This is a genomic window from Paenibacillus yonginensis (assembly GCF_001685395.1).
GTDB lineage: Bacteria > Bacillota > Bacilli > Paenibacillales > Paenibacillaceae > Fontibacillus > Fontibacillus yonginensis.
Window position 1 is genome coordinate 57,672 of record NZ_CP014167.1, and the last position, 57,671, is coordinate 115,342.

Annotated in this window: 47 protein-coding genes (2 of these 47 cut by a window edge); 38 read left to right on the top strand and 9 right to left on the bottom strand. The window is 51.2% G+C overall.

Annotation, left to right across the window (positions count from 1 at the left end; all coding sequences use genetic code 11):
* The 8 genes from pglZ to AWM70_RS00305 all read left to right on the top strand — a co-directional run.
* Positions 1–2,484 carry the 3' portion of a BREX-1 system phosphatase PglZ type A gene (gene pglZ, locus AWM70_RS00270; RefSeq protein WP_068693302.1) on the top strand. The gene continues 36 nt to the left of window position 1, outside the view, so the window shows 2,484 of its 2,520 coding nt (coding positions 37–2,520); the start codon falls outside the window, past its left edge; the stop codon is at positions 2,482–2,484.
* A 14-nt stretch (positions 2,485–2,498) separates the two neighbouring features.
* Complete coding sequence (brxL, locus tag AWM70_RS00275) at positions 2,499–4,559, top strand: protease Lon-related BREX system protein BrxL (RefSeq protein ID WP_068693307.1); 2,061 nt, start codon at positions 2,499–2,501, stop codon at positions 4,557–4,559.
* Positions 4,560–4,826: a hypothetical protein gene (locus tag AWM70_RS00280; RefSeq protein WP_068693308.1), complete on the top strand. Its 267-nt coding sequence runs from the start codon at positions 4,560–4,562 to the stop codon at positions 4,824–4,826.
* Positions 4,827–4,967: 141 nt separating this feature from the next.
* Positions 4,968–6,206, top strand: a complete 1,239-nt coding sequence (locus tag AWM70_RS00285) for a Wadjet anti-phage system protein JetD domain-containing protein (protein WP_083180064.1) — start codon at positions 4,968–4,970, stop codon at positions 6,204–6,206.
* A complete protein-coding gene (locus AWM70_RS00290) occupies positions 6,176–7,723 on the top strand; it encodes a replicative DNA helicase (protein ID WP_068693309.1) in 1,548 nt (515 codons plus the stop codon). The genes AWM70_RS00285 and AWM70_RS00290 overlap by 31 nt, the downstream gene beginning before the upstream one ends.
* Positions 7,707–8,444, top strand: coding sequence for a DUF6063 family protein (locus AWM70_RS00295; protein WP_068693313.1), 738 nt, complete (start codon positions 7,707–7,709; stop codon positions 8,442–8,444). The genes AWM70_RS00290 and AWM70_RS00295 overlap by 17 nt, the downstream gene beginning before the upstream one ends.
* A 5-nt stretch (positions 8,445–8,449) precedes the next feature.
* Positions 8,450–12,892 (top strand): hypothetical protein, encoded by a 4,443-nt coding sequence (locus AWM70_RS00300; protein WP_068693315.1) that lies wholly within the window; start codon positions 8,450–8,452, stop codon positions 12,890–12,892.
* Positions 12,893–14,029: 1,137 nt separating this feature from the next.
* Positions 14,030–14,860 (top strand): response regulator, encoded by an 831-nt coding sequence (locus AWM70_RS00305; RefSeq protein WP_068693317.1) that lies wholly within the window; start codon positions 14,030–14,032, stop codon positions 14,858–14,860.
* 1 nt (position 14,861) lies between these two features.
* Here AWM70_RS00305 and AWM70_RS00310 read toward each other — a convergent pair.
* Positions 14,862–15,979 (bottom strand): IS3 family transposase gene (locus AWM70_RS00310; RefSeq protein ID WP_206093401.1). Its coding sequence is split into 2 segments (ribosomal slippage): positions 14,862–15,733 and positions 15,733–15,979, totalling 1,119 coding nucleotides; the frame shifts between segments, so codons are not numbered across the junction.
* 152 nt (positions 15,980–16,131) lie between these two features.
* On the opposite strand from AWM70_RS00310, the gene AWM70_RS00320 reads away from it, so the two are divergent.
* From AWM70_RS00320 to ltrA, 10 genes are all read left to right on the top strand, one after another.
* The gene (locus AWM70_RS00320; RefSeq protein ID WP_068693326.1) at positions 16,132–17,361 is read left to right on the top strand and encodes an AraC family transcriptional regulator; all 1,230 of its coding nucleotides are present in this window, start codon (positions 16,132–16,134) and stop codon (positions 17,359–17,361) included.
* Positions 17,358–19,136 carry a sensor histidine kinase gene (locus tag AWM70_RS00325; protein WP_237167798.1) on the top strand — a complete coding sequence of 593 codons (1,779 nt, stop codon included), beginning with the start codon at positions 17,358–17,360 and terminating at the stop codon, positions 19,134–19,136. Before AWM70_RS00320 ends, AWM70_RS00325 begins: the two co-directional genes overlap by 4 nt.
* A 118-nt stretch (positions 19,137–19,254) precedes the next feature.
* Positions 19,255–20,658 carry an ABC transporter substrate-binding protein gene (locus tag AWM70_RS00330; protein WP_068693327.1) on the top strand — a complete coding sequence of 468 codons (1,404 nt, stop codon included), beginning with the start codon at positions 19,255–19,257 and terminating at the stop codon, positions 20,656–20,658.
* Positions 20,659–20,754: 96 nt separating this feature from the next.
* Positions 20,755–21,642: a carbohydrate ABC transporter permease gene (locus AWM70_RS00335; RefSeq protein WP_068693329.1), complete on the top strand. Its 888-nt coding sequence runs from the start codon at positions 20,755–20,757 to the stop codon at positions 21,640–21,642.
* Between the two features lie 56 nt (positions 21,643–21,698).
* A complete protein-coding gene (locus AWM70_RS00340) occupies positions 21,699–22,469 on the top strand; it encodes a carbohydrate ABC transporter permease (protein WP_083180502.1) in 771 nt (256 codons plus the stop codon).
* A gap of 19 nt (positions 22,470–22,488) precedes the next feature.
* Positions 22,489–24,336, top strand: a complete 1,848-nt coding sequence (locus AWM70_RS00345; protein WP_068693332.1) for a glycoside hydrolase family 127 protein — start codon at positions 22,489–22,491, stop codon at positions 24,334–24,336.
* Between the two features lie 23 nt (positions 24,337–24,359).
* On the top strand, positions 24,360–25,280 hold the full coding sequence (locus AWM70_RS00350) for a glycoside hydrolase family 43 protein (protein WP_068693333.1): 921 nt from the start codon (positions 24,360–24,362) through the stop codon (positions 25,278–25,280).
* A 175-nt stretch (positions 25,281–25,455) separates the two neighbouring features.
* On the top strand, positions 25,456–25,839 hold the full coding sequence (gene mutT, locus AWM70_RS00355; protein ID WP_068693334.1) for an 8-oxo-dGTP diphosphatase MutT: 384 nt from the start codon (positions 25,456–25,458) through the stop codon (positions 25,837–25,839).
* A 46-nt stretch (positions 25,840–25,885) separates the two neighbouring features.
* A complete protein-coding gene (locus tag AWM70_RS23355) occupies positions 25,886–26,041 on the top strand; it encodes a hypothetical protein (protein WP_169823383.1) in 156 nt (51 codons plus the stop codon).
* Positions 26,042–26,572: 531 nt separating this feature from the next.
* A complete protein-coding gene (ltrA, locus tag AWM70_RS00360) occupies positions 26,573–27,964 on the top strand; it encodes a group II intron reverse transcriptase/maturase (protein WP_068693337.1) in 1,392 nt (463 codons plus the stop codon).
* Between the two features lie 107 nt (positions 27,965–28,071).
* Here the strand turns inward: ltrA and AWM70_RS00365 are convergent, their stop codons facing one another.
* The 4 genes from AWM70_RS00365 to AWM70_RS00380 form a co-directional block, all read right to left on the bottom strand.
* Positions 28,072–28,446: a hypothetical protein gene (locus tag AWM70_RS00365; protein ID WP_068693339.1), complete on the bottom strand. Its 375-nt coding sequence runs from the start codon at positions 28,444–28,446 to the stop codon at positions 28,072–28,074.
* Positions 28,447–28,472: 26 nt separating this feature from the next.
* Positions 28,473–29,828, bottom strand: coding sequence for a YeiH family protein (locus AWM70_RS00370; RefSeq protein WP_068693340.1), 1,356 nt, complete (start codon positions 29,826–29,828; stop codon positions 28,473–28,475).
* 303 nt (positions 29,829–30,131) lie between these two features.
* Positions 30,132–30,335, bottom strand: a complete 204-nt coding sequence (locus tag AWM70_RS00375) for a DUF2536 family protein (RefSeq protein ID WP_068693342.1) — start codon at positions 30,333–30,335, stop codon at positions 30,132–30,134.
* A 128-nt stretch (positions 30,336–30,463) separates the two neighbouring features.
* Positions 30,464–30,841 carry a MerR family transcriptional regulator gene (locus AWM70_RS00380; protein ID WP_068693344.1) on the bottom strand — a complete coding sequence of 126 codons (378 nt, stop codon included), beginning with the start codon at positions 30,839–30,841 and terminating at the stop codon, positions 30,464–30,466.
* Positions 30,842–31,021: 180 nt separating this feature from the next.
* On the opposite strand from AWM70_RS00380, the gene AWM70_RS00385 reads away from it, so the two are divergent.
* From AWM70_RS00385 to AWM70_RS00400, 4 genes are all read left to right on the top strand, one after another.
* Entirely contained in the window at positions 31,022–32,377 is a 1,356-nt protein-coding gene (locus AWM70_RS00385; RefSeq protein WP_068693346.1) for a dicarboxylate/amino acid:cation symporter, read from the top strand.
* 252 nt (positions 32,378–32,629) lie between these two features.
* On the top strand, positions 32,630–33,103 hold the full coding sequence (gene tnpA, locus AWM70_RS00390) for an IS200/IS605 family transposase (protein WP_068693347.1): 474 nt from the start codon (positions 32,630–32,632) through the stop codon (positions 33,101–33,103).
* Positions 33,104–33,404: 301 nt separating this feature from the next.
* The gene (locus AWM70_RS00395) at positions 33,405–34,250 is read left to right on the top strand and encodes an SDR family oxidoreductase (RefSeq protein WP_068693348.1); all 846 of its coding nucleotides are present in this window, start codon (positions 33,405–33,407) and stop codon (positions 34,248–34,250) included.
* Between the two features lie 63 nt (positions 34,251–34,313).
* Positions 34,314–35,258 (top strand): alpha/beta hydrolase, encoded by a 945-nt coding sequence (locus AWM70_RS00400; protein ID WP_068693351.1) that lies wholly within the window; start codon positions 34,314–34,316, stop codon positions 35,256–35,258.
* Between the two features lie 52 nt (positions 35,259–35,310).
* Here AWM70_RS00400 and AWM70_RS00405 read toward each other — a convergent pair whose 3' ends face one another.
* Positions 35,311–36,471, bottom strand: coding sequence for an epoxide hydrolase family protein (locus AWM70_RS00405; protein ID WP_068693352.1), 1,161 nt, complete (start codon positions 36,469–36,471; stop codon positions 35,311–35,313).
* Positions 36,472–36,590: 119 nt separating this feature from the next.
* On the opposite strand from AWM70_RS00405, the gene AWM70_RS00410 reads away from it, so the two are divergent.
* Positions 36,591–37,442 carry a helix-turn-helix domain-containing protein gene (locus AWM70_RS00410; RefSeq protein ID WP_068693353.1) on the top strand — a complete coding sequence of 284 codons (852 nt, stop codon included), beginning with the start codon at positions 36,591–36,593 and terminating at the stop codon, positions 37,440–37,442.
* 125 nt (positions 37,443–37,567) lie between these two features.
* On the opposite strand, the gene tlp is transcribed toward AWM70_RS00410, so the two are convergent.
* Positions 37,568–37,783 (bottom strand): small acid-soluble spore protein Tlp, encoded by a 216-nt coding sequence (tlp, locus tag AWM70_RS00415; protein ID WP_068693354.1) that lies wholly within the window; start codon positions 37,781–37,783, stop codon positions 37,568–37,570.
* A gap of 163 nt (positions 37,784–37,946) precedes the next feature.
* Between tlp and AWM70_RS00420 the strand changes: the two genes are divergently transcribed.
* From AWM70_RS00420 to AWM70_RS00430, 3 genes are all read left to right on the top strand, one after another.
* On the top strand, positions 37,947–38,399 hold the full coding sequence (locus tag AWM70_RS00420; RefSeq protein ID WP_206093404.1) for a HEAT repeat domain-containing protein: 453 nt from the start codon (positions 37,947–37,949) through the stop codon (positions 38,397–38,399).
* Positions 38,400–38,556: 157 nt separating this feature from the next.
* Positions 38,557–39,204 (top strand): pyroglutamyl-peptidase I, encoded by a 648-nt coding sequence (gene pcp / locus AWM70_RS00425; RefSeq protein WP_068693355.1) that lies wholly within the window; start codon positions 38,557–38,559, stop codon positions 39,202–39,204.
* A gap of 231 nt (positions 39,205–39,435) precedes the next feature.
* Positions 39,436–41,250 carry a PAS domain-containing protein gene (locus AWM70_RS00430; protein WP_068693361.1) on the top strand — a complete coding sequence of 605 codons (1,815 nt, stop codon included), beginning with the start codon at positions 39,436–39,438 and terminating at the stop codon, positions 41,248–41,250.
* Positions 41,251–41,455: 205 nt separating this feature from the next.
* Here the strand turns inward: AWM70_RS00430 and AWM70_RS00435 are convergent, their stop codons facing one another.
* Together AWM70_RS00435 and AWM70_RS00440 are read right to left on the bottom strand one after the other, a co-directional pair.
* The gene (locus tag AWM70_RS00435) at positions 41,456–42,349 is read right to left on the bottom strand and encodes an ABC transporter permease (protein WP_068693363.1); all 894 of its coding nucleotides are present in this window, start codon (positions 42,347–42,349) and stop codon (positions 41,456–41,458) included.
* Positions 42,349–43,239: an ABC transporter permease subunit gene (locus AWM70_RS00440; protein WP_068693365.1), complete on the bottom strand. Its 891-nt coding sequence runs from the start codon at positions 43,237–43,239 to the stop codon at positions 42,349–42,351. Before AWM70_RS00440 ends, AWM70_RS00435 begins: the two co-directional genes overlap by 1 nt.
* A 162-nt stretch (positions 43,240–43,401) precedes the next feature.
* Between AWM70_RS00440 and AWM70_RS00445 the strand changes: the two genes are divergently transcribed.
* The 12 genes from AWM70_RS00445 to AWM70_RS00500 all read left to right on the top strand — a co-directional run.
* A complete protein-coding gene (locus tag AWM70_RS00445) occupies positions 43,402–44,562 on the top strand; it encodes an amidohydrolase/deacetylase family metallohydrolase (RefSeq protein ID WP_068693368.1) in 1,161 nt (386 codons plus the stop codon).
* A 25-nt stretch (positions 44,563–44,587) separates the two neighbouring features.
* Positions 44,588–45,643 (top strand): DgaE family pyridoxal phosphate-dependent ammonia lyase, encoded by a 1,056-nt coding sequence (locus AWM70_RS00450; protein WP_418303227.1) that lies wholly within the window; start codon positions 44,588–44,590, stop codon positions 45,641–45,643.
* The gene (dagF, locus tag AWM70_RS00455) at positions 45,636–46,391 is read left to right on the top strand and encodes a 2-dehydro-3-deoxy-phosphogluconate aldolase (protein WP_068693370.1); all 756 of its coding nucleotides are present in this window, start codon (positions 45,636–45,638) and stop codon (positions 46,389–46,391) included. Before AWM70_RS00450 ends, dagF begins: the two co-directional genes overlap by 8 nt.
* Positions 46,384–47,409, top strand: coding sequence for a sugar kinase (locus AWM70_RS00460; RefSeq protein WP_068693372.1), 1,026 nt, complete (start codon positions 46,384–46,386; stop codon positions 47,407–47,409). The genes dagF and AWM70_RS00460 overlap by 8 nt, the downstream gene beginning before the upstream one ends.
* 8 nt (positions 47,410–47,417) lie before the next feature.
* On the top strand, positions 47,418–48,131 hold the full coding sequence (locus AWM70_RS00465; protein ID WP_068693374.1) for a GntR family transcriptional regulator: 714 nt from the start codon (positions 47,418–47,420) through the stop codon (positions 48,129–48,131).
* 253 nt (positions 48,132–48,384) lie between these two features.
* On the top strand, positions 48,385–50,655 hold the full coding sequence (locus tag AWM70_RS00470; RefSeq protein WP_068693379.1) for a helix-turn-helix domain-containing protein: 2,271 nt from the start codon (positions 48,385–48,387) through the stop codon (positions 50,653–50,655).
* A 279-nt stretch (positions 50,656–50,934) separates the two neighbouring features.
* On the top strand, positions 50,935–51,912 hold the full coding sequence (locus tag AWM70_RS00475; protein ID WP_099093049.1) for an ABC transporter permease: 978 nt from the start codon (positions 50,935–50,937) through the stop codon (positions 51,910–51,912).
* Positions 51,913–51,930: 18 nt separating this feature from the next.
* On the top strand, positions 51,931–52,830 hold the full coding sequence (locus AWM70_RS00480) for a carbohydrate ABC transporter permease (protein ID WP_068693380.1): 900 nt from the start codon (positions 51,931–51,933) through the stop codon (positions 52,828–52,830).
* A gap of 15 nt (positions 52,831–52,845) precedes the next feature.
* Entirely contained in the window at positions 52,846–54,504 is a 1,659-nt protein-coding gene (locus AWM70_RS00485) for an ABC transporter substrate-binding protein (protein WP_068693381.1), read from the top strand.
* Positions 54,505–54,540: 36 nt separating this feature from the next.
* On the top strand, positions 54,541–55,902 hold the full coding sequence (locus AWM70_RS00490; protein WP_068693382.1) for an alpha-L-fucosidase: 1,362 nt from the start codon (positions 54,541–54,543) through the stop codon (positions 55,900–55,902).
* A 148-nt stretch (positions 55,903–56,050) separates the two neighbouring features.
* Positions 56,051–56,524 (top strand): RidA family protein, encoded by a 474-nt coding sequence (locus AWM70_RS00495; RefSeq protein ID WP_068693383.1) that lies wholly within the window; start codon positions 56,051–56,053, stop codon positions 56,522–56,524.
* A 5-nt stretch (positions 56,525–56,529) separates the two neighbouring features.
* Positions 56,530–57,671: the 5' portion of an alanine racemase gene (locus tag AWM70_RS00500; RefSeq protein ID WP_237167799.1), read on the top strand. It continues 13 nt past the right edge of the window; the window shows 1,142 of its 1,155 coding nt (coding positions 1–1,142); it begins with the start codon at positions 56,530–56,532; the stop codon falls past the right edge of the window.

Consider the following 57,671-nt stretch of genomic DNA (forward strand, 5'->3'; position numbering starts at 1 on the left):
TTGAATAATGAATTTACGGGAGAACCCCGAAAACTGGTGTTCTGGTACGATGACCAAGGAGAGTTTGCCGAGGATATTGATGCCCTTGAGCTGCAAAATGCCAAAGTGTATCGTTTGGAACCAGACAACCAGTTTTATACGAAATACTTTCTGGAGCGGTTGGATCGGACAACCAACTACCTCATCTATGCTCCGTTTCCGAAGCCGCCTGTCAGGGACAATCATTTGGCCGATACGGTCAAGTATTCCAAACAGTTTTATGCGGATCGTGCCTCCTTGCTCGCTGTGGATCTGGGCATTGATGAGAAGTACAAGCCGGTCATCCAGAAATATATCAAATTTTTCGGAGCTAAAGACCGCACCCGCCGCTTCTATGACCTCGAGATCGAAAATTTCACAGAGGATGTCATCGAGATTGCCTTAATGAGCGCCTGTTGTAAAACCCGGACCGCTTCTTTTGAAGAAGTGGTTCGGGTTGTGCTTACGGATGATGATCTGGAGCAGAACAAGTTTCTGGCCGAGTTCGATAAATACGATCTTCTGCCCGCTTTTTGGCGGCTATGTGAACAACAATTCGGTTACACCGATTCGGATCCTAGTTTGGAAAAGCTGGTCCGTACGTTATTCATAACGTATACGGATCGATATTTGGAAGGAGAGCTGCCTAAGGCTTGGGTAAGCCTGGTTTCGTATAAGTCCGGCAATATCATTGCTTTCCTGGACAATTTGATGAATAGTGTGCTTTATCGAGAACGTTATCGTGAGCTTTCCGGTCATGTTGCCGAAACCCTTCGGGTGAAAGAGCAGTTTGCTTCATTAGATCCGGAGGTTCTGGTTGATTGTGAAACTTTCGCGGTCATTGATCGGTTTCTTATCCGCTGGATTGCAGGACGTTTATTGTCTGAAGACTCAGGCGCCAAGCTGGGCAGTTTGACGATTCCTCAGCTATGCGAGCAGCGAATGAAAATGCATTTCGGCGATATTTATAAACTGCATTATGAACTTTTGAGTCAGGCCTGGCATCTGATTGGGCATGCGAACTACACTTGCTCAAATGATGTCCACGAAATCGTGAATCAATATCTTAGACACGATCATCGGTTGGATTCATATTATCGTTGTTTCTACGCTTGTTATGATCGGATTGAAGACAACACAGAATTCGAAGCGTTGCGTGATTTGGTGGAGAACATCTACAGCAACGAGTACTTAGGCACCCTTCTTCCCAAGTGGAATGCAGGTTGGTCTCAAGGAGAACTGATGTCCGTTCTTCCATTGCAGCGCCAGTTTTACTCAAAGTATGTTCGGGATGCAAAGGATCGGGTAATCGTGATTATTTCTGACGGAATGCGTTACGAAACCGGGGAGTCACTTTTGAATAAGTTGAAAGATGACAAGAAATGTACTGCAAATATTGAGGCAATGTTGAGTGTACTTCCGTCGTATACTTCTCTAGGGATGGCAGGACTCCTTCCACATAAGACACTGGAAATGACTGACGATTATCGGGTTTTGGTGGATGGGGCCACCTGTGATGACCTGAAACAAAGGGAAGCTATTTTGCGAAAATACAATCCCAATAGCCTCTGTATTCAGTATGATGTTCTAAAGGAGATGAAGCGTGAGCCGATTCGGCAATTATTTTTCGGTAAAGAAGTTATTTATATTTATCATAATCAGGTTGATGCTCGTGGTGATAATCCAAAAACAGAAAATGAAGTTTTCTTCTCATGTGATGAAGCAATAAATGAAGTGTATCGCCTGATAAAAAGAATGACTGAAGATCTCAGTGCAACAAACTTTATCGTTACCGCGGATCACGGATTTATATACAAGCGGGACAAGCTGCAGGAAAGCGATAAGATTACGGGTGTTTCTGGTAAAGAGGCATTTGTGAATCGCAGGTTCATGATTTCGGAGAACGTCGTTCAGGAAGACGGGATCATTTCCGTGCCGCTGAGGATGGTCCTTGGCCATGACGATCCGAAGTTTGTTTCTGTTCCGGTCAGTTCCCATGTATTCAAGGTCGCAGGAGGCGGTCAGAACTATGTTCATGGCGGGTCTTCGCCGCAGGAGATGATTGTTCCGGTGATTCAAGTCAAGACCGAGAAGGGGCATAAGGAAACCCGTCCTGTTCAGATTATGCTTGTCAGCATGGTGCAAAAGATTACAAATTTGATTACCACGCTGGATTTTATTCAATCGGATCCGGTCAGCGATGTCGTAAAAGGAATGACCTACAAACTCTATTTTGTATCCGAGGACAATGAGAAAATATCGAACGAGAACACTTATGTTGCGGATAGCAAAGATACCGAACCGCATAAGCGGATGTTCCGTCTGCGTTTTAATTTCAAAAACCAGCTTTATGACAAGTCAAAGCCATATTATCTCATCGCGGTTGATGATAAAAATGCGGAAGTGCTTCGGCATCCCGTAGTCATGGATGTTGCGTTTGCCAATGATTTTGGATTTAATGTGTGAGGCAGGGGATCAAGATGAATGAAGTTTCTGGCCGATTAGAAGGTGAATCCGGGCTCATCGACAAGTTGAACACTTACTTTGCCGGCAAAATTGTCCGTAAAGATTTAACCAAGAAAATCAAAGAAGGCGCCAACGTTCCGGTATATGTACTGGAATACTTGCTCGGCATGTACTGTTCCTCCATGGATGAGGAGGAGATTGAAGCCGGTGTTCGCAATGTGAAGAGCATTTTGGCGGAGAATTATGTTCGCCCGGATGAAGCACAGAAAATCATTTCCAAACTTCGGGAAAAAGGCAGCTACACAGTGATCGATAAAGTATCCGTCAAGTTGAATTACAAGAACGACGTATACGAAGCCGAATTCTCCAATCTCGGAATTGGAAACGTACCGATCGGGGAGAAATATGTTTCTCAGTATGAGCGCCTACTTGCAGGTGGGATCTGGTGCATCGTTCAGATGGAGTATTTCTATGACGAAGCGGATAAGAACCGCTGCCCGTTCATCATCCGTAAGCTCGACCCGATTCAAATGCCGAGTCTGGATTTGGAAGAGGTCAAGACGGCTAGGAGCTATTTTACGGATGAAGAATGGATCGATGTGCTCCTGAGAAGTACGGGTATGGAGCCGTCCCAGTTCACGAGTCGGGTGAAATGGCTGCATTTGGCCAGACTCGTTCCGATGATCGAGAATAACTATAACCTGTGTGAACTGGGACCAAGAAGTACGGGCAAGTCCCACATTTATAAGGAGATCAGTCCAAACAGCATCTTGGTCTCTGGGGGTCAGACGACGGTAGCGAATTTGTTCTACAATATGGGGAACAAGACGGTGGGTCTGGTCGGGTTATGGGATTGTGTCGCGTTTGACGAGGTGGCGGGAATCAAATTCAAGGATCAGGACGGAATTCAGATCATGAAGGATTACATGGCGTCCGGTTCGTTTGCCCGCGGCAAAGAAGAGAAAAATGCCTATGCCTCGATGACTTTTGTAGGCAATATTAATCAAAGTGTAGACGTGATCCTGAAAACATCCCATTTGTTTGACCCGTTTCCGGCTGCCATGGCGAATGACACCGCATTCCTGGATCGGATGCATTGCTATATCCCAGGGTGGGAAATCCCGAAATATCGGCCGGAGTTTTTTACGAACGACTATGGCTTTATTACGGACTATTTCGCGGAAATGATGCGAGAACTTCGTAAAATATCTTATGGCGATGCATTTGATACGTACTTCAAACTGGGCAATAATTTGAACCAACGCGATGTGATTGCCGTAAGGAAGACCGTTTCCGGTTTGATCAAACTGGTCCATCCCGACGGACGTTTTACGAAAGAGAATGTGGAGGAGATCCTCCGTTTCGCACTTGAAATGCGCCGTCGGGTGAAGGAACAGTTGAAGAAGATCGGTGGAATGGAGTTCTATGACGTGAACTTCTCCTATATTGATCAGGAAACATTTAATGAAGAATACGTCTCCGTTCCCGAGCAGGGAGGCGGCAAGCTGATTCCGGAAGGGATGAATAAACCGGGACATGTCTATACCGTGTCGCACGGCAAGTCCGGGATGATCGGCGTGTACAAACTGGAGACACAGATGACGGCTGGAACCGGTAAATTTGAAAAGACCGGGATCGGTTCCGATCGGGAAGCAAGAGAAGCCGTGGACACTGCTTACCGATATCTGAAAGCGAATGGACGAAATATCAGCGGATTATTGAGTACAACAACGAAAGATTACCTGATGCATGTTCAGGATCTGAATGGCATTGGCATGACCAAATATCTAACTCTACCTGCAGTTGTCGCTATCTGTTCTGTTGCTCTTAATAAGCCGATACTTAGCAGTACCGTTATTCTCGGCGATTTAAGCATCGGCGGCACGATCATCAAGGTAGAGGAGCTCGCCAATACGCTCCAGGTCTGCCTTGACAGCGGCGCTAAAAAAGTACTGGTTCCTATTACGTCAGCTGTTGATCTCGGAACTGTCCCCTCGGAGCTGATCGGCTGCTTTAATATTATTTTTTACCAAACGGCTGAAGATGCGGTGTTTAAAGCTTTAGGGGTGGAGTAAATGGAGAAGTTGGAGCGTATATTGACCGAGCTTGAATACGGTTTAGCTTATACTATTACCTTTGTTGAATCTGACGGTCGCGAGAAATGTTTTGATTTGTGGTTCGAAAAAGAAGATACGGCATACTGTTTGCAGGAGATCTATATAGAAAACGGGATACCAGAAGAACTTGGCGAGATTTGTAGGTATCATAAAGCTGGGGTCATTAGGAAGTTGATGGAGTTTGCGGAGTGTGAGCGGTTTGTGATCAGGGAGTGGAATTCTTAGAATCAAAGAGGTAGAGGATAAGATAATTGATGTTCCATTATCTCCACTTACAAGATAATGCTATATCACAATTGAAATTTTGTTCCCTAACATCTCCACGTTTGGGAACTTTTTTTATTTTCGATAATTAGCAGGATATTGTTGAATATTGACGAAGACACAGGAAGTGGGAACTATCTCGATATTTACGAAGAACATAAGGTTCCTGACAAATATGAGTCTAACCATTGGCTTATACTAACATTGTCAACCATTGTCAACGTGTGCTGGCGAATTCAGCGAAACTTTCAACGTTCGTTATACAATGTACGGAACGGTGGCTGGAAAATGATGCGATATAAACAAAAACTGATCGACTTTTTATGTGCTTTTTCCAAGGTAATGATCAGCCTATCGGAGTTGGAGCAAGCATTCCAAGGTGAGCAGATTGACTACGAAACATTTGCCGGAATCGTAATGGAGCTTGAAAATGAGGGTAGTCTTGGAGCGGTCAAGTCACACGGCCGGAATGGAAAGCCGCTTTCGTTAGCCTATCACTACCGCATAAATAAACGGTTGCTGCAAGGAGAGTATGTTCGAGAACTGCATCAGTGGAGCACAAGACTGCATCCTGACATTAGCCTGGATGCTTACTATCGCCTCAGCCCGGATATATGGCGTGCGGACCTGCCTTATATTGAACAGATCGATGCGTATTTAAAGCGGGGATCGAGGCCAACACGCCAAGCACCGGCTCCCGAACGCAGCTATGAGCTTGTTCAGGACGAGAAGTGGATTACGGACCACGGAGGACAAGCCTTGTTGGAGCGTCTAGGCATATGGGAGCAACTCCAGATTGTCCCGGTTAGCGATCCCTTGATGTTAGCGGTCAATCCTTCCATCGGATTTGCCAGCAAGAACCACCTGCATCTTATTGTTGAGAACAAGTCGACATTCCAAGGGCTGATACCAGAGCTTCCGGGGATGGCCTTCTCCTCCTTGATTTTAGGCTATGGCCGGAAAATTGTAGGGAACCTGGGGATGCTCAGTCTGCAGTACCCGGTTCAAAGCGCAGACCATGAACTTTACTATTTTGGAGATATCGATCTGGAAGGAATTATGATCTGGTACGACCTTCATGTGAAGTTCGGGGTGAAGCTAGCGATGCCCTTCTACCTGGCATGCTTAGACAAGCCTTCGGCTAAAGGGAAGCAAAATCACCGATTAAATGAAGAGGCTTTGCACGCCTTTATAAGTTTTTTCAACCAAGGGGAAGCCAATCGGATCAATGCCATGCTGGGTGAGGGATGTTATATCCCGCAAGAAACTCTGAAAAGTGAGGAATTGATTCGAGTTGGGAGGGAGACTGTATGGAGTCAAAAGGGATACCAATCGAATTGAATGACATAATGTCTGGCTTCCAAGAACGAATGGGCAAGCTTGCCCTGTTTGATCCGTTGTTCGAGTTGAGTCGGCAAAGGAAAACAGACCGTGGTGGGAAACAAGTGGCGATGATGGAATTGGGACTATTGACGCTGCTGTTCTTCTTTGAGAAAAAGCTGATGCGAAGCCGGAAGACCAGTGTGAAGGACTTGGTCGGCTTTCTAGCCGCTGTTCTGGAGGACAAGTATGATCTCGATCAAGAAGAACTGGATGACATCGGACGAAGAATCATCCATGTGTTTCGCCCTTCCTCCGGACGTAAGCGGGAGTTTTCTTTTTTTCATTTGGGAACAGGGCAAGAAGGGGTTCATTATACGTCGATTTTGCGTACTGATTCGTATGATGTAGCGACCAATACCCAATATTACGCATTGGATGAGGATGGTCTCGAACTGGTATTTGCTACTAAGGAGTTTTACTTGGAGTTTCAGTTGTCCATCCATCAGCTTTTGCTGCGCAAGCAGTTGGAAAAGGGGGAATTCCAGGGAGCACTGCGCCAAATCGATGAGATGATGATCGATGTGGAAACCTTACAAGACCGAATTGTCTCTTTGGAGCATGAAATTAAGAGAAGCATTGTTTCTGAAGAAACATTTGCCCGCTATCGCTCTCTTTTAGAGGATATTTATCTCAGACTGAAGCGTGAAAATGAAGAGTTTAACGAGCTCAGGGATTTTGTAAGGGAAACGAAGGATCGGATTTACGCTGAACGGGAACTTATGAAAAACCAACGGCCCTATGAGTTTATTGTTCGAATCGGTATCGAACTAGAAAAAGTGCACAACGAACATACAAGACTGCTACAACAAAGTATGGAACTGGAGAGCAGCGCTCTTCGAGCTGCCAAAGAGTCACTCTATTACACGGGGATGAATGCGTTTAACTTTGAGCAAGATATTGCATCATTCCTATTCGGCACTCCCTTGCCAATTGAGGCGATGAAGGGAGTGGTAGCCCCGTTCTTGCATTTGGAACAGGTCAGGGTATGGTCGCCTCTTACGGTATTTGCCAAACAACAGCTTTCGGGACATGATGATGGGTCTGTTATTGAAGAAAGTCTTCTTGCTCTGGATGAGGAAGAGGAGAATTTTTCTTATCTGCGGAAGCGTAAAGAGCGTCTAGTCCAAGTGGTAGAAGCTCTTCTGCGTTGTTATGAGAAGTTAAATCGGGATGAAGTCCGGTTGAGTGAATTTATTGCGTATTTGGATCAGGATGAAGCTGCTGATCTCAAGAAGGAACGAGATTTTTACGATTGCTGGATTATTTTACATCAACGCAGCCCGATTCATCCGGTTATGGATGAAGTGAAATCCGGGGAATCGGACCAAAATCTTTATGAGGCGATCCGTTCTCAATTGCAGGGGAGAACGCTGATCATTCAGGAGACAGAGTGCATTCTTAGGGTTAATGAGCGTTACTCTATCCAAGAACTTATCATTCGGTTGGGAGGGGACCAGGATGAATTACACCGGTGATGAGGTCATGACTGCTTTCCGCATCTATGCGCAGCTGGCCAGAACCGGGGTAGCCGATAAGGAAAGTTTGCTACAGGTGGAGGCGGACGACCACATCCGAGGGCTTTTGGATCAGTTTGCCGCTGAAGTGGAATGTGTCGTGATGGGAGCGGGTGACCGCTTGATGCTGGTTCCGTTGGTTAGCCTGTCTCCTTTTCATATTACGAATCAATCACTTAAGCGGATGTATCTACGCGGCAATGCGGTGAATGCAGAGTTGTACTTGATGTATGTGGCCATTATTGTGTTAATCGGTGCGTTTTACGATAGTTATCAGACTACGGAAGCGACGCGTAATTTTCTTCAGATGGAAGAATGGATGAATATGGTTCAGCAACGGATCAACGGGCTGAAGGAGCATTCCGTAGAGGAATTAAAGGCGCTTAGTCAAGAGTATTCCTACCATTGGGCAGACATTATTGAGAAGTGGGATGCTATGGATGATGTGAAGGAGACAGCCAAGCGGCAGAGCGGTGCAACCATCAGCCGGATGAGCTTTCTTGATACGGTCCGGAAATTCATGCTCGATCAGGATTTGGTAAAACAAGTTGGACCCGATGAGTTGGATTTGACGGAGAAAACGAAAATGATCGTGCAACGTTATTTTATGGAGAGGGAATATAATCGTGGCATTCTGGAATTTCTATATGGCCTTGAGCCGAAAAGGAAAGAGGAGGCTTAAATCCGATGCCTGTCATTTCAAAAATCCGATTTACGAATGTAATCTATGAGGGCGGAGCCAAGCGCTACAATGATTCCACTTTTTATTTTGACGGTCATAACGGAGCGATAGTTCTGGAGAACGGGGGCGGGAAGACGGTATTCATTCAAACTGCGATTCAGGCTGTGCTGCCTCACAGTGATGTAGCGGGACGGAAGATGAAGGATACGCTCTCGCTTGAGAATGGCCCAGCCCATGTGGCGATTGAGTGGATATTGGCAGATAAACCCCGGCGCAGATACGCTGTTACCTGCGTGAGTTTGTTTATGAGTGCGACCGGGCTAGACTCGTTGCGTTATGTGTATGAGTATTCCGAAAATGACGATCATCGGCTGGGACTTCTACCTTTCACGAAAGAGATGGGCGGCGGAAAGCTCAGAGTAACGGAGAAGGGTGAGATTCAGGAGTATTATCAATCGATGCAGTCGAAGAATCCGCTGGTGGCCAAAACCTTTGATACGATTACGGGGTTTCAGAAATATATTGAAGAGCATTTTCATATCATCCAGTCGGAATGGGAGGCGATTATAAAGGTCAATTCCAGCGAGGGTGGGGTTGAGGCGTTTTTCGATGAATGTAAAACTTCATCTCAATTGGTAGACCGGCTGCTAATACCGACGATAGAAGAATCGATGGAAGGTTTCAAGCAGGGGACCTTTGCAGATTTGTTCCAGGTACAGCGTGAGGGATTTAAGCAGTATAAAGAGCTGAAGGAAAAAATCGAGGAAAATCGGCGTATCCTTGCGGAGTTGCACAAGTATGTAGCCGGCTATGAGATCCTGCATCGGGAACAGCTTAAGTATGAGGCGCTGCGGAAGGAAGCCAAAGCTTATCTCGATGTAGCGATGAATGTCGAGCAGGAACAGCAGGCAGAGCAGGTCCGTCTTCAAGCACGTTTGGAGGATTGGGAACGAGAGTTCAGGCATTGGCGTAAAAGGGAGGTATCCCTTGCAATCGCCGATGAGAGACTGAAAGCTGGGGGATTGGAGACGGAGCTGCAGGCTATTGGAGATGAAAAAGAGCAACTAGAGGAACAAGCAGCTTCGGCGTCGCGTTACTACCACTCTCTGGAATATGCGGAGCAACGGGAGAAACTTCGGGAAGCGGAGCAGCGGATTACTTATCTGCAGCAGGAACTGGCTAAGGTGGCCCAGTCGCAGGATGAGGAGGAGCTTGAGCAGGCGTGGGAGCTTAACGGCCGGAAGCTTAAAGCATGGTTTGATCGGGAAGAAAAGCGTCTGTCCGAGTTGATGCAGGAGGTGCAGAAAGGGCTTGATACACTGAAGGAACAGAGGCAGGACGGCCTTCGCGAGCGGGATGCCGCTGTCCAGGAGCGGGAAATGCAGCTCCTTCGGATTCGTGGCTTGGATACACAGATTCAAATGATACAAGAGCAGCAGGGCGGGATTGCGCGGAGAATATTGTCCCAGCTGTCCTCGCAAACCGTTGAGCAGCAGATGCCATTGTGGCTCTCTGAACAGCAACTGCTGGAGCAGCAGGGTTTGGAGCAAACGAAGGCACTGCAGGAGCTGGACCGCAGGAAAGGCGAACTGCAACTGGAAGGTAAATCGGCTTCCGCAGATCAGCTTAAGATCAAAGAGGAGCTGACTGAGCTGCAGGCTTGGCGGGACCGCTACGAGCAGGAGCATCAACAGATAAAGGGGACATTGGCTGAGTTGCATCCCTCCTGGGAGCGGATGGCTTCTGTACATGACAAAACGGATTCGATTCGTGAAAAGTTGGCCGACGGGTTAGGGATGAGAATGCGGCAGAAGCAGCAACTGCTTCACAAGGAACGGCTGGCATTCCGCTATGTAGATGATTACGAGGATCAAGAGGAGTTTTTCGCAGATCCTCAAGCCGCAAGACTAGCCGAGCAATGGAGCAACCAATTTTCGCTTTTGGAGACGGGGCTCCGCTATGCTTCTGCTGTGCCGGATTCGTCCGATGACAAGTTGCTATGGGCTGTGACGCTTGTGACGACTTCGCAGGAAAAGCCGCTTCTTATACGTAAGCTTGCCGAGACGGCCGATCAACTGCAGTATCCGATCCGCATCCTATCGACTCAGGAAGCGAAGGAATTGGTCAGTAGCACCCCGGTGGGTGGATCCCCTGCGGAGGCGGATGGCGCTTGGGTGGAGCCAGCCCATTGGAAAACTCTTCACGACCTAGACCGGTTTCAGGAATGGAAGAAGGAGATCATCCGGGAGGCAAAGGCTGCCGAACAGAACAGACGGGAGAAAGAGAACGAGCTTGAGGTATGGCGGGATGCTCAGAAGCTTGCGGAGAGGTTCTTCCGCAGTTATCCTTTGGCTGTCGTGCATGAGCAAGAACAGAGGCACGCGGAGCGATTGGAAATATTGAGGCGACTGGAGCAGAAGCTCGCGGATATCGAGCAGGATCTCCAACAACTGGAACGCAAGAAAGATGGGTTAGGTGAGGCCCAGCAATTGCTTTCCCAGCGTCAGCAGCATGTGGCTTATCAACTGGAGCAAGGGCAGCTCTATATGCTGCTTTCCGAGAAGTCGGCAAGGATTAAGGAAGATTTGCTGCCTGCTCGTGAGACTCTCGAAAAGGCCGAACGATCGATAAACAGTTGGGAGCAGCGTTTGGAAGCTCTTGAGCGGGAGCTGAATCTGCAGGAGAATCACCATGCTGATCTTCACGGGAAACTGCAACGGCTGCGGGAGGATGAACTGTATCCGGATATTCAGGATTGTCTACCGCTCCCCACGGATGAATCGATTGTTCAGTTGCGCGAGGAACATAAGGGGCTTAACCTGAAGCGGCACCGCATCATGAAGGAGCGGTCGGAACTAGAGCAGGCACTTGAGCATCAACGTGACCGGCAAGTGGAGGCTTCCAGACTGATGGAGCGCCTTGCGGCTGCATATGACGATCTGGATATGGAGCTAGAGCTTCCGTTGCATGTCGAGTCGAAAATAAAGGCCGCATTGGCGGAGCTTCGTACACTGGAGCAGCAGGTTCAGAGGGTCCGTGAAGCATGGGATCGGAAGGAGCGTGAACTGAGCGAGCAAAAAGTTAGGATCCGCATCCAGCAGGAGCAGTATGAGAAGGAATTTGATAACGAGCGACCGGTTATGTTTTTGGAGCCGCTTAGCCGCGTGCGCGAGAGGCAAGCAAATGAACGACGGCAACAGGATGAAGCCCGCAAAGAACTTGATCGACTTCATAATGTAGTGGAACAAAGATTGAGCGAGACGCGCCGGGTTTTGCAATTGTGGAACAGCTATCTCCGGGTGCATAAGTTGGATGATCCTTTTCTGAAGCTTTCTGATTCAGATGGAGATCTTACGCAAGAGATTGCATATCGTCTGGAGATCGGCAGTCAGGACGTGATCAGGCGCTTGGAACAGCAGCGGGAAGCCATCGGGAAGGAGCGGGACCGAGTTACTTCTAGCCGTCAGAGATTCCGGGAATTCTGTCAGCGACAGGTCCAGGATGTAAAGTTACGGGAGATGGCCGAGCGGGGAGTAGAAGCAAAGGACAATTATGAAGAGCTGCAGGAGTTCGAGGCGATGATGGGGGCAAGTATTCAGAAGGCCAATCAGATCGCTGAACTGCGGATGCAGACAGAGGACCAGAAGCTTCAACAGTTTATTACGCACATACAAGCCCATTTAAGACAGATTGCACAAGAGCTACGTGAGTTGCCCAAGAGGACCCGGGTCCGAACCGAAAGCGGTAATAAGGAGATTTATGTTTTCCATGTTCCGGATTGGGATGAGCAGGAGGGCAAGGAACGAATCCGTACCTATATCGAATGGATCATCTCACAGTTGGAGCACGTCAAGTACCGGGATGTGGATGGAATGGAGCAGTCGGCGGCAATCCGCAAGGATCTCGAGAGGTGGCTGGATGCCAAGCAGTTGCTGCAGAAAGTATTCCAGCAAGGCGCGGCTATACGCATCAGTTGCCGAAAAGTGAATAACGATCAACAGGTGACAGGGGCTACTTATTCCTGGGAGGAATCCAACCGCTGGTCAGGTGGTGAGAAGTGGAGCAAGAACATGACCTTGTTCCTTGGGATTCTGAATTATGTGGCGGAAAAGCGCCAGCATATTCATAGTCAGATGAAACGTCACCGTGCGGTCATTTTGGATAATCCGTTCGGCAAGGCTTCGAGTGAGCATGTTCTCAGCCCCGTATTCTATATCGCTGAGCAATTGGGCTTCCAAATGATTGCTTTAACCGCGCATGTGGAGGGCAAGTTCCTTCAGGATTATTTTCCGGTCGTGTATAGCTGTCGCTTGCGTGCAGCAGCTGGCGGGGGAGGGAAGCAAATTGTCGATCCCCAGCAGCAGGTTCAACAGGCGTACTTCCGTGACCACGCTCCGGAATCGATGGACAGGATCGGGAGAGAGGGGCAACAACTTGAGTTGTTTTAGTGTGATTTTACAGAGAGCCTGCTGCCACCCGGTACAATCAAATAACCAAATTCACTAAAAGCTTTAACCAAGCTTATTATTGATGTGAATTTGATGTAGATCATCAACAGGAACGCACTGAGATATACTTTCCATAACGAATATGACTGGAAATAAAGTGAAATAAAGCGAAATAAAGCGAAATAAAGTATAGCATATTGATAACAGATCAGATTTTACTGTGGAGTATTGCCGCATACGGTATGTTGGAGCGAGTGGTTTTGTTGGTAAGGGATTAATGTAGAAAAATTGATGTAGAGAACAAGCAAAGTCGTCTCGAAGCCTAATAAGCCATGTTTATTTAAGTCATATTACAAGCCAGGCAAATTTATGAGTGGATCTCTGAATTTGCCTGGTTTATTTATTTGTTTGATTAAGGAAGAGCTTTATCTCACCAATGTTTGGATTTTCTTCATTTGGTTGAACATAAAAATAAGAGCTATATAAACCGCAATTAAAACCATAACCTTACAAGCAAGCGATCTATTGCTTCTATTGAGAATAATTAGCTGACATAAAGTTTGCCCTTATAGAATTTTTCAAAAAAGACGTTATTGATCATATCGGTTTTTAGCCACAGCACAGTTTCTTCAACCGTGATTGCGATTTGGGTTGTAGGACGGAAAGAAAGCTAGATGCAGACGGGGTATTCTTTCAAAAAGGGTTGTAACACCGTTGCATGATAAATCGGCTGTTGTCTAAAATTGGGGCGATTTTCCCACTCGGGTACGCAGATTGGAGATTATGCTTGAAACAGAAGAGCAACTGCAGGAATGGCGAGAGAAGCGGCGGGCCGGGAAAGTTAAAGTTAAGCTGGATAACCCGTACGTGGACTTAGCTTCCAATCAGGTTAAGGTTGAGTTTGATAAAGAGTAGAATAATACAGTGGTAGACCGCTCCTTTAACAGGGCGGTCTATTTCCTTTTGAAACAACGAAGCAGCTCCTAATCAAACCCGCATTAAAATTCCCCTTGATTTCCCCACGCTTTCCACCCAAAATAACAATAAAATGTTTACCCTGAAATTCCAATGTCCATGAAAGTTTAGCCTATCACGCCAACGAAGGAACTTTAAGCGAACCAGACTGGGGGTTAAGCGTTGAAAATACTTATCGTAGACGATGAACCAAGGCACTTGCGCGGGATGATGAACCTGATCCGGCAGCTGCGGCCGGGGGCGGAGGTGACAGCGGCGAAGGATGGCGTTGCTGCGCTGGAGCAGGTTAGGCGGGATTGTCCGGAAGCGATTTTGACGGACATACGGATGCCCCATATGGATGGACTGGCTTTTCTCGGGAAGCTGAAAGAGGAAGGTATTCTATCCAAAGTGGTTATTGTATCCGCTTACAATATGTTTGAATACGCGCAGACGGCGATCCGTCACGGGGCTTATGATTATTTGCTGAAGCCGGTAGAGATCGAGAGCGTGGAACGTTTGCTGGACCGGATCGAGCTTCAGCTGCGGTTGGAATCGAACCAGCGTAAAGAAGCGGAAGCATTGAAGCAGCAGCTGACGCTGGCTTCTTCGGCTTACCGCAGCCGGCTGTATCTGTCTTGGATTAACGAGAGTCTGACGCCTTCGGAGCAAGGGGAGATGGAGAAGGAGGAGTGGCTGAAGGGCGGAGGCATCCTTATTTATTCGGAACTGAGGGGAGTAGGAGCCGCAGGAGGAACCATAGTATTGGGAGCCGCAGGCGAAGCCATGGAAACCAGAGCCGAGGAGGAGAACATCAGCGAGACTGCTTATTTGCAAATGCCAGAGCATGCCCATGAGCAAGCTCAGGCGCCAGGCTTGGAGCAAAGCCTGGAGAAAAATCTGGAACAAGTTCTGGAGCAAGGCTGGTCGAAGCTGGGGAAAGCACTTACTCTGACGATTCCCCATAATGGTCTCCAAAAGCAGGGGTTTCACGCGGTGGATTGTCAACATTAAATCAGACAGCTTTTTTAAGGGCTACTTGACGGTACTGAACAGGCGTCATGTACCCCAATGATCCATGAATTCGATGCTTGTTAAACCAGTTAACATAGTCGTATAGTTCCAACTGCAGGTGATCGAGGCTCTGGAACTCCATCTGATGGATGAACTCCGTTTTCATGACCTTGTAGGTTGCTTCCGCTACAGCGTTGTCATAAGGACAACCCTTCGCGCTTAACGATCGACTGATCTCAAAGGTTTCCAGAAGCTCGTCCATCTTCTGGTTTTTAAACTCACTTCCACGGTCCGTATGAAACCACTGGATTTGGCTCAGGTCACCTTCTACCGTAGCAAAGGCGCGCGAAACCAGAGCAGCGTCCTTATGTGGACCTGCACTATGGCCAATGATCTCTCGATTGAACAGGTCGATGAGGACGCAAATGTAGTGCCAACGGTGCCCTACCTTCACATACGTTAGATCGCTGACCACGAAGCGCTTAATTTCAGCCTGGTCAAACTCACGAGCTAACACATTCGTCGTTGCCGCCTCATTACAGGCCGTTTTGTGGGGCTTAAACTGGGCAATGGTATAGGTGGAGACCAGGCCTTGCTCACGCATGATTCGGCCAATACGGCGTCTAGACACGATGAGTCCTTGTTCCTGGAGCTTGGTTTTGATCTTTCGTGTACCGTAGGCTTTTCGGTTCTTATAGAAGATTTCCACAATAGCCTTTGATAACCCATCTTCATTCGGTCGTTCTTTGGCTTCATAATAGTACGTACTTCTTGCAATTTGCAGGACGTTACACAATGCTGATACCGAGTATTTATCCAGGTTATTCCGAATGATAGCTACTTTCGTCCCATGATCAGCGCCGCTTGCTTTAAAATATCTACCTCCATCTTCAGACGTTGGTTCTCTTTTCGTAACGCCATCAGTTCGGTTTCTTCTGATGAACGATTATCCTTTTCCTTAAAGGAACCCGTTGTCTGAGCCTGAATAATCCAACGGTCTAAAGCGGAAGCTGTGAGGTCGTATTCCTCCACAATCGCTGCCCTGGACTTCCCATTCTCATAAAGCTGTACCATTTGTCGCTTAAATTCTGCAGTAAAGGTACGTCGTTGTTTTGGCATTGTAGAGATCCGCTCCTTCGTATGATAGGTCTATTCTACAAGCCCTTATTTTCATTGTCCAACTTAGTGTAGCCGATCCAGCGGTAACCTTGATAGGTACATCTCAGCCCATCTTCTCCGCGTCCCCTCCATATACGCCGGCAGCGGAAAAATTGCTGCGGTCAATTGCCGATTCAATCTCCGCCGAGTTGGCGATGGTCGGGAAGCTGCTAACGCACGGACTTGTCATGACCGGGCGGCTGACGCACGGGGTTAGCCCATACTGCGAGTCGCTATTAAAGGGCGGGCCGCAGGCGTATCGGGCGGCGCGGGAAGCTAATGAGCATAACTTTTTTTCAAACTGGGAAGGGGTATTTCTGTATGGTCAACAGCGGCTGGAGTCTTCCCGTTATCCGGCTGTTTCCTCCTACGATTCTGCTTCCGGCCACTCTAATTCCCGCTATTCCGAATCTTCCAGCCGCCAAGCTCCGGAAGATTCGGGCAAATTGTCCATAGATCTGGAGAGCCTGTTCGAGGCGCTGCTGGACAATGGAGACAAGAGTGTGGAGAAGGTTAAGATTAAAGTTAGAGGTGAGATTGAGAGCAAAAGTAGGGACACGGTTGAAGCCAGGAGTAGGATCGAGGGCAAAATTAGGAACAAGCTAGCGGACCAAATCAAAGTTAAGAGTGAGGGTCCGGCCGGGAGTAAGGACAAGGGTAAGATTGTGGCGCACGCTAAGGATCAAGCTGAGCTCAAAGGTGGGCCCAAAGCTTCCGCCGATGCCGCCGACCTCGCCATGGTTCAGTGCCGGTCCGCCTTCGACCGGCTTTCCAATTCCGGCTATGCAAGCCCGGTTCTACTCAAAGAGCAAGCTTCGCTGCTCCTGATGAAGCTCCAGAGCAGAATCCGTGAGCTGGTAGACCGTAAGCTGGACAGCCGGCTGACGCAGACCGCTGCGGCGCTGGTTCAAGAATGCCATACTTATGACGAGCTTATGGCCTTGCTGGAGCAGAGTCTGCGCGAAATCCACCAGGCTTTGAAGCAAATCCAGCAGGATAAAAGCGAAGTTGTCGTGGCCAATTGTCTCAGGTGGATCGAAGAGCATATGAAGGAGGATTTGACGCTTGAGCGGGCTGCGGACCATTTTTTCTTTAATGCGTCTTATTTCAGCACGTTTATGAAGAACAAGACGGGAAGGACTTTTTCCGAGCATGTTACGGCGATCCGCATGAAGCGGGCCAAGGAGCTGCTGGCGGAGAACAAGCTTAAAATCTACGAAATTTCTGCAGAATGCGGATATCAGGATACGAAATATTTTTGCCGGGTATTCAAGAAGCATTACGGCCTGTCACCGCAAGCCTACAAACATGCTTCCCTGCCGGAAAGGAGGAGCATGGAATGAGAATGAAGACCACTTTCCGGTCGCGGATTCTGGCGAGTTATATTTTTCTGATTGCGGTGCCGCTTATCGTGCTTGGGGTGCTGTATTACCGGACGAGTCTGCAGGTGGTGCGGGAGCAGGCGCAGCGGAATGAATATGAGATCGTGAAGAAAAACAACGCGCTCATGGACACGAAGCTGGGAATGATCGAGCAGAACAGCCAGGCTCTTTTTCTGGATAAGGATTTGTTTCGTATCTTCAGCAACCTCGATCCTTCCAACCAAGCGGAGTTGTTTGAAGCGGACCGTCAGGTTTCGTCGGTGCTGGGCAAATATTTTACGTTAAATGAGGATGTCTATGCTTACCAGCTGTGGACGTCCTATTTCACTTTCGGGCAAAGTCTGCCGCAGGGTGATCCTACCCAGTCCGACGTGTACCGCAAGGCCAAGGAGGCCGGGGGCAAACTGGTCTGGTATCCGACCTATAATTTCTCCAGTATGTTTAATCAGTCTTATTTGCAGGGCGGCAGCCTGGATTTCAGCCATTTGTTCTCCGCGACGCGGTACATGGACTTCTCGTATTTGACGAATACAACGCTTGAGAAAATGCCTCCCGGCGCGGAGCGCCCGGTTCTGACGATCAGCTTCAAACTGGATGCTTTGAAATCGCTTTATGAGGAGAGCTTTCCGGAGGGCTCCAGCTATTTGATCCTGGATTCCAATGATCAGGTCGTGGCGAGCAGCGATCCCGCTAAAATCACGCAAAACGACAAAGAGCCTTGGCTGCAGCAGCTGCAGCGGCAGAACAGCGGCACGCTCAGAATGAAGCTGGACGGGAAACCGGTCATCGTCTGCTTTGATCGCTCCGCCGTTACCGGCTGGATTTCGGTGGTCTGGACGCCGGAGTCGGCGCTGGTAAGCAGCCTGGTGCCGGTCATCCGCACGTCAAGCCTGCTTGTGGCGGTGATGATGGGCATCCTGGCGTTAGTATTGGCGTATTTCATGGCAGGCCGGATTACGAAGCCAATCAAAAAGCTGCTGAGCGCAATGCGGTCGGTAGGCGGAGGGGATTTTCAGACCCAGGTGGCTTATCATAGCAACGACGAGTTTGGGATTCTGCTCTACCGCTTCAACCGCATGAACGAACAGATCCGGGTGCTGGTGACGGAGAATTATGAGATCAAGCTGCGGGAGCAGGAGGCGGAGATTCAGGCGCTCAGCATGCAGATGAATCCGCATTTTCTGTACAATACGTTAAACGTCATGAACTGGACGGCGATTGAGAACGAGCAGCGCGAGCTCAGCAAAATGCTTGTTTGTTTATCGAGCATGCTGCACTATACGTCGCGGAAGGATTGGGGAGCGGTTCATCTGTCGGAGGAAACGGCGTGGATGAGCAATTATTTTTATATTATGAGCGCCCGCTTTGAGGACAAGTTCACCGTGAGCTATGACATTGATCCCCGGCTGTATGAATTTAAGGTTCCGCGACTGCTGTTTCAGCCTTTTGTTGAAAATGCGATTTTGCACGGCTTTGACCAGGTCGATACAGGAGGGGCCATTGCTATCCGCGGCTGGATCGAAGGGGACACCCGGCATTTCGAGATTGCCGATAACGGCCGGGGGATGAGCAGCGAAACGGTGCAGGCGATTTTGTATGAGGAGTCCACTTCGATTGGCATTAAAAATACGATCGCCCGGATTCACTTAACGTATGGCGGGGAATACGGCATCTCCATCAGCTCCGAGCCTGGCTCGGGGACAAGAGTTCGGATCAGGCTGCCGCTGCATGCCTAAAAATAGTCCACCCTTCCAAAGAGTTTCGGGTTATGTAAGCGCTACCTTTGAATTTATAATCAAAGCAACATAGACTGCAGCTATGAATCCAAGGATGGAATCGAGAGGGGTTCAGGAAATGAAAAGACAAAGGAAACCGATCATAGTCCTCATCGTCTTGATGTTTATGTTTGTTGCCGTCATCTCCGGCTGCGGAACGCCCGGTGCGAGCAACAACTCATCCTCGCCTTCGGCATCCGGTGAAACCGGCTCGAAGGAAAAAATTACGCTTCGCATGACCATATGGGGGTCGCCGGAGGAAGTCGCCGCCTACAAATTTGCGATTCAGCGTTTCGAAGAGAAGTTCCCGAATATCAAGGTGGAATTGCAGCATATCGCCGCCGACTATGATACCAAGCTGACGACGATGGTAGCGGGCAATGACGTGCCAGATATCGCGATGATGGAATCGGGTACCATCGCCTATCCGCTCGCCGAGCAGGGAAAATTCTACAATTTGCAGGAGTTTCTGGACAAAGACCCATTCATCAACGTGGACAGTCTCGTTCCGAACATCATGTATTCGCTGGAGCCGGGCAACGTGATCGGCATCGGGCCGGGCCCGGAATCCTTTGGTTTGTTCTATAACGAGGATATTTTTAAGGAAGCAGGTATTGCGCCTCCTCCAAGCAAGCTGTCGGAAGCCTGGACCTGGGATGAATTTGTGGACGTAGCCAAAAAGCTGACCGTCGATAAAAATGGCAAAACCGCCGATGACCCGGACTTTGATCCTAAAAATATCAAGCAATACGGCGTAAGCGCCTCGACCTGGTGGGGCGTATACAGTAACTTCATTTATTCCAATGGAGGGGATTTTGTCTCTGCGGACGGCAAAAAGTTTGCTTTAAATGAACCTGCGGCAGTAGATGCGCTGCAAAAAATGTCCGACTTAATCAACGTCTATCATGTTTCGCCTTCACCAGTGCAAGCGAAGAACATCCCGGCCACCAACATTGCGCTGCAAACGAAAAAGGTGGCGATGGCCATTGACGGACAGTGGGCGACCGCCGGACTGGCGCAGTCCAAATTTAATTTCAACGTAGGCGTATTGCCTGTTCTGAAAGACCCGGTCACGACCGTCGTTTGCGGGATGTTCTCGATGTTCAAATCGACGAAACACCCGCAGGAGGCCTGGGAGCTGTTGAAGGCGTTGATCGACCCGGAGGCTTCGATCGAAATGATTACGAGCGGCACCTGGATGCCGTCGTATAAGAATTGGTACACCGAACCGGATATGCTCGCCAAATGGACGGAAAATCTGGATGCACGCCCGTCGGGCTATAAAGATGCCATCGTGGACGTTATTTTGACGAAAGGGCATCAGACGCCGACCGGTTACGTGAAGAATTTCAACAAGATCATGGACGTTGTGAATCCGGCCCTGGATAAGGTGTGGCTGGGCCAGCAGACGGCGCAGGAAGCGATGGATGCAGTCGCCGCCAAAGCGCAGGCGCAGGTGCAGGGACGGCGGGATATTAAATAGCGAAGAAAACCGCGAGGCTGCGAGGAAGCGAAGACGACGTTCTGCTTAACGGGCCGTTGTCTTCTTCCTCGGGAGCTTACGGGAGGGGAGGCAGACATGCGCAAAGGCTTATGGTACGGACTGCTGTTCACCGCGCCGGCGATCCTTGGTTTTATCATTTTCACGCTGGGACCGATGATTGCAAGCTTGGTGCTCAGCTTAACAAACTACAACGTATTTAAGGACCAGACCTCCTTTGTCGGATTCAGCAACTATGCGAGACTGTTTTCCGGGGAGGACGACCTTTTTTATAAATCTTTGGGGGTCACTTTCTATTTTGTACTCCTACGGGTGCCGGCCGTTATTATTGTATCCTTTGCCATAGCTTTATTGCTGAACATGAACGTGAAGGGCAGAGCGGTGTTCCGGACGATTATTTACCTGCCGAGCATCGTGCCGGCCGTAGCGTCAGCGATGATCTGGATGTGGCTGATGAACCCGGATTTGGGGCTGCTGAATTCGATGCTGGGCTGGCTGCATATCCCGGCTAGCAACTGGCTGTATGCGGAAGGCTCGGTTATTCCTTCCGTCGTGCTGACCACGCTGTGGGGCATCGGCAGCACGGTGATCATTTTTCTGGCCGGACTGTCGGGGATTCCCCAATCCTATTACGAGGCGATTGAAGTGGACGGGGGAGGCTGGTACAGCAAGCTGCGCCAGATTACGATTCCGATGGTTTCGCCTACGCTGTTTTTTAATACGATCATGGCGATCATCGGCTCCTTCCAGGTCTTTAACGAAGCCTACATTCTGACCCAGGGCGGACCGAACAACCGGAGTTTGTTTTATGTGTTTTACCTGTGGAGAACCGGCTTCCGGGACACCGAGATGGGCTACGCCTCGGCATTGGCCTGGATTTTATTCCTCATTATCATGGTGTTTACGTTCATCACCTTTAAAACCTCGAAGTCCTGGGTGTATTACGAAGGAGGGGAGCGCCCGTGAGAACGTCGAAGCTTACGCTGGCCGCAGGATATACGGCTCTTATCCTGATTTCGCTCATGTTTATTATTCCGTTCATCTGGCTCCTTCGCAGCTCGCTGATGGATTTATCGCAAATCTTCACGATGCCGCCCGAATGGATTCCGGAGCCGTTTCATTGGGATAATTTCCGGAGGGCGCTGACCGCGCTGCCTTTTGACGTCTTTTTTAAGAATACGCTTATCATTGTGATCGGTGTTCTGATTGGAACGGTGGCGACCAGCAGCATTGCCGCCTTCGGGTTTGCGCGCATTCAATGGAAGGGCCGGGATACCGTGTTTGCGATTCTGATGACCAGCATGATGCTGCCGTTTGCGGTGACGATGATTCCAAGCTTTCTAGGCTGGAAAATGCTCGGCTTCTACGACACGCTGTATCCGCTGATCGTGCCGGCTTATTTTGGAGGAGGGATCTTTAATATTTTCCTGCTGCGGCAGTTTTATTTAACGATTCCCAGAGATTTCGACGAGGCGGCCGTTGTGGACGGGGCCAGCTATTTTCAGATTTACTGGAGCATTATTTTCCCGCTGAGCCGTTCCGCGCTTATTGTGGTGGCTCTGTTCAGCTTCCTGGGCTCCTGGAACGACTTTATGGGGCCGCTGATTTATTTGAAGAGCGACAAGCTGTTTACGCTGGCATTGGGTTTGCAGATGTTCCAGGGTTCGTATAGTGCGCAGTGGGATTTGCTGATGGCGGCTTCGGCGGTGGTGGTGCTGCCTTGCGTGGTTGTATTTCTGATCGGACAACGTTATTTCCTGGAGGGCATCACTTTAACGGGATTGAAGGGATAAGGAAAGCGAGGAGAGGTTAGTGACGACAACTGCAAAGCAAGCAGGACTGGTGAACTGGGATGGAGTATCTTTCACAAAAGTAAAAATGACGGATCACTTCTGGCGGCCGCGGCTTGAAGTTTTAAACAAGATTACGCTGCCCAGCTGCCTGGAGAAATGTGAAGAAACCGGCCGCATCGCGAATTTCGCCAAAGCCGGCGGCCTCATTGAAGGAGAGTTCGAGGGGATTTATTTCAATGATTCCGATGTGTATAAAGTGCTCGAAGGGGTTGCTTATTCGCTGATGCTGGAGCGGGATGAGGGGCTGGAGGGTGAAGCAGACCGGATCATTGACCTTATTGCCGCGGCACAGGAACCGGACGGTTATTTATGCACGTATTATACGCTGGTCGCTCCGGACGACAAATGGACGGACATGGAGAAACATGAAATGTACAACGGAGGGCATCTGATCGAAGCCGCCGTTGCTTACTTTGACGCCACCGGAAAAAGAAAGCTGCTTGACGTCGCCTGCCGGCTGGCCGATCATTACGACCAAACCTTCGGCCCGGGCAAGCGGCATTGGGTCGAAGGGCATCAGGAAGTCGAGCTGGCGCTGATCAAGCTTTACCGGGCTACCGGGGAAGAGCGGTATTGGAAGCTGGCCTGCTGGCTGCTGGAAGAACGGGGGCACGGCCATGGCGTTGGCGCCATTTGGGATAAACCGGAGTGGGGACCCGCCTACTGCCAGGACGATGTGCCGGTCCGGGAAATTAAGAAAGTAACGGGGCATGCCGTTCGCGCCATGTATCTGTATTCGGCGATGGCCGATGCCGTGCATGTGTCGGGCGATCCGGCTTATGTAGACGCTTTGCAGCGCGTCTGGGCGCATACGGTAGAGCGCAATATGTATGTGACTGGAGGCATCGGACCGTCCCATCACAATGAAGGTTTTACGCATGACTATGATTTGCCGAATGAATCTGCTTATTGCGAAACCTGCGCCGCCATTGCCATGGTGTTCTGGAACCACCGGATGAACCTGCTCTTTGGGGACGGCAAATATGCGGATGTGGTCGAGCGTGAAATGTATAACGGCGTGCTGGCAGGCATTGCTTTGTCGGGGGACCGTTTTTTCTACGTAAATCCGCTTGCTTCTGAGGGGCATCATCACCGCGTGCCTTGGTTTGATACCTCCTGCTGCCCGACGAATCTGGCCCGTTTCCTGCCCTCCATCGGACAATATGTGTATGCCCGGACGGATCAAGGCCTTGTGGTCAACCAGTATATGCAAGGTGAAGCCGAAATTGCGCTGAAGAACGGGAACCGGGTCACGCTGAAACAGCAGACCTCCTACCCTTGGAGCGGAACCGTCCAGCTGGAAGTGTCCCCGGAGAGAAGCGGCGTGTTCACCATCCAAATGCGGGTGCCCGGCTGGTGCAGAGGCTACCGGGTTCAGGCGGGAGGAGAATGGCTGTCCGGCGTGGAAGCTTTAGTGGAACGCGGTTATCTTTCGATTGAGCGTCATTGGGCCGCGGGCGATACGATTCTGCTGGAACTCGATATGCCTGTTCAGCTGAATCGGGCCAAACAGGAAGTGGAAGCCGACAGAGGCCGGGTCGCTGTGCAGCGTGGTCCCGTCGTTTATTGCATCGAGCAAGGGGATCATCCCGGGCTGAAGTATGATGAAATCACTTGGTCCGCTTTCGGGAATCTGCGGGTTGAATACCGGGAGGACCTGCTGGGCGGCGTTACTACGCTCGAAGGCAAAGACGGGAACGGCAGACCTTGCCGATTCATCCCTTATTATGCCTGGGATAACCGGGAGCCGGGATTTATGCAGGTGTGGATCCGGGAGAAGGAAGAGGATCAGCTTTATAAGTTTTAAGAGCTAGAAAGGAGCGACTGCAATTGCCGCCACTAAACATCACTAATCCGATCATTCCCGGCTGGTATGCGGACCCTGAAGCCAGAACGTATGAGGGGAAACACTGGATCTTTGCGACCCGGTCCTTCACGGAATATACGAAGCAGATGAATCTGGACGCCTTTAGCTCCGACAACCTGGCCGATTGGGAGAAACATGAAGGCATAATCGAAATGGCCGATTTCCCTTGGATTTGGAGAGCGGTTTGGGCCCCAACCCATATTGAACATAAGGGAAAATATTATCTCGTCTTTGCCTCCAACGATATTCAATCCGACGAGGAAATCGGCGGTTTGGAGATCGCGGTTGCCGACCGCCCGGAAGGGCCTTACAGGGGTCACTTGGGAAAACCGCTGGTGAACCGGTTTATTCATCAGGCCCAGCCGATTGATGCCCATCTGTTCAAAGACGAGGATGGAACCGTTTATCTCTATTACGGCGGCTGGGGACACTGCAACGTGGCACAAATGAATGACGAGATGACCGGATTTGTTCCGTTGACGGGCAATAGCGAGGATAGCGGACAGAGTACGGATAGCGTGGAAGAATTCCGTTCCATCACGCCGGAGGGATATGTGGAGGGTCCCTGCATGATCAAGAAAGACGGACTCTATTATCTCATGTGGTCCATGGGCGGCTGGACGAACGGAACCTACCGCGTAGCTTATGGTGTGAGCGACAATCCTCTGGGACCGTTCGAGAATAAAGGCACGATTCTGGAGCGGCAGGAGCCGATTGCAGAAGGTCCGGGGCATCACGGTTACCTGCATCTCCAGGAGCAGGACGAATGGCTGATTGTCTATCACCGCCGAATTATCGGAGACACAGAACCGGGGCATCGCCAGCTGTGCATCGACCGGCTGCGGATCGGCGGAGGAACCATTGAGCCGGTGGTTATGACCTGATCTATTTTAATTTGGCTTCCCTTTGCTTGGCTTAACTTGTTCGGTCTTGTAGTCCTTCATGAAGACACCTGCTATTTCCGGCAGGTGTCTTTCGGTATAATATGGAAGGAGTTGATCAGCCATTGAAGAGAAGGATTTACATAGTTAATAAGGCATTAGGACAGGGAGCGAACTCATGATCGAAGTAGCCGCAGCCATCATTGAAAATGAACAAGGCGAAATTTTAATTGCCAGACGTAAGAAAGACAAATCCCAGGGTGGCCTGTGGGAGTTCCCCGGCGGGAAGCTGGAGCCTGATGAATCGGTTGAGGCATGTCTGAAGCGGGAGCTCCGGGAGGAAATGAACATTGAGATCCAGCCGTATGAATCGTTTGGCGTGAATGAACACGACTACGGATCGGTGCATATCCGATTGTTTGCGTATAAGGCGACCTTTGTCAGAGGAGAAATCGTACTCGTTGATCACGACCGTGTGGAGTGGGTGCGTCCCAAAGCACTGAAGGCGTATGAGTTTGCTCCGGCGGACGTGAAGTTTGTGGAGCTGTTGGAGAGGGAATAGCCGCAGGGTGGAGTCCCCCTTTACTGCTGTTAAGGAGGCCGCAAGAATGGACTTGATTGATATTTATAGAAAAATGCGTGCTTGGGAAGTGGCAAGAGAAATTCCCCGCTCTAGAGCAAGCCGTCACGGAGCTTCTGCGAAATTACCCGGAGCTGGCGAGAAAGAAAAGCGTAGAACAGGTCATAGCAGAGCTGGAGTTTAAGTAACCACCACCAACCATCAACCACAAACTACCTACGCATTAAAAATAGCATGAATTCTAATGGTCATCCCGACGTAAAAAGCTGATCCCTGCACTTTGCAGAAATCAGCTTTTTTAATGGTACGCCCAGCATGGGCGTCATCTCTAGGGTGAAAGTCCCGAATGGGGGCTGGCGAGCGCCTACCATTAGCCAAGGGCAAGGGTGTCCATCGTGAGGTGGAATCTGAAGGAAGCCGGAGGCAAAAGCACGAGCCAAGGTACACGAACTGGATTTGAGGCAGGAACAGTCGGATGAGTTGCCCATACACAACGAAATCCAAAGCCGCCAAGGGCTAATCCTGTAGACTCCAGTGGTTGCGGGCGGAAAGATGACGTTCTTATCTGGGGAGGCCTGCCGGATAGGCAAGAAAAAAAAACTTGTAACCGTAGCCGAGAGGCTACGCTGAACCGGCAGGAGTCAGCAGAGGCCATAGTACGTAAGCTGTTGCAACAGCCTACGGAAGGGCTGAACCGAAAGGAGAGAGGAAACCGATGCGTTCGTACGAAGAGCAACGACAGCAGAATATCTCGCCAGAGAGCTTGCGGCAAAGAGAAGCGGTGAAGCCGCCAGGGTATGCCGGAGCGCCGAGTTCTTTGTCGGCACAAGTCGCCCCTTCCTCTCGCGAAGCAAAGAACAACTTGCTGGAGCGAATGCTCGAAGGAGATAACCTTCGGCTCGCCTATAAACGAGTGGTAGAGAACGGAGGAGCGCCCGGTGTGGACCAAGTAACGGTAGCGAATCTACAAGCTTACTTGAAAACACACTGGGAATCGGCGAAAGCTAAACTTCTAGCAGGTACCTACAGACCTGCGCCAGTCAAACGGGTGGAAATCCCCAAACCCGGAGGCGATGTACGGCTGTTAGGCATCCCGACCGTGATGGACCGCTTTCTCCAGCAAGCCCTTTTACAAGTCATGAACCCGATCTTTGACACGCAATTCTCGTGGTATAGCTATGGCTTTCGACCGGGAAAGAGTGCCCACGACGCCGTGAAACAAGCCCAAAGATATATCCAAAGCGGCCTGAGATGGGTCGTGGATCTCGATCTGGAGAAATTCTTTGACCGGGTAAACCACGACATACTGATGGCAAGAGTGGCGCGGAAAGTGGAGGACAAAAGAGTGCTGACACTGATCCGTGCCTACCTGAACGCTGGAGTGATGGTAGATGGAAAGCTGGAGCGCAGCCGAGAAGGAACGCCGCAGGGTGGGCCCCTGAGTCCGCTTTTAGCGAACATATTGCTGGATGACTTGGACAAGGAGCTAATGGAACGAGGACTGCGATTTGTCCGCTATGCGGACGACTGCAACATCTTCGTCGCCAGCAAACGTGCGGGCGAACGCGTCATGGAGTCGGTAACACGCTTTGTAGAAGGAAAGCTGAAACTGAAAGTGAATCGAGAGAAAAGTGCGGTAGACCGCCCGTGGAACCGAAAGTTCCTCGGCTTTAGTTTCCTGAGGGACAAGAAAGCGACAATTTGTTTAGCCCCACAAACCATCTCGCGATTCAAGGAGAAGGTACGGGAGCTGACGAGCCGAACGCGGTCGATGTCCATGGAAAACAGGATTATGCAATTAAACCGCTACCTCATCGGCTGGATTGGATATTTCCGAATCGCATCGGCGAAGAGCCACTGTGAAAGATTCGACCAATGGATTCGCAGGAGATTACGCATGTGCCTCTGGAAACAGTGGAAACGGGTGGGAACCCGAATCCGCGAACTGCGAAATCTAGGCGTTCCAGAGTGGGCTTGCTTTGCGATGGGCAACTCTAGACGAGGTGCATGGGAAATGTCCCGAAACACAAACAACGCCCTTCCGACTTCCTACTGGGAAGCGAAAGGGCTGAAAAGTTTGCTTTCTCGTTATTTGGAGCTTTGTTAACCTTTTGGAACCGCCGTATGCGGACCCGCATGTACGGTGGTGTGAGAGGACGGGGGTTAGTCACCCCCTCCTACTCGATCGTCATACCACATGCTAATTCTATAGCCTCAAAGCATCCCCCACTTCCGCTCATATTCCACGCGCAGCTCATATTCCGAATGAGGTAAGCCCTGCTGCTCTAACAGCTCCGAAATCGGGTGGAAATCCAGGGTGCTGGTTTCCATCACGAGTTGGCGGCGGTTTGTGTATACCTGCCAGTCCTCGTGCAGATTTTGGAGGAGCCCAATCAGGTTCAGGATTTTATCCCACCGGGCCTGAGCCTGCTGCTGCGAGGCATTTGGCGAAGCGGTTCCGCTAAACGGCCCTGTTCTTTTAAATGAAGGCCAGCCAAGCAATCGCAGCCGATGGGACGACGACGGATGTTCCGGTTTGAAAAAGATTACCCGCACCTGCTGCACGCACGTTTCGTTTGTTGCTTTCATAGGCTCTCCCACCTCCCGCCTTGACCTTACAGGCCGGACCAGAAGTCGCCGAAGAACACGACCGACAGCAGATACCCGAGGATTACGTTCACAACGGCCCCAATCCCGAAGGCGACAACCGGCTTCCAGCCAACGGAGGTCAGCTGCCGGAAGCGGGTGGTTAACCCTATGGTTAAGAAGGTGAAGGTAAACGCCCAGGTGCGGATGGTTTTGACGGGGGCGATCACGTCGTTGTTGATCACGGTTTGAGCGTCGGCCGAAACGTTGGCGATAAGGATCGTCAGCAGAATGGACGCCGCAAAGAATCCAAGCACAAATTTCGGGAACCGGGAAACGATTTGTTTCGCTCCCGCTTTCGGCCCCTCCTTGCGTTTCTCCCAGAACGTCACGGAGATAAAGGCGAGCACAAAACTCCAAACGCCAATGAACATATCACGGCCAATCACCTTCATCAGGGTAAAAGAGGTAATGGCATCGTCGCCAAAAGAGCTGGCTGCCGTGATGCCTGCGGCATCGGCGAATTCCGAGGTGCCGATCCAGGCGCCGGCCGGGCCTGCTTCCACCCCTAAAGCTTTGATCAGGAAGGAGAGCAGGAAGATGAACACGACGGCGTAAATGACGACAAGGGAAATCGTCACGGAGACGTGCTCTTTTTTGGTTTTGATCGAGCCGCCGATAGCAATCGCCGCAGACACGCCGCATACGGAGCCGCCTGTACCGAGCGTAGCGGCAAACCGGTTGTCCAGGCCAAACGCCTTGGCCGCCCAGAAGATCACAAGGAAAGTAATGATGGCAATCACCGAAGCCTGCAGAAAGGCGACCGGGCCTGCTTTGGCGATCAAAGTAAACGGAAGGGTGGCGCCCAGCAGAATAATCCCTACTTTGACATACAATTCAGTGCGTAAGGAAGAATCAAACCAGGCGGGAATTTTAATCAGGTTGCCTACGATCAGGCCGAGGGCCAACGCCACCAAAGGAGCTTCAATCCCGTATTTGCTCGCAAACTTCCAGGAGCTGAAGAGGTTGATGAGCAGACTGATGACGAACAGGAGCAGGAAGCCGGGAATGAATTGGGAAGCTTTCACTTTGAGGATGGAGGTAGCCAGGGTAAATAGAGCGAGTAGAAGCACGAAGAGATAAACGGTACGAAGGGCATTGTCAGCCAGCGTCTTGCCAAGCGATGCCCCATCCGACCAGGCGGCAAAAGAAGGCGTGATCGATTTGATCGTTCCTCCCGCCGACCAGAAAATAACGGCCAGAACGACTATAAAAAATCCGATCCAGACCGTCCACCAGTCTTCTTTGGCGATTAACCCCGCCCACTTGCTTTGTTTGGGGAGCTGTGCTCCCGGTGAAGCTTGATTGACTGGAATTGAACTCATGAACAAACCTCGCTTTCTTTTTCGTTTTTTGGAGTCCGGCTAGTGCTTTGTACCCTGATCGGGTCTGGAATATATAACCAAAGACTAGTTTTTTTCTCATTTTAATCACATAAATCCCATGAGTCAACTATGAATTTAGATAGAAGCGGAAAGAGTCGATTTGTCTTTTGAAAAAACAAAGCCACCTACTTGGTTCCAGCACGGAACGAAGGAGGTGGTCAGCAACTTGTGCTATAGAAGAGAGGTCTCCGAGATATAAAATAAAGGCGCCTGGCCCCAAGCCCGGCGTTTCTGTTTAAGCTTCTAAGCCTTAAAATGAACCACGGCGCTGTACTGCAGCTGGTTTCGGACCGGGTCGAAGGCGGCCTGATGCTGAACCGAATGAACCTTGAGCATCAAAGCTTTGTTAATATCGATGCGTTCCTCGATCGTTTTCTCCAGCACCTTGAGATCGTAAGCTTGAAAAAACTCTACTTTATCCTGAATTGTATCCAAGGTAATATTCACGGTTTCACCTCCTGCTGGCGATTCTATTGTAGCAAAAAAAATTAAAGGTTCCCGCAAGGTTTTCTGCCCTCTTTAGCGCATTCGCTGCCCAATCCCATTAGCTCCTCAGCTTTGCCAAAAAGGCTGCCCTACGGCAGCCTTTCAAATTTGTTCTCCTGGGCGTCGATCAGCGCCAGTTTGTAATTGAGTTTTTCCAGCGTTTTCATCAGCAGTCCTATTTGTTCCTCGACTTTGTTTTTTTGGCTGGCGAGCATTATTTTTCTTAGGGGCAGGGTGCGGTCTCCGCTTTTGTACAGTTCAACGTATTGTTTGATTTCCGCCAGCGGCAAACCGGTCGAACGCAGCGCTTGCACCATCTCTACGCAATCGACGAAATGGTCGCTGAATTTGCGGACACCGTTAGCATCCCGCTCAACCGCAGGCAGCACGCCTTCCTTCTCATAGAAACGCAGCGTATACGGAGAAATTCCCGTTCGCTTCACAACTTCCTTAATAGTATAAGCCATAAAAGATCCTCACCGCCTATCGAAGGTTAGCGTGACTCTCTTCCATTTTACAACCCGAACCCGTTTATAGTCCATAACTCGGAGGACCTTAAAAATAGAGTTGACAAAGGAAAATAAAGGCATTACTTTGTTTATAACCTAGTAATTACATAAGAATAATGGGACGAGAGGGGTTTGGAAGTGAATAATAATTTGGTGGATGCTTTTCAGTCGAACTGGATCAGCTTGCTGGTCTCAGTGGCCGTAATTGTTTTTCTTGTGGTCCTCGCCAGGAAACGTGTTGGTTTTGGTACCCGCGTATTTATTGCGCTCGGTTTGGGGCTTGTTGCAGGCATTATCTTTAATGCATTCCAGTTGGAATACAAAAGCGTCAGTACGATTGGTTCCATCTACGTCAATCTGATCAAGATGCTAGTGATGCCGCTTGTCTTTGTGTTAGTCATTAACAGTATCGCATCTTTGACGAATTTAGCCCATCTGCGGAAGCTGGGCGTGAAGACGATTCTTTGGTTTCTGTCCACAACGGGCGTGGCCGCGCTGATTGGTCTGCTTGTCGCATTGGCCGTTAATCCGGGCAGCGGGTTTAAAGCGGAGGCGCCGCAAAATTTCGAAGCCAGGGAAATTCCGACCTTCTCGCAGGTTATTCTGGATCTGGTGCCGTCTAATCCGATCAGCGATATGTCGGAGGGCAAGGTTGTACCGGTGTTGATCTTTGCGATCTTCGTGGCGGTGGCGATTGTCCATATCAGCTCACGCAAGCCGGAAAGTGTAGAGCCGGTAAGGCAGCTGCTGAAATCGGCTACCGATGTGCTGCATCAGGTAGTCAAATACGTCATCCGTCTGACGCCATACGGCGTATATGCGCTGATTGGCGCAATGGCAGCCAAATACGGATTGGATACGCTGGCGCCGCTGGCTAAAGTGATCCTTGCTTCGTATATCGGGCTGATTATTCACTTCGTGCTGATCTTCGGCGGATTGGTAGCGCTGGTGGTCAAAGTGAATCCGCTCAAGTTCTTCCGTAAAGCTTACCCGACGGTAGCCGTTGCCTTCACGACCCGCAGCAGCTACGCTACATTGCCGGTTAATCTGGAGGTGCTGACCAAACGGCTTCGCGTATCCCCGCGGATTGCGAGCTTTGTGGCTCCGCTTGGCGCAACGATGAACTTTAACGGCTGCGGCGGCGTCTGGCCGGCGATTGTTGCTATCTTTGTCGCACGTGTATACAATGTTCCACTGGGCCTTACCGATTATATCCTGCTGATTCTCGTCTGCATCATCTCCTCTATCGGAGTTGCAGGCGTGCCGGGGCCTGCCGCCATTTCAACGACCGTCGTGTTAACGGCTATGGGGCTGCCGCTCGAAGGTATGGGATTGGTGCTGGGTGTCGAAGCGCTGATCGATATGGGACGTACAGCGGTCAATGCGACCGGTACAACAGTCACCGCGCTGCTGGTTGCCAATTCAGAAGGCGAATTCGACCGGGCTGCGTTTGAGCAGGACGTAGAAGACGATTTGGAGCCGGCGACGGCGTAACCGACCGGAGGTGACCCGTACCCCACTGCGGATCATGACCGAACTTTATAAGCTATAATGAAAAAGCTATCGAAGACCCGGGTCGTAATCACGATCCGGGTCTTTTATTTTTAGGCTTCAGCCTGTTGAGCGCGTGAAACGCGCGAAATATAAAACCACCCGCTATGCGGGTGGAGGGATCTAGGGTTACACCAATAAGACCATCCCGATAAAATTGAGATGTTCAGGCTCAATTCGAAAGGATGGTCTTAAATGGCAAATAAAAACTTTAGTTTAGCGCACACAAAGTGGATGTGTAAGTATCACATTGTGTTCACCCCGAAGTATAGACGTAAAGAGATCTACAATCAAGTGAGACGAGATCTAATTGAAATCATGAAGCGTCTATGTAAATACAAGGGAGTCGAGATATTAGAAGGACATATGATGCCGGATCATGTGCACATGCTGGTGGCGATTCCACCGAAAATATCTGTGTCTTCCTTTATGGGCTATTTAAAAGGGAAAAGCGCACTCATGATCTTTGAGAAGCATGCCAATTTGAAGTATAAGTATGGGAATCGTAAATTCTGGGCGGAAGGCTACTACGTAAGTACAGTGGGGCTAAATGAAGCCACCGTCGCCAAATACATTCGAGAGCAAGAGGCACATGACCAGGCAGTGGATAAGCTGAGTGTAAAAGAGTATGAAGATCCATTCAGCAGCAACAAGAGCAAGAAAAAGTAAAACCAGTTTAACTGGTAAGTGAAAGAGACAAATAACACTGAGCCTGAACGCTTTGTGGTCAGGCTAGCGTCTTTAGGCGCAGTTTGGCAACAAGGGGTTATACCCCTAGTGCAAACCACCCGTTGGACGGGTGGTTCTGATTTAGGTTAGAGCGGCTGTCAACCGTTTTGGCGTTTTGGGCCGGTATTCAGTACCTAAACCCCTTGTCTATCAAGCATTTGTTTTGTGATTTGACTTAGAGCGGCTATAGCCCCGTAAGCTAAAGGAGCAGTCACAAACCAGAGGAAGAGGAGGGTCTTCAATGACCAAAACGGTATTGATTACCGGGAGTTCAACCGGACTGGGAAATACAGCGGCCAGGAAATTTGCCGAAGAAGGATGGAATGTAGTAGCGACCATGCGTAAGGCTGATAAACGTTTGGAACAGGACTATCCCGGTAAAATATTCGTAACGGAACTGGACGTAACCAGCCCCGCAACGATCAAAGCGGCTATTGAAGCCGGAATTAAACGGTTCGGACGGATCGACACCGTTGTGAACAACGCCGGCGTCAGCATTTTGTCCATCTTTGAGGCAACGCCGATGGAAGCTGTCCGGAACGTTTACGAAACCAATGTCTTCGGCGTCATGAACGTCGTTCAGGCCATTACCCCGTATTTTCGTGAACAAGGCGGCGGCACGATCATCAACATCACTTCGAACGTTGGTTTTACATCCAATCCGCTCCTTACGATTTATGTATCGACCAAACATGCTGTCGAAGGATTTACGGAAGCCCTTTCGTTCGAGCTGGAATCGCAAAATATCGCCGTCAAGCTGGTAGAGCCGGGCGCCATGCGGACCACCAATTTCGCAGCCAACACAATGGCCGCCACCAAAGATTTGGCTATTCCTGAAGCGTACAAGCCATATTTTGATCATATGATGAGAACGATGATGCATTATCCGTTTGAGAATGCGGATGAGAAACAGGTGGCCGAACAAATTTACGCAGCGGCGTGCGATCCGTCGGATCGGCTGCGTTATCTGGCAGGCCCAGACGCGGAAGAAACGGCAAGACTGAGATGGACTCAATCGGAAGAAACCTATATGGCGACCATGCGGGAGCTGCTGGGCCAAAATGCATGGAGAAACAGCCAGGACTGATGCAGACGGATGGCATAAACCACGCTTTAAAGATTTTGCTTCGAAAGGATGGAGGGCTGGAATATGGAATCAAGATTGCACCCTGAACTTAAAGAGATGTTCGCCGCGTTGCCGGAGGCCCTGTATACCCGGGACAAATTAGAGGACAAAAGGAAAGAGATGCAGCAGTTTGCTGCCGCTGTAGCTGCATCGCTGCCTGCCAATAATGCGGTAAGGATCACCGAAGCCCATGTGCCGGGAGCTGCCGGAGACCCTGATGTACGGATTAAGATCTACCAGCCGTCAGGGGGCAATGTCCCTCTTCCAGGCGTTCTGTACATTCACGGCGGAGGGTATATATTAGGCTCCGCGGATATGATGGACCCTGCCCTGCAGCAAATGGCGTCCGGGATTGGCTGTGTCATCGTATCCGTAGATTACCGGCTGGCGCCGGAGCATCCTTTTCCGGCTCCGCTCGAAGATTGTTACGCCGCACTCCGCTGGTTCTCCGAGCACGCGGAGGAGCTGGGCAGCGACCCTTCGAGAATTGCCGTCATGGGCCCTAGCGCCGGCGGCGGTTTGACGGCCGCGTTGTCCCTTTTGGCCAGGGACCGGAATGGCCCTTCGATTAAGTTCCAAATGCCGCTTTATCCGATGCTTGACGACCGGATCATTACCCGATCCAGCCAAGAAATTACGGATGAGCGCGTATGGAGCACGGCCAAAACCCGGCTGGCCTGGGAGATGTATTTAGGAGAGCAGCAGGAGATTTCTCCTTATGCCGCTCCCGCACGGACGGCCGATTTATCGGGACTTCCGCCTACGTATACCTGCGTCGGGGAGCTGGATCCGTTCCGCGATGAAACGATCGATTACGTATCCAGGCTGACGCAGGCCGGCGTACCTGTTGAATTTCATTTATACCCCGGCTGCTTCCATGGCTTTGAAGAATATTTTCCTTCCGCGGAAATCAGCCGGCGGGTCACCGAAGAATATTATTCGGCTTTAGCAAGAGCTCTGCACGCCTAACCGGCTGCTTCTCATAAATCCAACAATGCACCTTCCCTGTCAGCGTATAACCTTATTGTTTTAACCCGGCTCTGTAAGGCCGGAAAAAGGCGCGAATGTCCTCGGCAAATAGCTCCGGCTCCTCCATTGCGGGGAAATGCCCGCCGCGCGGCATGGAGGTCCAGCGGGCGATATTCAAGTTGCGGGAAGCCCAGCTTTGGGGAGGCGGCAGAATATCCGCCTTGAATAAGGCCAGGCCTGTTGGGACTTCGATATAGCCAAGCGGCGGCAACCCGGTTCCATTTTCATAATACATGCGCGTAGAGGAGGCAGCCGTGCCGGTTACCCAATAGATCATGATATGGGTGATTAATTCATCCCAGGTGTATATTTTTTGCAGGTCGCCTTCACAATCGCTCCAGGCGTGGAATTTCTCCATGATCCAGGCCGCCAGACCGACCGGGGAGTCGGATAGACCGTAAGCCAGCGTTTGTGGACGAGTCGATTGCAGGGACAAATAACCGCCTTCTTTGGCCATCCACTCTGCAGCATTTTTCTTATACTGGCGTTCTTCTTCCGAAAGCTTCTCCTGATCGGGCGCAGCTATAAGCTCCCTGATTATGCCGATATCGGTCAGATGGATGCCGACTAGAAGCTCAGGATGGTTTGCGGCCAGATATCGGGTTACACCAGAGCCCATATCACCGCCGCCGGCGGCAAATCGGGCATACCCCAATTGTTCCGTCATGAGTTTGGCCCACATTTCGGAGACTCGGAAATTGTTGATACCGGGCTGCACGGGATGGCCGGAGAATCCGAATCCGGGCAGCGAAGGGACGATGACGTCAAAGGCATCCTCCGGGTTTCCTCCATAACTGGCCGGGTCGGTGAGCAAAGGGATAACTTTCTGATACCGCAGATAACTGTCCGGCCAGCCATGGGTGAGAATAAGTGGTAACGGGGCAGGGCCCTTGCCGCGCTCATGAACGAAGTGTATGTCTATTCCGTCGATCCGGGTGCGAAACTGAGAGAGGTTGTTTAGCCGGGTTTCTTGCGCCCGCCAATCGTAATGTTCTTTCCAGTAAAAGACCAGCGTTTTTAAAAAAGACAGATCCGTTCCCCGCTCCCAATGGGAATTTTCAAGCTGGTCGGGCCAGCGGATATGATGGAGCCTGTCCTTCAGGTCCTCAAGAACTTCATCGGAGATTTGAATGTGAAAACGTTCAACGGTCATCGCGCTGTTCCTCCTAATTTTAGTCATTTGGATTCACAACGTCATTATATCCTTTGGGTTTGCGTGCTACACTATCAGATGTGAAGTATTTAACTATACGATTTGATAGGTGAGGAACTATGCCGCAAAGAGACCGGTACAAACAACGAACCGTAAATATTGAATTCGCCGCGGTGGAGGATTTTTTGGGGCTGCCTTATCCGGAGCGGCATACGCTGATTTTTTTAACCTCCGGAAGCCTGAAGGCGGTCTTGAACGATCGGCCGATAGCGGTTCATGCTCCCGGCATTTTGTGTTTGACCGGGAACGATAAGGTCCAAGTGCTGGAGACAACGGGGGTGGCTGCGCAGTCCTTTCGTTTTCATCTCGACTTTCTGAACTCGACCGTATTGTCTGAAACGAAGGATTTTCCGGCTGTTCCCCGGATCGGGACAGGCCTTTCCCTTTTTCAACAAGACCAGGGCTGTTACGGCGTGTCTCGGATCACCGAGACGGCTTATCCGTTTTTGTTTGAATGGTTTTTTATACTGGGCATGGAGGTCCAGGCGCAAAGCGACTCGCTTTGGGCGTGCAGAATCAAAAGGTATCTCATTCAGATTTTAGGTTTGTTGGAGGAGCTGAATCAGCACAGGGAGCATTCGCCTGTTGATGCTGTGCTGGATTATATCCATACGCATTATTCACGGAAGATTTCTCTGGAGGACTTGACGAATTGTGCGCATTTGAACCGGGTGACGCTGAATAAGAGATTTCAGGAAAGGTGCGGGAGCACCGCAATGGGATATTTGCTTTCCTATCGGTTAAAGGTGGCCCGTGATCTTCTGACGCATACGGATATGAGCCTGAATGACATTGCCCGCTCCACAGGATTTGAGTACGATACCTATTTCATCAAACAATTTACGGCCAAGCTGGGGATGTCGCCTACCACTTACCGGGTAACTTCCCGCAAGCTCGCCGGTGCTTTATAGCTGAATTGGCAAGAAGGAGAAAGCGGTGCTCAAGGAAGCTTGGGAGAACCGGGGCTTATTGGGAATGGGGAAAATAATCAGGAACCTTCTCCCGAGAAGGGGAGGAGGTTCCCTGATATGGCCCTTTATTTACTGCTTTCGTCCTGAATTTCCTCTCTGAAGCCTTTGAGGCTCTTTCGCCGGTTATCGTTTTTGGCTTCGATTCCCTGCTTCTCGGATGCGGAAATTTCGTCCGCATGCTCGTCGAGGTATTCCTCGGCTTCATTCAGGTTCGCAATCGTATGGTTGATATGCTGCTGCAGATGAACGGCATTATCCTTGCGGTTATCCGGTTTAGGCACGGTTATCCCTCCTTTATGACAGAATCTTTGTTAGGATGCTTGATTGCGGGTTAAGCTATTCGTCCGGAGGCACTGAACTTCATTTGCTGCCAAACGTTGAATCCTGTCCGCCGTTACGGTAAAATTGCACTATCTGTTGTTATGGAAAAGGGGATTGTTTCGTTTGAGCCAAGAAGAAATGTTAAATGATTTGCCCGAGAATTATGCCGAACTGAAGAAGCAGGCTAACCGCTCTGCGGATTGGAGAGCACGTCTTGCCGCCGTGGAAGAATTGGGGCGTTGTGATCATAAGCAGGTAATAGATATTTTGACCCGCCTGATGGAGAGCGATCCGGTGTACACCGTGCAGCAGGCTGCCTATGAGAAGCTGCAAGCTTTCGGATATCAGGTGAAGCAGCCGACGAAGAACAAGCCGGAGCCGTTTAAAGGGGTTGGCAAAATTCTGCTTCGCATCAAAAAGAGCCTTCCGCGCGATCATGCTTACGAGGATTTCAAAGAGAAATTCAAGAAGATGCGTATCGACGTGTATGATATCTACGAAGGGGAGAAAGGCGACGAATTCGACGCCTGGCTGAAGGACATGTGGGCTTCCGCCGGCAGACCTGCTGACAAGTAGGCCGCCAACCAAGATCTGCGCTTTGGGACCCAAACCTCGCGATTCTGAGTGGCTTTCAAAGACTAATCGTCCATGAAGCCGGTCAGTAAGGGAGTTTTTTTTCAGGCAGTTTCCATCCCTCCTCTTGTTTGTTATGATCAAGCGGGAGGGATTTTTTATGACTACAAAAGTGCTGTTGTCCGGGTTTGAGCCTTTCGGCGGTGAGAAGATCAACCCGTCTTACGAAGCGGTGAACAAGCTGAACGGCAAAGTGATCGGAGAAGTCCAGCTGATCGGCATCCAGGTGCCTACCGTTTTTGGAGCATCTATTGCTGTATTAACCGAAGCCATTGAGCGATACCGCCCGGATGTGGTCATTGCCGTGGGGCAGGCCGGAGGCCGCGCGCAAATTACGCCGGAACGTGTGGCGATTAACGTAGATGATGCCCGCATCCCGGATAATCGAGGCGGACAGCCTGTTGATGAATCCGTTGTAGCTGGAGGTCCTGCTGCTTATTGGTCTACGCTGCCGATCAAATCAATAGTCAAAGCGATGAAAGAAGCGGGCATACCGGCGGCAGTATCCAATTCTGCTGGAACCTTCGTGTGCAATCATTTATTTTATGGGCTGATGCACTACTTGCAGGAGAAATCCCCGCAGACCCGGGGCGGATTTATCCATATTCCTTATTTGCCTGAGCAGGTGCTCAGCAGCGGACAGCCTTCTTTGAGCTTAAGCACCGTTGTTCACGCATTGGAGCTGGCTGCTTTGGAAGCCGCCCGCGTCCTTGAGGATATCCGGGAGACCGGGGGCGCACTGCACTAAATAAGAACGCGTCTTGCAGGGTTCTGGGTCCCGCAGCGGACCTGAATAGTCTTCAGAGCGGGCCCCACTTGGTTGGGGTTATTTGCGTTCCCCTCTTTACCAGCCGGGGTCTTTACTTTATAGTTCCTCTTAATAAGAAGGGGAATTGGGGATTGGACAGGAATCGGCAAGTGTCGTGTAGAAAGGAATGGTATTTGAGAATTAGACCTAACAGAATATAGGAGAAGCGTAATGACAAAAGATGACAGTATGTTAGATGTTACGGAGCAGGAATTACAGCCGAACTCTATATTCGGAACGGCTGCAGGGATGGCGCTCATGGGTGAGGACGGAACCTTTATGAAAGTGAATCCTTCGCTCTGTAATTTCCTTGGTTACGAAGAGCAGGAGCTGTTGGGGGAACACGCGGAGAAAGTCATCCATCCGGAGGATTTACCTCTGATTATCAAGGATTACCACAGCTGGTCGGAAGACGGGATGGAAATTTTACATTTAGAAAACCGTTATTTACATAAAAAAGGCCATGTGCTGCGCGGGTTGGTTCGTGTCTCAAAGCTGCCGGTTATGGATACCTGTATTCTTGTCATTCATGTTACGGATTTGACTTGGGCCCGTCAGCACAATGGACGCAAAACCAATTGGGAAATCATGAAGACCCTTTACCACCTGGATTCGGACGCCGTAGCGGTTGTTAGTCTCGAAGGTCGGATTATCAGGGTAAACGGTGCCTTTGAGAAGATGTTCGATTATTCTGAAGCCGAAATTTTAGGACAACCCCCGCCTTTTATATCCAATGAGCCGTTGCAGACAATAATAACCGAGCTGAAGAGGAAAAAGGAATGTGCTCCGCTGCTGAAAATGGAATACGAAACCATTAAGCGGACCAAAGACGGACAGCTCATCTCCGTATATATCAAGTTGTTTCCGATCAGCGATGAATTTGGGAAATTAAATGCGATTGGTGCGGTCATCAAAGATATTACGGAGCAAGGGGTTTTAACCAGCCAGTTCCACGATCTTGTCGCGTTTAATCTGGATCCGATCCTGATCTTTAATCCGGGCGGTTATGTGGTTCAGAGCAACAAGGCGTTTACCGAGCTATTCGGCTGGACGATGGATCAGCTGCTGGATAAACACTGGAGCCGGCTTCCCTTTAGCGTATTGGAATTCCGTTCGGATTTCAGACAGCTTGCTGATAAGGTGCTGACGGACAATATTGTGACCGGGTTTGAGACCCGGCTGCTGAAAGAGAACGGCGAGTCGGTACAGATTTCATTGACCGGGTTCCCGCTGAAATATGGCCGAAACGGAACAGGTGGCGCAACCTTCATTTTGCGGGATCTTTCCCGGCAGAAGAAGACGGAACAGCTTATGATGGAATCGGAGAAGCTGTCGCTGGCCGGGCAGCTGGCAGCAGCCATAGCGCATGAGATCCGCAATCCGATTACTTCGATCAAAGGGTTCCTGAAGCTGCTTCAGAACTCGGAGCGCAAGCAGCAATATTTCGAAATCGTCAACACGGAAATCGACCGGATCGAGCTGATCCTCAGCGAAATGCTGGCGCTAGCCAAACCGCAGACCGTTAAATTTGAACTCAAGAATCTGAGGGCCATCCTCGACCAGGTTATTTCTTTGCTGCTGGGGCAGGCCAACATGAACAACATTGAAATCCTTCTCCAAGACTACACCGACCTGCCGGAAATCCAATGCGATGAGAATCAGATCAAGCAGGTTTTTATTAATTTTATGAAAAATGCCATCGAAGCCATGCCGGAAGGCGGGACATTAACCGTCGAGCTGCTGCCGCCGAAATCGCCTAATGACCTGGATCTCAAAATTGTTTTTACCGATACCGGAACGGGGATTCCGCCAGAACTGCTGGCCCGGATCGGGGAACCCTTTTTCACGACCAAACAAAGCGGCACCGGACTTGGCTTTATGACCAGCAAAAACATCATTGAGAACCACAACGGCAAATTAAATATTACGAGCAAGCAGAATGAAGGAACAAGCATTGAAATCAGGTTTCCTACTGCGAGTTCATAAAACCTAATTAGGTTATTCCTTCAAAGCGGAGGAGGAGGGGGCGGTAAATCCGCCTTCCTTCTTCAGGATGTTATGAACTCCTCTGAATCAATTCCTACTAATTACATTTGCTTAATGAGTATATGTGAAGGGAGAAACAAAGCCATGAATAGGGATCAAGTCTTTATGAAGAGGCGTTTGTTTCGGGCTCCAATCAGTCTTTCTGTCAGATCACACGTCCCGAAGACGGGCGGCGGTTGAACAGATGGCGCAGCCCTTCGCCAAGCACGTTAAAAGTTAATATCGCAAATAAAATGGCCATAGAAGGGATCAGGACGTATTGGAATTTGCTGACGAAAATTTCGGAAATATGGGCAGCTAACATGCTGCCCCAGTCATTGCTGGTATTCAGCATTCCGGCGAAAGAGGAATAACGCTGGGCGATGAAGATGTGAAGCACGCCGAGCTGGCCGATCAGCAGCACCGATTTGCCGAAGTCCAAGCAGAGATTGACGATCAGCTCCGGGGTCATGGCCGGCAGATAGTGGTTTTTGGCCATGCGCAGCGGGCTTAAACCAAGCGCGTTCCCCGCTTCAATGTACAGCTCCTGGGAGATCCGGCTGGTTTGCTGCTGAACGAGCACGGCTACCCGGCCAACCTCGATAAAGGCGAGGAACAAGACGATCCAGAACGTTCGGAGGTGGACCTGAACGAGCAGCGGCAGGCTCATAAACGCAGCAGCAGCAATCAAGGTCGGAAAGAAGGAGAACACATGGTTCAGAATCGAAATCAAGTTGTGGGCGCCCCCTTTTTTATTTCTTGCCATTACGCCCAACGGGAAACCGATCACATAACGCAGCAGAGCAATCGAACCGGCGAGCAGCAGCGTTTCTTTAGCTCCGACGATAATCCGGCTCAAATTGTCTACCCCGAATTTATCCGAGCCCAGCGGATTCTCCGCGGAATATTTGTATGGGGGAAGCGTCAGCTTGCCGCTGTCCGACAAACGTGACGGCACAGGCGTAACATCAATGAAAGGGAGATAAGGACCAACAAAAGTAACAAACAGCAATATGGCTAACATCAGGCAGCCAACCCAGAGCATGATATTTCTGCGCATTATGATTCCTCCCTGCGGGCTTCAGCCGGACCCAGCCATCTGAGGGCCAGGAAGCTGATGATCTGAAAAAGCGCAACGATCAGCATAAAGCAGAAGGCGATGCCGATCAACACGCCGGGCTCATATCTGGGTCCGGAGATCCCCAAAAACGTCATGTAGTCAATGCCGACAAACATCCGTCTCGCCGCCCCGAGAATATTGCGGAAATATTCGATCAGCACCAGACTTGAAATAATATAAACGCCAAGCGGTGTAAAATGGGTCAAAATCCGGGTCACGCAATTCAGCATGATATGTTTAAAGAAGATCAGCCAGGAGGGCAAACCTTTGGCAACAGCGGTTTTAATATAAAATTCTCCTTCCTGGGAGGCAATGGAAGCGTAAGTAATCCGCGCCACATACATGACGGGATAAATGGAGGCCAGCACGACAGGAATATAGAAGCCTGTCCATCCATCGGGCGCAAAGAAACGAATTTTGTTGCCGTGATGAATGATGTACCACTGCGCGAGCAGCAGAAGCAGAAAGTCGGGAATGGATTGGAACAACCAGGTTACTCCGCTGCCCAGTACGCTTAACTTCCATTTGGAGAGAACGTAATCCAGCATGCCTTTGAGGATGCCGAAGACAAACGCGATCAGCAGGGCCGAGGGAATAATAAGTATGCTTTTTCCAAGTGCGTCAAGCACCTCCTGGCCGGCAGGCACATTATACTGCGACACGCCGAGCGAGCGCTCCAGCAGCAGCTGGGCAACAAAATCCCTGATGTTATTCCCGTATACGGTCCAGCTGAAATGCTCCGTCCGCGGCAGCAGGACGAACAGAATGACGAGCAGAAAGGCGGTTAAATAGATTAACAGCGACTTAAGCAGACGTGAAGCTGGTTTCATCTTTTCCTCCTATGACTTTTTATTCCATATTTTATTAGAGGGGTAAAGGATTCGTCCAGTAAAATTAATTTTAAACATTATAACGTTATATTTACATGGGCGTCTTGTTGTGATAGTTTAAGGTATAAATAAAGACTCCTTGTGGAGTGTGGAGGTGGGCCGATGGGCAGAAGGCTGCTTAGAAATCTGCGGCAGACCGATGGCAGGCTGATAGATCTCGTGATAACAGATGGAATCCTTACCGAAGTTCGAGTTCAAGGGGAGGATCTATCGGATGTACATGGAGAGGGGAATCCGGATTCCGGCGGCTGTTTTGACGGCTTTGACGTTTGGGAAGCGCCGGCCGGCACTTACGTCTCGAGCGGCTGGATTGATATGCACGTTCATGCCTTCCCCGAATTTGATCCGTACGGGGATGAAATTGATGAAATTGGCATCAAACAGGGCGTAACGACGATTGTCGATGCAGGCAGCTGCGGAGCCGACCGGATTGCCGATCTGGAAGCGAGCGGGAGGAAGGCGGATACCCGGCTGCTGGCTTTCTTGAATATTTCCCAAATCGGGCTGAAACGTATTGATGAGTTGTCCGATATGTCCTGGATTAACCGGGACAAGGTCGTGCAGGCCGTCCGGGATTATCCGGATTTTATCGTTGGCCTGAAAGCCCGGATCAGCCGCAGCGTCGTTAAGGAAAGCGGCATTCAGCCGCTTGTGGCGGCGCGGGAGCTGTCGGAACAGACGGGGCTGTCGCTGATGGTCCATATCGGCTCTGCGCCGCCGGACATCCGGGAAGTGGTGCCGCTGCTGCAGCGGAAAGATATCATTACGCATTATCTGAACGGCAAAGCCAACAATTTGTTTGATGCGGACGGCAATCCGCTGGACGTATTGACGGACGCGGTGCGGCGCGGCGTTCATCTGGATGTGGGGCACGGCACCGCAAGCTTCTCGTTCTCCACGGCGGAAGCAGCCAAACGGCACGGCATCCATCCGGATACGATCAGCACGGACATTTACCGCGGCAATCGGCTGAACGGACCCGTGTACAGCATGGCGAACGTGCTGAGCAAATTTCTGGAGCTCGGCTACGGGCTGGAGGAGACGGTGCGGCGCGTTACGGTGAATGCGGCGGACTGGCTTGGCCGTCCGGAGCTGGGCCGGATTCAAGCCGGTGATTCGGCGAACCTGACCTTTTTTACAGTGGCAGATGAGGCAACAGAGCTTGTAGATTCCGAAGGGGAACGCCGGACCTCAAACCGGCGAATTGAAGCTAAAGGAGCGGTTGTCGGTGACAAATTCTTTTCAAGCGAAATACGGGCTTAAACGGGTAATTAACGCCAGCGGACGGATGAGTATTCTTGGGGTATCCGCCCCAACGGATACTGTTATGGAAGCGATGAAGCAGGGCGGGCAAAGTTACGTGGAAATCGCGGACCTGGTCGATAAAGCCGGGGATTACGTGGCGCGTCATGTAGGTTCGGAAGCCGCCGTTGTCGTGAACTCGGCTTCAAGCGGAATTGCGTTATCCGTAGCCGCTGTCGTAACCCGGGGCAACCGCCGTCTAAGCGAGCGGCTGCATCAGGAGCCGATAGAGAAGAACGAAATCATTATTCTTAAGGGGCACAACGTGCAGTACGGCGCACCCGTAGAAACGATGGTTTATCTGGGCGGCGGCAGGCTGGTAGAAGTCGGTTATGCCAACGAGGGCAAAGCCGAGCATATGGCGGATGCCGTTAATGAACGTACGGCTGCCCTGCTGTATGTGAAGTCCCACCATGCGGTCCAGAAAAACATGATTTCGGTCGAAGAAGCCTGGGAGGTCGCACAGAGCAAGGGTATTCCGCTTATTGTGGATGCGGCGGCTGAAGAAGACCTGCAGAAGTACGTTAAGGTATCCGACCTTGCCATCTACAGCGGCTCCAAAGCCATAGAAGGCCCGACTTCGGGGATTGTAGCCGGCAAAAGCACTTATATCGAATGGCTGAAAGTCCAGCTGCACGGCATCGGCCGCAGCATGAAGGTCGGCAAGGAAACGACGTTTGGCCTGCTGCAGGCTCTGGACGAATATGCGGAGAAGCAGGACCGCAGCGAGCAGGAGAAAGCGGAATTGCAGCGTTTGGTGGCCCTCAATGGCCAAATCCCCGGCATCAAGGTTACGATCGTACAGGATGAAGCGGGCCGGGCCATCTTCCGCGGACGTATCCAGGTCGATGCTGAGAAAGCCGGATTAACGGCCAAAGAGCTGAACGATAAGCTTCAAAAGGGAGACATCGCCATTTATACTAGGGACTATGGTGTCCGCCAAGGGTATTTCGATATCGATCCGCGTCCGCTCCTGGGAGATGACATGGCCGTCATCGAAGCCAAAATCCGCGAATATACAGGGGGGACAGCAAATGTCTAATATCAGCAAACGTTTCTATAACAACCGTGTGGCCCTAAACGTGCTGGCGAAGGATATCGCCAATGCCAAGGAGGTTTTTGAGGCGGCGCAAGGCCATGTGCTGGTCGGCGTATTATCCAAGGATTACGCAACCGTTGAATTGGCCGTCGAAGCGATGAAGGCTTACGGCCGCGAAATTGAGGATGCGGTATCCATCGGACTTGGCGCCGGCGATAACCGTCAGGCCGCCGTGGTAGCGGAAATAGCCAAACATTATCCGGGCAGTCATATCAATCAGGTGTTCCCGGCCGTGGGTGCTACCCGGGCTAATCTGGACGGGAAAGACAGCTGGATCAACAGTCTGGTATCCCCGACCGGCCAGGCCGGCTACGTCAATATTTCAACGGGGCCTGCAAGCGCGGCTCAGGCAGAATCAGCCGTTGTGCCGGTGAAAGCGGCAATTGCACTTGTGAAGGACATGGGCGGCAACGCTTTAAAATATTTCCCGATGCAGGGGCTGAGCCGGGAAGAGGAGCTGCGCGCGGTAGCGAAAGCGTGCGCCGAAGAAGGTTTTGCCCTGGAGCCGACGGGCGGAATCGACCTGGACAACTTTGAGGCCATTTTACGGATTGCACTGGAAGCCGGCGTTCCACAGGTGATTCCTCACGTCTATTCGTCTATTATTGATAAAGAGAGCGGGAAAACGAATGTTCATGACGTGCAGGTGCTGCACCAAATGATGACAAAGCTGGCCAACCAATATGCCTAAGACGGTGGCTGCCTTTGGCGAGGTGATGATGCGGCTGCAGGTGCCGGGCCATGAGCTGCTTGCCCAAAGCGATACGCTGAAATATTCATTTTCGGGAACCGGCGTAAATGTCATTTCGGCGCTGAGCCAATTCGGGCATAAAGGTTATCTCATATCGAGGCTGCCGGATAATCCGCTTGGCGACGCCGCTGCCGCCTATTTGCGCAAGCTGGGGATCGACACTTCCAAGATTTTGAGGGGTGGCAGCTATTTGGGCATGTATTTCCTGGAAAATGGCTTTGGGATTCGGCCCAGCCGGGTCACCTACTCCAACCGGCAGGAAAGCAGCTTTAACACCGCTCCGGACGGTGTTTATCCGTTTGAGCAGACGGCTGGCGAAATGGATGCCGTTCATTTCTGCGGCATTACGCTGGCCATGAACGACGGCGTGCGCCGGTCCATGAAGGAGTTCGCCGGGCAGGTCAAGACGCAGGGCGGCCTGGTCATCTTCGACTGCAATTACCGGCCGGGCCTGTGGGGCGCCAGCGGCGGATATGCTTTCGCCCGGCCGCATTATGAAGCCATGCTGCAGCTGGCAGACGTCGTGTTCATGAACGAGCAGGATGCGCTGCACGTGCTGGGCATGACCTCGGCCTCCGGCAAGGAGCAGCGTCAAGAGCTGCTCGAGGAGCTGATCCCGGCCGCGGCGGAGCGATATGGGCTGCGGACCGTGGCGGGCACACACCGCAATCTTCTTGAGGACGGGCGCCATTCCCTGCGCGGCTATATCTACCGGGACGGCCGGTTCAGCTATTCGGACGTGTTGGTGTTCCCGGTCCATGACCGGATCGGAGCCGGGGATGCGTTTGCCAGCGGCATTATCCACGGCGAGCTGGAGGGATTTGCCCCTGAGCGGACGGTCGCTTTTGCGGCAGCGGCGGGCATGCTCGCCCATACGGTAACGGGGGATACGCCGATGGCTTCGGAAGCCGAGGTGCTGCGGGCGATGGCCCAAGGTCTCCGCGATGTGGAAAGGTAGGAATCAAGGTGAGTTTAAAACGGAAAGACAGACCGTTATATCTGCAAATCAAACATATTATCAAGGACCGGATTCTGCACGGCGTTTATCCGCTGGATTCGGTCATCCCCTCTGAACCGCAGCTGGAGAAGGAGTTCGGAGTCAGCAAAATCACCGTGCGCGGAGCCGTACAAGAGCTCGTGCAGGAGGGGTATCTGGAGAAAGGCAGCGGCCGGGGGACGCGCGTTGTCCGCAACACCGTTACCTCCAAGCTGTCCAAATGGAAACATTTCACGGAAATTCTTGTTGAAGAGGGCCATAAGATCCGCAAGCAGTGGCTGGGGCTGCAGCAGGTCAAGAATGAACCCGGCAGCAAGCCCTTCGAGCTGTTTGGCCCGCTGTGCCTGAAGCTGCGCCGGATCTATTATCTGAACGATGTTCCGTATATCTACTACGAGCATTACGTGTCTCCGGCCGTGGACGGCCTGGAGGACGATGAGCTGGACGGGCGTTCCCTGTATGAACTGCTGGAGGAGCAGGGGATTACGCTTGATAAGCTGCGCGACGAATTTGCCGCCGAGCTGCCCTCTGCCGAAATCGCCGACATGCTGAAGCTGAAGGAGGGAACGCCGGTGTTAAAGCGGACCCGGTATTCTTTTGACGGCCAGGGACAGGTTGCGGAGCTGAACTTCGGGTATTACCATACGGCCATGCAGAATTACGTGGTGAACTACGAGGCCTAGCAGCGCTGAGTGTTTATGTTTCAGGTTAAACGATCCTTTGTATGTAAATTGAACCGTTAATTATGTTATGAAAAATAACACGTTAACGGTTTTTTTATAGCCATTTTACGAAGCTAACAAAAATAACCGTGTTTTCATACTTTATCGCGTTTATAATTTAAAGCACTATATGTAATTCTATCGCCTTTTGTCTGTTTTGCTCTCATGTGGCTCACTTGATTGGCATATGCAAATTCAGAAGGGGGAAATATGAATGCGTCCAGTGATTCGAAGACGGCTGCTGCAGAAACACCGTGTTTTTCTCCGGCTTTTGGCGCCTTATCTTATGTTTATGCTGCTCACGATGGTGCTTGGGACTGTGCTGTATGATAAAACACTGAATCTTGTAGAACAGGAAACGGTCAAATCCAATCAACAGATGCTGGACCAGGTCAAAGATATGATCGACCGGAGAATCTCCGAGATCGATACGATTGCCAGACAGCTGATGTCCGATCCGAAGATCATGGGCCTGCAGCAGGTGGACAAGCCGTTTGAGGGCGCAAATACCTACAAGGTTTACGAAACGCAGAACAGCTTGTTCAACTACAACATCTCCAACAATTTTATCCTCGATTATTATTTATTTTTCAAAAAAGGCGATCTGGCTTTATCCTCGCAAACCTCTTACACCCTGCCTAAATTTTATCCGACTGTGCTTCAATATGAAGGGTTGGACTATGACAGTTGGACATCCAGACTGTTTGATCACTATGAAGTCCGCGAGTTTTATCCGGCCCATCCGGCTTTGTATGAAGGCAAAACCTATTCGCTGCTGACTTACGTTCGTTCGATCGGTTATCCGGGACATACGGAAGGAGCGTTAGTGATTTTGGTAGATACACGTGAAATTGAGAAGCTGCTAAGCCGCATCAACCTGCAGGACGGGCAGGCCTCCATTACCGATGCTGACGGTCAGGTGCTTCTGTCTGTAGGACCGGGCCAGGGGGAGGCCGGGAGCGGGGGCAAAATGCTGAACACCTACGCCAAATCGTCTTCCAGCGGGTGGACCTATTCGGTTTCCCAGCCTGCCGGAGTAGCGATGGAGAAGGTTTTTTACATTAAAAAGATTACGTTTATCCTCGTATTTGCCTTTCTCGGAGCAGGAGCGCTGCTGGCTTTTTTCTTCGCCTACCGGACCAGCCGGCCGCTGCAGCATCTCGTCTTCCTGATCCGGGAGCGTTTAGGAGATTCAGGACGGGCAGGAGATACTTACGGTTTCATTCATTCTTCCGTTTCGAAGCTCATCGACAGCCATGAAGAGCTGCGGCATGAGATTGAACGCCAGGCCCCGTTCCTGCGCGAAAGCTTTTTCGACAGACTGTTGAAGGGTGATTTCCAATCCCCCGCGGATATTGAGTCGCTGCTGGATCACCAGAAGCTCCAGCTTAAAGGGAAACGTTATGCGGTAGGGCTGCTGTATTTCCAGAGACCGGATAACGGGCTGAATACCGATCTGCTGCGCGAGCTGGATGTCAACCGGGTGCTGATTAAAGAGGTGCTCCGGGACACGCTTGGCAAACAGCATTTCTTTCACGACATCTCCGAAGACAAAATCGCTCTTTTGTTTGTGGATCAAGGGGAAGAGGAAGCGGCATTCCGGGGACAGATTGAACAGTGGTCCCGCGAGGCTGCGAAGAGGATCACCGAGCAGCTCGGCTACAAGCCTGCGGTTGCTGTAGGCCATTTATATGAATCGCTGCTGCAGGTAAACCGTTCGTTTGAGGAAGCCCGGCAGGCCGCGGCTTATTCCGCCGATCCGGGAGACGGTGCGGTGCGCTGGTATGGGGGGCTGCCGGACGGTAGAAATGAATTTTATTATCCGGGGGAAGTGGAAACCAGGCTGATCAACGTCACGAAGGCGGGCGATGCCGGGGAGGTCCGGGAGCTGCTCCGGATGCTGTACCACGATAACTTTACCGAGCGTCATCTGTCCCTTTCGATGCAGCAGCTGCTGCTGTTCGAGCTGCTGGGCAGCCTGGTCAAAACGGAGACCCAGATCCGGCCCGGCAGGGTTCGTGATTTTCGTTCCCTGTTTCAGCGGATTCAGTCGGCAGAGGTCCCTTCGGAGATATTCCGGCAAATTGCAGAAGGCTACATCCGCCTGTGCGGAATTGTAGACGAAAGGAAACGAAGCCGGAATGTCCAGCTGATCGATGACATTATGGAGCTGATTAAACGGGAATATAACGTTGCGGATCTGAACCTGGATTGGGTAGCCGACCGGATGAATATGTCCAAGGTTTATCTGTCGCAGTTCTTCAGGGAGCAGACCGGCGTCAATTTCTCCGATTATTTGGAGAAGCTTCGCATGGAACATGCCAAAAGTTTATTGTCGGAGACCGAGCTGACCATCCGCGAGATCGCCTGCCAGGTGGGTTACCACTCCTCCAATACATTCTGCAGAGCCTTCAAACGGAGCAACGGCATGAGCGCAACGGCTTTCCGGGAAACCTCGGATATTTATGAACGAGAGGCGCTGTGACAGGTTGTTGTCATGTATTATCCCTTAATCATGCCGCATTCCTAAAGAATGCACACGGGAAAGCGGATTCACAGCCTGTTATCTTAACAATTGCACACGCCCGAAACACAATACGATAGACTTCCTTCCACCGCTCTTTTAATCTTAGAACCAATTTCCGGTACGTCATGAGAGCTTCAAGTTCTGCCGGAATTCTAAGAAAGGCGGTGGTTTCTTCTTTTAACCTCAGCCGGTACCTTGACCGGGCTTATACCACATTTTTAAAGGAGGGGAAGACAAATGGGCATGTTGCAGGAGCAGGTAACCCCCCTTCCGGCGGGCGAACGTGAACCGGCGGTGGCCGGGAAGAAACGGGCATTATTTCGTCTGCGGCGCAGCTGGCAGCTTTATGTGTTAATGGCTTTGCCTTTTCTTTATCTGATCATCTTTAAGTACATTCCGATGTACGGCGCCCAGATTGCGTTCAGGGATTATATCGTTACCAAAGGCATCTGGGGCAGCAATTGGGTGGGACTCAAACATTTCGAGCGGTTCGTGCACTCCTATGATTTCTGGAGGATTACGAAAAATACGCTGCTGCTCAGCCTTTACAATCTGGTTGCCAGCTTCCCGTTCCCGATTCTGCTTGCACTGGGCCTCAATTATATGAGGAACGGCATCTTCAAAAAGTCGGTTCAGATGGTAACCTACGCTCCGCATTTCATCTCGGTTGTTGTCATGATCGGGATCGTCAAGGAGCTTCTCGACCCGCGCAGCGGTATCGTCAACCAGGTGATTTCATGGTTCGGCTTTGCCCCGATTGACTTTCTGAGCAAGCCGGGTTTGTTTAAGACCATTTACGTGACGACGGATATCTGGCAGCACATCGGCTTTAACTGCATCATCTTTATCGCGGCGTTATCGAGCATAGACCCGGCGCAGCACGAAGCGGCGGTCATGGACGGCGCAAGCAAACTTCAGCGTATGTTCCATGTCGATCTCCCGGGCATTATGCCGATTGCGGTGATCCTTCTTATCCTTAACACCGGGCATGTGCTGGACGTCGGTTTCGAGAAGGTGCTTCTGCTGCAGAATCCGCTGAACCTGAAGACGGGGGAAATCATCGATACCTATGTCTATAAGGTTGGCCTTGCTTCGCAGGTGGCGAACTATTCGTATTCCACGGCGATTAACCTGTTCAAGTCGGTCATCAACCTGATCTTGCTGATTTCGGTCAACAAAATCGCACAGAGAACGCAGCACGGAAGTTTATGGTAAAGGGAGGCGGACACGGACATGGAAACCGCATTTAAAAATGAATCGCTGCCGGACCGCATCTTTACCGTCGTGAACTATGTGCTGATTACGATCCTGTTTCTGCTTATTCTGTACCCGCTCATTTATGTGGTCAGCTCCTCATTCAGCAGCTCGCAGGCGGTGGTCTCCGGTGAAGTCCTGCTCTGGCCGGTAAATCCGACCCTCGAGGGTTACCGGGCGGTGTTCCAGTACAAGCTCGTCTGGAGCGGCTTCGTCAACTCCGTGATCTACACGGCACTGGGAACACTGGTGAATGTGTTTATGACCGTGCTGGCGGCGTATCCGCTGTCACGGAAGGATTTTTTCGGCAAAAACGTGTTTATGGTGCTGTTTATGTTCACCACGATGTTTACGGGCGGTCTGATTCCGACGTACCTGCTGGTTAAGGATTTGGGGATGCTCAACAGCATTTGGGCGATGATCCTCCCCGGCGCTTTGACTGTCTGGAATGTCATCATTACCCGTACCTATTTCCAGATGACCATTCCTGATGAGCTGCTGGAGGCGGCCCAGCTCGACGGCTGTGACGATTTCCGGTTTGTCTGGAAAATGGTGCTGCCCGTTTCAGGCCCGATTATCGCCGTCATTGCGCTCTACTATGGAGCTGCGAACTGGAATTCCTATTTCAATGCGCTTATTTATCTGAAAGACCAGGATATGTACCCGCTGCAGCTGGTTCTGAAAGACATTCTGATCAGCAATGACGTGGATACCACGGTGTTCTCGGGGGATCCGGCGGACGCGGCCCGGCGCGAAGCGCTTCGGGTGCTGCTTAAGTATTCCCTGATCGTAGTGACAACAGTGCCGCTGCTGATCGTTTATCCCTTTGTACAGAAGTATTTCGTGAAGGGCGTCATGATTGGTTCGTTAAAAGGATAATTAGGAGGGGTTGTCATGAAGGGGAGATTATTCAGAAGCGGTGTAAGCTGCCTGCTGGCGATGGTTATTTTGCTCAGCGCGTGTTCCAGCAAAGGAAATGAAGAGGCATCACCGGCAAGCGCGGAAGCGGCCGTAACAGAAGCGGGCCAATTCCCGATCGTAAATGAGCCGGTCACGATTAAGGTCATGACTGCAGCGAACTCGGCAGTGGAGGATTTTGCGACAAATAAATTCACCAAATATCTGGAAGAGAAGACGAATATCCATATCGAGTGGGAGCTGGTTCCCGGCAGCTCGGCTGCCGAGAAGCTGAACGTAGTGCTCGCCGGCGGCGACCTGCCCGACGTGATCATGGGCATGAACGTTTCGAACGACCAGCAGCAGATTTACGGGGAACAGGGCGTGTTCCTTTCCTTAAACGATCTGATCGACAAATATGGGATCGAAACCAAAAAGATGTTTGAAGAGCGCCCGCTGATCAAAGAATCCATCACGGCCAGCGACGGCAAGATTTATGCGCTGCCTGCGCCAAATGAATGTTATCACTGCTCCATGCGCCAGAAAATGTGGATCTATCAGCCATGGCTGGATAAATTGGGGCTCAAGATGCCAACCACAACCGAAGAGTTCTACGAAGTGCTGAAAGCCTTTAAAACGCAGGACCCGAACGGCAACGGCAAAGCGGACGAAATCCCTTTCTCCGGAGCGCCAATGGCTTACGGCTCGACAACAACTACCGCTGTGGAAAACTTCCTGATGAACGCCTTTACCTATGCGCCTTATACCCGGATTTATTTGAACGAAGGCAAAGCCGACGTGCCTTACAACAAAGACGGCTGGCGGCAGGGGCTGGAATACCTGCATAAGCTCTACGCCGAAGGTTTGATGGACCCGCAGGCTTTAACCCAGGATGGCACGCAGCTTATGCAGCTCGGGGAAAATCCGGGCGTTCCGATTCTGGGCGCGGCCTCCGCACCCAATATGAGCGCCATCACGCAGCTGAGCGGGGAAAGCGGACGCTGGCTGGAGTATGTAGCGGTTCCTCCGCTGAAAGGGCCGGATGGACTCCAGGTCACACAGGTGGACCCTTATCAGATCGCCGGCGGTGCATTTGTCATTACAAGCGCGGCTAAAAATCCGGAAGCGGCATTCCGCCTCGCTGACATGCTGTACGACCGGGAGAATACGCTTCGCCTGAATTTCGGCGTACTCGGCAAAGACTGGGATTGGGCGGCAGAAGGCGAGAAAGGCATCAACGGTGAACAGGCGATCTACAAGACCATCACCAAATTCGGCGTCCAGCAGAATTCCAACTGGTCTCAGGTAGGGCCGAACTTCCGCCCTAGCGAACTCCGCCTGGGTGAGGTTGCCGATCCGGAGAACCCGCTTGAAAGCATTTTGTATAAAGAGACCAAAGATAAATATGATCCTTACAAAATTGATACGGCAAGCGTAATGCCTCCGCTGTTCTTTACCTCGGATCAAACGGCCGAAATGGCGGACCTGGCCAAAACCCTGTTTGATTACGTGAATGAAATGACGGCCCGGTTCGTAACCGGCGATATGGAGCTGAACGACGCTAATTGGCAGAACTACCTGCAGACGCTCGACGGCATGAACCTGAAACGTTATCTCGAAATCTATCAGGGTGTGTATGATGCGAAACAGAAATAAAAGAAGGCCATTTTACGGAAGAGAGGTCTAAATGACATGGAGAAGCCGGAAATGCCCGAAGGCTGGAAATGGTTTACGGAGAGCCGGTACGGGATGTTTATCCACTTCGGGCCTTATGCCCAATATGGACGCGGGGAGCAGGTGCTATTCCGCGAGCATCTAAATCATCAGGCATACGCCGAGAAGGCGTGTTCCTGGAATCCTCAGCATTACGATCCGGAGCTATGGGCTTATACTGCCCGGAAGGCAGGAATGAAGTATGCATGTCTGACTACACGCCATCATGACGGTTACTGTCTTTGGGATACCCGAACCACCGATTATTCCAGCGCGGCGCAGGCGCCTAAACGCGATATGGTCCGCGAGTTCGTAGACGCATTCCGCAAGGAAGGGCTGCGGATCGGTTTGTATTATTCCTGGATCGACTGGCGGATTCCCGCTTATTTCGACGGTCCGGACAAGGATCCCGAGGGCTGGGCCACAATGAAGGCTTACCTGCACGCCCAGGTTGAGGAGCTGGTGACGAACTACGGGCAAATCGACCATTTCTTCTTCGACGGCGTTTGGCCGCGGGATTCGGAGGATTTGGGCAGCGTTGAGCTTGTGGCCCGGATGAAGGAGATTCAGCCGAACATCCTGGTTAACAACCGGCTGGGATCCTCCAAGGCGGATAACGTCTATGCAGACGGGGGAGCGGGAGCCGGGGATTCGGAGGTTCTGGGTGATTTCGGGACGCCGGAGCACGTTATCATTCCTGACAAAAACCGGCTTTGGGAATCCAACCAGGTGACGACCTGGCGGCTATGGGGATATACAAACGGCGAGCGCTGGCGTCCTGCCGATTACCTGCTGGATATGCTGTGCGAATGTGCGGAAAAAGGCGGCGAACGCGGCGGCAACCTGCTGCTTAACGTCGGTCCGCAGCCCGACGGCCAGCTGCCGCCGGAGTTTGTACAGCGTGTGCTCCAGATCGGTCAATGGCTGGAGGTGCACGGCGAAGCGGTATACGGCTCTGACGGCGGAGCCGTAACCGAGTTTATTACTTACGGCCGTCAGACAACCAAAGGCAACAATCTCTATTTGATCATCCGCTTCTGGGACGGCTCGCCGCAGCTGCGTCTGGCGGATTTGGCCGTGAAGGTCAACAAGGTGACTCTGCTGACAACAGGGCAGGCGCTGACGTTCAGCCAGACGGAAGATGAGCTGCTGATTCAGGGGCTGCCGCGCGAACGCCCGACCCGGCTGTTCCCGGTAATCAAGATCGAATGCGACAGCACACCGGCTGCCAACAATTGGGGCAGACAGCGCTTGTGGGAAGGCGATCCTGAAAGGGTGGCCGAATGGGCCCGCAGGCAGCGGGGCACTTCGGTGTTTGTGGACGGGAAGCCAAGGGGTTAGCGCAAGAAATAAAGATAGGAAGAGCATCCGGTCCCGGAAAATACAAATCAAATTCAGATTCAAATTCAAATTCATATGGACTGCCGGATCGGCCAGGGCCCTCGTCCTGGCCTTGATCTGTCAAATGGAATACGAAAGGAAGTGCGGAATGAACGAACGCAGGGGAGAAACCGAACGGATCATGCTGGAGAAAGGTATTGTGCTGGGTGAGGTGCCGATGCCGGCCGCCAACTATCTTCCGGCCAAACAGGCCGGGAGCCTGGTTTTTACTTCGGGCAACGACTGCCGGGTTAACGGGGTTTTGATGTATACAGGCAAGGTTGGAGGCGAGCTGTCCGTTGAGCAGGGGTATGCCGCCGCCCGGCAGGTGGCCGTAAATCTGCTGTCCGTATTAAAGGCGCATCTGGGTGAGCTGGACCGGGTAAAGCAGGTGGTGAAAATGCTTGCCTTCGTTAATTCGGCTCCCGGTTTCGTGGAGCAGCCTTATGTCATTAACGGAGCATCGGATTTGCTGGTCGAGGTGTTCGGGGAGAGAGGCCGGCATGCGCGGTCCGCTTTGGCTGCGCCCGAGCTGCCGTTCGACACGCCGGTGGAAATCGAGCTGATCGTGGAAGTGGAGTGATGGCCGTGGAGGATGGGAGCCAAGGAAATCCATTCAAAACTACTCAAGACTTATCTGCGGGAGGTCTCTACCCTGAGCTGACAACTCCGGCTGTGGTCGTGGATATGGATATTGTAGAAGCTAACGTCAGCCGGATGGCTCATAAGCTTAAGGAGAACGGCCTCCGGCACCGGCCGCACATCAAGTCACACAAATCCGTTGAACTGGCGAAACTCCAGCTGGATGCCGGGGCCATAGGAATAACAGTGGCTAAACTTTCAGAAGCGGAGGTATTTGTCCGCGCAGGCGTACGCTCGGTTCTTGTGGCTTATCCGCTGATTGGGGCCGACAAGCTGGCGAGATTCGCCCGCCTGCATCAAGAGGCCGAAATGACAGCTGTGGTGGACAGCCCGGAAGGGGCGGCGGGTTTATCGCAGATAGGGATTTCTTCAGGCAAAGCGGTGCCTATGCTGATAGAAATTGATGGAGGTCTTCACAGGGGAGGCAGGCAGCCGGGCGAAGACGCGGTCTCTTTCGCGAAGCAGCTGAGCGGTATGCCGGGCCTTGAGCTTAAAGGGATTATGGGTTATTTCGGAACCATTTACGGCAGGGCCGGGGAAGAGGAGCTGCGGGAGGCTGTACGGGAGGAAGTTTCTCTTCTGTCCAAAATTGTGACAGATTTCCGGAACGAAGGCCTGCCTGTAGAAATTGTCAGCACCGGCTCCACTCCAGCAGCGATCATGGGCGGAGAGCTTAAAGCGGCGGCGACCGAGGTGCGGGCCGGAAATTATATTTTTATGGACGCCTCAGGTATGGGGCTGGGAATAGCCCGGGAGGAGGACTGCGCCCTGCGCGTTATAGCGACCGTGGTCAGCCTGCCTCTGCCCGGACTAGCCACTATTGACGCGGGGACTAAAACGTTAAGCTCCGATAAAGGCCATAACCGTCCGGGGTTCGGGATGATTACCGGGCACCCGGATATTGAGATTACAGGGCTGAATGAAGAACACGGCTTTCTAAGCTATGATCCTTCCATGGTTTCGCTGGCTATTGGAGAACGGCTGGAGATCATCCCTAACCACTCCTGCGTGATTCCCAACTTAGCCCATCAGGTTTACACCGCCCGCAAGGGGAAGACCACCGGTACACTCCGGATTGATGCCAAAGG

Bases quoted from the DNA above. Each gene is read 5' to 3' on its own strand.
- brxL (WP_068693307.1), top strand. From the start codon at position 2,499: ATGAATGAAGTTTCTGGCCGATTAGAAGGTGAATCCGGGCTCATCGAC.
- AWM70_RS00280 (WP_068693308.1), top strand. From the start codon at position 4,560: ATGGAGAAGTTGGAGCGTATATTGACCGAGCTTGAATACGGTTTAGCT.
- AWM70_RS00290 (WP_068693309.1), top strand. From the start codon at position 6,176: ATGGAGTCAAAAGGGATACCAATCGAATTGAATGACATAATGTCTGGC.
- AWM70_RS00295 (WP_068693313.1), top strand. From the start codon at position 7,707: ATGAATTACACCGGTGATGAGGTCATGACTGCTTTCCGCATCTATGCG.
- AWM70_RS00300 (WP_068693315.1), top strand. From the start codon at position 8,450: ATGCCTGTCATTTCAAAAATCCGATTTACGAATGTAATCTATGAGGGC.
- AWM70_RS00325 (WP_237167798.1), top strand. From the start codon at position 17,358: ATGAGAATGAAGACCACTTTCCGGTCGCGGATTCTGGCGAGTTATATT.
- AWM70_RS00330 (WP_068693327.1), top strand. From the start codon at position 19,255: ATGAAAAGACAAAGGAAACCGATCATAGTCCTCATCGTCTTGATGTTT.
- AWM70_RS00335 (WP_068693329.1), top strand. From the start codon at position 20,755: ATGCGCAAAGGCTTATGGTACGGACTGCTGTTCACCGCGCCGGCGATC.
- AWM70_RS00340 (WP_083180502.1), top strand. From the start codon at position 21,699: ATGTTTATTATTCCGTTCATCTGGCTCCTTCGCAGCTCGCTGATGGAT.
- mutT (WP_068693334.1), top strand. From the start codon at position 25,456: ATGATCGAAGTAGCCGCAGCCATCATTGAAAATGAACAAGGCGAAATT.
- AWM70_RS23355 (WP_169823383.1), top strand. From the start codon at position 25,886: ATGGACTTGATTGATATTTATAGAAAAATGCGTGCTTGGGAAGTGGCA.
- ltrA (WP_068693337.1), top strand. From the start codon at position 26,573: ATGCGTTCGTACGAAGAGCAACGACAGCAGAATATCTCGCCAGAGAGC.
- AWM70_RS00365 (WP_068693339.1), bottom strand. From the start codon at position 28,446: ATGAAAGCAACAAACGAAACGTGCGTGCAGCAGGTGCGGGTAATCTTT.
- AWM70_RS00370 (WP_068693340.1), bottom strand. From the start codon at position 29,828: ATGAGTTCAATTCCAGTCAATCAAGCTTCACCGGGAGCACAGCTCCCC.
- AWM70_RS00380 (WP_068693344.1), bottom strand. From the start codon at position 30,841: ATGGCTTATACTATTAAGGAAGTTGTGAAGCGAACGGGAATTTCTCCG.
- tnpA (WP_068693347.1), top strand. From the start codon at position 32,630: ATGGCAAATAAAAACTTTAGTTTAGCGCACACAAAGTGGATGTGTAAG.
- AWM70_RS00395 (WP_068693348.1), top strand. From the start codon at position 33,405: ATGACCAAAACGGTATTGATTACCGGGAGTTCAACCGGACTGGGAAAT.
- AWM70_RS00400 (WP_068693351.1), top strand. From the start codon at position 34,314: ATGGAATCAAGATTGCACCCTGAACTTAAAGAGATGTTCGCCGCGTTG.
- AWM70_RS00405 (WP_068693352.1), bottom strand. From the start codon at position 36,471: ATGACCGTTGAACGTTTTCACATTCAAATCTCCGATGAAGTTCTTGAG.
- AWM70_RS00410 (WP_068693353.1), top strand. From the start codon at position 36,591: ATGCCGCAAAGAGACCGGTACAAACAACGAACCGTAAATATTGAATTC.
- pcp (WP_068693355.1), top strand. From the start codon at position 38,557: ATGACTACAAAAGTGCTGTTGTCCGGGTTTGAGCCTTTCGGCGGTGAG.
- AWM70_RS00430 (WP_068693361.1), top strand. From the start codon at position 39,436: ATGACAAAAGATGACAGTATGTTAGATGTTACGGAGCAGGAATTACAG.
- AWM70_RS00435 (WP_068693363.1), bottom strand. From the start codon at position 42,349: ATGCGCAGAAATATCATGCTCTGGGTTGGCTGCCTGATGTTAGCCATA.
- AWM70_RS00440 (WP_068693365.1), bottom strand. From the start codon at position 43,239: ATGAAACCAGCTTCACGTCTGCTTAAGTCGCTGTTAATCTATTTAACC.
- AWM70_RS00445 (WP_068693368.1), top strand. From the start codon at position 43,402: ATGGGCAGAAGGCTGCTTAGAAATCTGCGGCAGACCGATGGCAGGCTG.
- AWM70_RS00450 (WP_418303227.1), top strand. From the start codon at position 44,588: ATGAGTATTCTTGGGGTATCCGCCCCAACGGATACTGTTATGGAAGCG.
- dagF (WP_068693370.1), top strand. From the start codon at position 45,636: ATGTCTAATATCAGCAAACGTTTCTATAACAACCGTGTGGCCCTAAAC.
- AWM70_RS00460 (WP_068693372.1), top strand. From the start codon at position 46,384: ATGCCTAAGACGGTGGCTGCCTTTGGCGAGGTGATGATGCGGCTGCAG.
- AWM70_RS00470 (WP_068693379.1), top strand. From the start codon at position 48,385: ATGCGTCCAGTGATTCGAAGACGGCTGCTGCAGAAACACCGTGTTTTT.
- AWM70_RS00475 (WP_099093049.1), top strand. From the start codon at position 50,935: ATGGGCATGTTGCAGGAGCAGGTAACCCCCCTTCCGGCGGGCGAACGT.
- AWM70_RS00480 (WP_068693380.1), top strand. From the start codon at position 51,931: ATGGAAACCGCATTTAAAAATGAATCGCTGCCGGACCGCATCTTTACC.
- AWM70_RS00485 (WP_068693381.1), top strand. From the start codon at position 52,846: ATGAAGGGGAGATTATTCAGAAGCGGTGTAAGCTGCCTGCTGGCGATG.
- AWM70_RS00490 (WP_068693382.1), top strand. From the start codon at position 54,541: ATGGAGAAGCCGGAAATGCCCGAAGGCTGGAAATGGTTTACGGAGAGC.
- AWM70_RS00495 (WP_068693383.1), top strand. From the start codon at position 56,051: ATGAACGAACGCAGGGGAGAAACCGAACGGATCATGCTGGAGAAAGGT.